General features: G+C 48.5%; 53 protein-coding genes, 1 pseudogene and 1 riboswitch (1 of these 55 running past the window's edge). Of the genes and pseudogenes, 32 read left to right on the top strand and 22 right to left on the bottom strand.

Annotated features, from left to right (window positions below; all coding sequences use genetic code 11):
• On the bottom strand, nucleotides 1-243 hold the 5' portion of the coding sequence (gene rpsF, locus B067_RS0109140) for a 30S ribosomal protein S6 (RefSeq protein WP_019529779.1). It extends 213 nt beyond the left edge of the window; the window shows 243 of its 456 coding nt (coding positions 1-243); it begins with the start codon at nucleotides 241-243; the stop codon falls past the left edge of the window.
• A gap of 480 nt (nucleotides 244-723) precedes the next feature.
• Between rpsF and B067_RS0109130 the strand changes: the two genes are divergently transcribed.
• From B067_RS0109130 to B067_RS0109120, 3 genes are read left to right on the top strand one after another with little or no spacing between them, the layout of a single operon-like run.
• Nucleotides 724-1,875, top strand: a complete 1,152-nt coding sequence (locus B067_RS0109130; RefSeq protein ID WP_019529777.1) for a Re/Si-specific NAD(P)(+) transhydrogenase subunit alpha — start codon at nucleotides 724-726, stop codon at nucleotides 1,873-1,875.
• Between the two features lie 14 nt (nucleotides 1,876-1,889).
• Entirely contained in the window at nucleotides 1,890-2,180 is a 291-nt protein-coding gene (locus tag B067_RS0109125) for an NAD(P) transhydrogenase subunit alpha part 2 (protein ID WP_019529776.1), read from the top strand.
• Nucleotides 2,180-3,538 (top strand): NAD(P)(+) transhydrogenase (Re/Si-specific) subunit beta, encoded by a 1,359-nt coding sequence (locus B067_RS0109120; protein ID WP_019529775.1) that lies wholly within the window; start codon nucleotides 2,180-2,182, stop codon nucleotides 3,536-3,538. The genes B067_RS0109125 and B067_RS0109120 overlap by 1 nt, the downstream gene beginning before the upstream one ends.
• A gap of 413 nt (nucleotides 3,539-3,951) precedes the next feature.
• Here the strand turns inward: B067_RS0109120 and B067_RS0109115 are convergent, their stop codons facing one another.
• Both B067_RS0109115 and B067_RS22120 read right to left on the bottom strand, forming a co-directional pair.
• Nucleotides 3,952-5,751, bottom strand: coding sequence for an Ig-like domain-containing domain (locus B067_RS0109115; RefSeq protein WP_019529774.1), 1,800 nt, complete (start codon nucleotides 5,749-5,751; stop codon nucleotides 3,952-3,954).
• Nucleotides 5,752-6,119: 368 nt separating this feature from the next.
• Nucleotides 6,120-6,758, bottom strand: coding sequence for a PEP-CTERM sorting domain-containing protein (locus tag B067_RS22120; RefSeq protein ID WP_083921394.1), 639 nt, complete (start codon nucleotides 6,756-6,758; stop codon nucleotides 6,120-6,122).
• A 13-nt stretch (nucleotides 6,759-6,771) separates the two neighbouring features.
• Nucleotides 6,772-6,871: riboswitch (cyclic di-GMP riboswitch) on the bottom strand.
• A 505-nt stretch (nucleotides 6,872-7,376) separates the two neighbouring features.
• Between B067_RS22120 and B067_RS0109095 the strand changes: the two genes are divergently transcribed.
• On the top strand, nucleotides 7,377-9,044 hold the full coding sequence (locus B067_RS0109095; protein ID WP_019529770.1) for an NAD(P)/FAD-dependent oxidoreductase: 1,668 nt from the start codon (nucleotides 7,377-7,379) through the stop codon (nucleotides 9,042-9,044).
• 186 nt (nucleotides 9,045-9,230) lie between these two features.
• On the opposite strand, the gene B067_RS0109090 is transcribed toward B067_RS0109095, so the two are convergent.
• From B067_RS0109090 to B067_RS0109075, 5 genes are all read right to left on the bottom strand, one after another.
• Nucleotides 9,231-10,535 (bottom strand): NAD(P)/FAD-dependent oxidoreductase, encoded by a 1,305-nt coding sequence (locus tag B067_RS0109090; RefSeq protein WP_019529769.1) that lies wholly within the window; start codon nucleotides 10,533-10,535, stop codon nucleotides 9,231-9,233.
• Nucleotides 10,536-10,658: 123 nt separating this feature from the next.
• Nucleotides 10,659-10,781: a hypothetical protein gene (locus B067_RS22240; RefSeq protein WP_276201901.1), complete on the bottom strand. Its 123-nt coding sequence runs from the start codon at nucleotides 10,779-10,781 to the stop codon at nucleotides 10,659-10,661.
• A gap of 258 nt (nucleotides 10,782-11,039) precedes the next feature.
• Entirely contained in the window at nucleotides 11,040-11,789 is a 750-nt protein-coding gene (gene rlmB / locus B067_RS0109085) for a 23S rRNA (guanosine(2251)-2'-O)-methyltransferase RlmB (RefSeq protein WP_019529768.1), read from the bottom strand.
• Nucleotides 11,790-11,926: 137 nt separating this feature from the next.
• The gene (locus B067_RS0109080; protein ID WP_026244542.1) at nucleotides 11,927-12,148 is read right to left on the bottom strand and encodes a hypothetical protein; all 222 of its coding nucleotides are present in this window, start codon (nucleotides 12,146-12,148) and stop codon (nucleotides 11,927-11,929) included.
• Between the two features lie 60 nt (nucleotides 12,149-12,208).
• Nucleotides 12,209-12,985, bottom strand: a complete 777-nt coding sequence (locus B067_RS0109075) for a Nif3-like dinuclear metal center hexameric protein (protein WP_019529766.1) — start codon at nucleotides 12,983-12,985, stop codon at nucleotides 12,209-12,211.
• 119 nt (nucleotides 12,986-13,104) lie between these two features.
• Between B067_RS0109075 and B067_RS0109070 the strand changes: the two genes are divergently transcribed.
• The 3 genes from B067_RS0109070 to B067_RS0109060 are packed head-to-tail and all read left to right on the top strand — an operon-like array spanning nucleotide 13,105 to nucleotide 15,017.
• Complete coding sequence (locus B067_RS0109070; protein ID WP_020700295.1) at nucleotides 13,105-14,205, top strand: trypsin-like peptidase domain-containing protein; 1,101 nt, start codon at nucleotides 13,105-13,107, stop codon at nucleotides 14,203-14,205.
• Nucleotides 14,206-14,215: 10 nt separating this feature from the next.
• Complete coding sequence (locus B067_RS0109065; protein ID WP_019529764.1) at nucleotides 14,216-14,692, top strand: Mpo1 family 2-hydroxy fatty acid dioxygenase; 477 nt, start codon at nucleotides 14,216-14,218, stop codon at nucleotides 14,690-14,692.
• A gap of 37 nt (nucleotides 14,693-14,729) precedes the next feature.
• Nucleotides 14,730-15,017, top strand: coding sequence for a YciI family protein (locus tag B067_RS0109060; RefSeq protein WP_019529763.1), 288 nt, complete (start codon nucleotides 14,730-14,732; stop codon nucleotides 15,015-15,017).
• A 165-nt stretch (nucleotides 15,018-15,182) separates the two neighbouring features.
• Here B067_RS0109060 and hisD read toward each other — a convergent pair whose 3' ends face one another.
• From hisD to B067_RS20010, 5 genes are all read right to left on the bottom strand, one after another.
• Nucleotides 15,183-16,496, bottom strand: coding sequence for a histidinol dehydrogenase (gene hisD / locus B067_RS0109055; protein WP_026244540.1), 1,314 nt, complete (start codon nucleotides 16,494-16,496; stop codon nucleotides 15,183-15,185).
• Nucleotides 16,497-16,561: 65 nt separating this feature from the next.
• Complete coding sequence (gene hisG / locus B067_RS0109050) at nucleotides 16,562-17,206, bottom strand: ATP phosphoribosyltransferase (RefSeq protein ID WP_019529761.1); 645 nt, start codon at nucleotides 17,204-17,206, stop codon at nucleotides 16,562-16,564.
• Nucleotides 17,207-17,228: 22 nt separating this feature from the next.
• Nucleotides 17,229-18,491, bottom strand: coding sequence for a UDP-N-acetylglucosamine 1-carboxyvinyltransferase (gene murA / locus B067_RS0109045; RefSeq protein ID WP_019529760.1), 1,263 nt, complete (start codon nucleotides 18,489-18,491; stop codon nucleotides 17,229-17,231).
• 31 nt (nucleotides 18,492-18,522) lie between these two features.
• Entirely contained in the window at nucleotides 18,523-18,756 is a 234-nt protein-coding gene (locus tag B067_RS0109040; RefSeq protein WP_026244539.1) for a BolA family protein, read from the bottom strand.
• Nucleotides 18,757-18,929: 173 nt separating this feature from the next.
• Entirely contained in the window at nucleotides 18,930-19,619 is a 690-nt protein-coding gene (locus tag B067_RS20010) for an MlaC/ttg2D family ABC transporter substrate-binding protein (RefSeq protein ID WP_019529758.1), read from the bottom strand.
• Nucleotides 19,620-19,821: 202 nt separating this feature from the next.
• Here B067_RS20010 and B067_RS0109025 point away from each other — a divergent pair, with 202 nt between their 5' ends.
• From B067_RS0109025 to B067_RS0108935, 17 genes are all read left to right on the top strand, one after another.
• Nucleotides 19,822-20,835, top strand: a complete 1,014-nt coding sequence (locus B067_RS0109025; protein ID WP_019529756.1) for a calcium/sodium antiporter — start codon at nucleotides 19,822-19,824, stop codon at nucleotides 20,833-20,835.
• An 8-nt stretch (nucleotides 20,836-20,843) separates the two neighbouring features.
• Nucleotides 20,844-21,815 (top strand): KpsF/GutQ family sugar-phosphate isomerase, encoded by a 972-nt coding sequence (locus B067_RS0109020; RefSeq protein ID WP_019529755.1) that lies wholly within the window; start codon nucleotides 20,844-20,846, stop codon nucleotides 21,813-21,815.
• Between the two features lie 10 nt (nucleotides 21,816-21,825).
• The gene (gene lptC, locus B067_RS0109015; protein WP_019529754.1) at nucleotides 21,826-22,395 is read left to right on the top strand and encodes an LPS export ABC transporter periplasmic protein LptC; all 570 of its coding nucleotides are present in this window, start codon (nucleotides 21,826-21,828) and stop codon (nucleotides 22,393-22,395) included.
• A complete protein-coding gene (gene lptA / locus B067_RS0109010) occupies nucleotides 22,382-23,242 on the top strand; it encodes a lipopolysaccharide transport periplasmic protein LptA (protein ID WP_019529753.1) in 861 nt (286 codons plus the stop codon). The genes lptC and lptA overlap by 14 nt, the downstream gene beginning before the upstream one ends.
• Nucleotides 23,220-23,945, top strand: a complete 726-nt coding sequence (gene lptB, locus B067_RS0109005; protein WP_019529752.1) for an LPS export ABC transporter ATP-binding protein — start codon at nucleotides 23,220-23,222, stop codon at nucleotides 23,943-23,945. The genes lptA and lptB overlap by 23 nt, the downstream gene beginning before the upstream one ends.
• Before the next feature lie 204 nt (nucleotides 23,946-24,149).
• Nucleotides 24,150-25,658: an RNA polymerase factor sigma-54 gene (locus B067_RS0109000; RefSeq protein ID WP_019529751.1), complete on the top strand. Its 1,509-nt coding sequence runs from the start codon at nucleotides 24,150-24,152 to the stop codon at nucleotides 25,656-25,658.
• Between the two features lie 181 nt (nucleotides 25,659-25,839).
• Nucleotides 25,840-26,127: a ribosome hibernation-promoting factor, HPF/YfiA family gene (gene hpf / locus B067_RS0108995; RefSeq protein WP_019529750.1), complete on the top strand. Its 288-nt coding sequence runs from the start codon at nucleotides 25,840-25,842 to the stop codon at nucleotides 26,125-26,127.
• Nucleotides 26,128-26,170: 43 nt separating this feature from the next.
• The gene (locus B067_RS0108990) at nucleotides 26,171-26,620 is read left to right on the top strand and encodes a PTS sugar transporter subunit IIA (protein ID WP_019529749.1); all 450 of its coding nucleotides are present in this window, start codon (nucleotides 26,171-26,173) and stop codon (nucleotides 26,618-26,620) included.
• 71 nt (nucleotides 26,621-26,691) lie between these two features.
• Nucleotides 26,692-27,558, top strand: a complete 867-nt coding sequence (gene rapZ, locus B067_RS0108985) for an RNase adapter RapZ (protein WP_019529748.1) — start codon at nucleotides 26,692-26,694, stop codon at nucleotides 27,556-27,558.
• Nucleotides 27,559-27,617: 59 nt separating this feature from the next.
• Nucleotides 27,618-27,887: an HPr family phosphocarrier protein gene (locus B067_RS0108980; protein ID WP_019529747.1), complete on the top strand. Its 270-nt coding sequence runs from the start codon at nucleotides 27,618-27,620 to the stop codon at nucleotides 27,885-27,887.
• A 150-nt stretch (nucleotides 27,888-28,037) separates the two neighbouring features.
• On the top strand, nucleotides 28,038-29,396 hold the full coding sequence (mgtE, locus tag B067_RS0108975) for a magnesium transporter (protein ID WP_019529746.1): 1,359 nt from the start codon (nucleotides 28,038-28,040) through the stop codon (nucleotides 29,394-29,396).
• Between the two features lie 16 nt (nucleotides 29,397-29,412).
• On the top strand, nucleotides 29,413-29,925 hold the full coding sequence (yjgA, locus tag B067_RS0108970) for a ribosome biogenesis factor YjgA (RefSeq protein WP_019529745.1): 513 nt from the start codon (nucleotides 29,413-29,415) through the stop codon (nucleotides 29,923-29,925).
• Nucleotides 29,926-30,050: 125 nt separating this feature from the next.
• On the top strand, nucleotides 30,051-31,331 hold the full coding sequence (locus B067_RS0108965; RefSeq protein WP_019529744.1) for a Xaa-Pro dipeptidase: 1,281 nt from the start codon (nucleotides 30,051-30,053) through the stop codon (nucleotides 31,329-31,331).
• A 98-nt stretch (nucleotides 31,332-31,429) separates the two neighbouring features.
• Entirely contained in the window at nucleotides 31,430-32,479 is a 1,050-nt protein-coding gene (locus B067_RS0108960) for an NAD(P)H-dependent flavin oxidoreductase (RefSeq protein WP_019529743.1), read from the top strand.
• Between the two features lie 618 nt (nucleotides 32,480-33,097).
• Nucleotides 33,098-35,020: a PrkA family serine protein kinase gene (locus B067_RS0108945; protein ID WP_019529740.1), complete on the top strand. Its 1,923-nt coding sequence runs from the start codon at nucleotides 33,098-33,100 to the stop codon at nucleotides 35,018-35,020.
• Between the two features lie 87 nt (nucleotides 35,021-35,107).
• Complete coding sequence (locus B067_RS0108940; RefSeq protein WP_019529739.1) at nucleotides 35,108-36,385, top strand: YeaH/YhbH family protein; 1,278 nt, start codon at nucleotides 35,108-35,110, stop codon at nucleotides 36,383-36,385.
• Nucleotides 36,382-37,899, top strand: coding sequence for a SpoVR family protein (locus B067_RS0108935; RefSeq protein ID WP_019529738.1), 1,518 nt, complete (start codon nucleotides 36,382-36,384; stop codon nucleotides 37,897-37,899). The genes B067_RS0108940 and B067_RS0108935 overlap by 4 nt, the downstream gene beginning before the upstream one ends.
• Before the next feature lies 1 nt (nucleotide 37,900).
• Here B067_RS0108935 and B067_RS0108930 read toward each other — a convergent pair whose 3' ends face one another.
• The 8 genes from B067_RS0108930 to B067_RS0108895 form a co-directional block, all read right to left on the bottom strand.
• On the bottom strand, nucleotides 37,901-38,779 hold the full coding sequence (locus tag B067_RS0108930; RefSeq protein ID WP_019529737.1) for a DMT family transporter: 879 nt from the start codon (nucleotides 38,777-38,779) through the stop codon (nucleotides 37,901-37,903).
• 30 nt (nucleotides 38,780-38,809) lie between these two features.
• Nucleotides 38,810-39,646, bottom strand: a complete 837-nt coding sequence (locus B067_RS0108925) for a carbon-nitrogen hydrolase family protein (RefSeq protein ID WP_019529736.1) — start codon at nucleotides 39,644-39,646, stop codon at nucleotides 38,810-38,812.
• Nucleotides 39,643-43,653, bottom strand: a complete 4,011-nt coding sequence (locus B067_RS0108920; protein WP_019529735.1) for a YhdP family protein — start codon at nucleotides 43,651-43,653, stop codon at nucleotides 39,643-39,645. The genes B067_RS0108925 and B067_RS0108920 overlap by 4 nt, the downstream gene beginning before the upstream one ends.
• Nucleotides 43,654-43,733: 80 nt before the next feature.
• The gene (gene rng / locus B067_RS0108915) at nucleotides 43,734-45,209 is read right to left on the bottom strand and encodes a ribonuclease G (protein WP_019529734.1); all 1,476 of its coding nucleotides are present in this window, start codon (nucleotides 45,207-45,209) and stop codon (nucleotides 43,734-43,736) included.
• Entirely contained in the window at nucleotides 45,206-45,811 is a 606-nt protein-coding gene (locus B067_RS0108910) for a Maf family protein (RefSeq protein ID WP_019529733.1), read from the bottom strand. The genes rng and B067_RS0108910 overlap by 4 nt, the downstream gene beginning before the upstream one ends.
• Before the next feature lie 38 nt (nucleotides 45,812-45,849).
• The gene (mreD, locus tag B067_RS0108905; protein WP_019529732.1) at nucleotides 45,850-46,338 is read right to left on the bottom strand and encodes a rod shape-determining protein MreD; all 489 of its coding nucleotides are present in this window, start codon (nucleotides 46,336-46,338) and stop codon (nucleotides 45,850-45,852) included.
• Between the two features lie 4 nt (nucleotides 46,339-46,342).
• Nucleotides 46,343-47,176 (bottom strand): rod shape-determining protein MreC, encoded by an 834-nt coding sequence (gene mreC / locus B067_RS0108900; RefSeq protein WP_083921393.1) that lies wholly within the window; start codon nucleotides 47,174-47,176, stop codon nucleotides 46,343-46,345.
• A gap of 53 nt (nucleotides 47,177-47,229) precedes the next feature.
• Nucleotides 47,230-48,267 (bottom strand): rod shape-determining protein, encoded by a 1,038-nt coding sequence (locus tag B067_RS0108895; protein WP_019529730.1) that lies wholly within the window; start codon nucleotides 48,265-48,267, stop codon nucleotides 47,230-47,232.
• A gap of 309 nt (nucleotides 48,268-48,576) precedes the next feature.
• On the opposite strand from B067_RS0108895, the gene gatC reads away from it, so the two are divergent.
• The 8 genes from gatC to B067_RS0108855 all read left to right on the top strand — a co-directional run bounded on the left by gatC (nucleotide 48,577) and on the right by B067_RS0108855 (nucleotide 56,701).
• Entirely contained in the window at nucleotides 48,577-48,864 is a 288-nt protein-coding gene (gene gatC / locus B067_RS0108890; protein WP_019529729.1) for an Asp-tRNA(Asn)/Glu-tRNA(Gln) amidotransferase subunit GatC, read from the top strand.
• Nucleotides 48,865-48,935: 71 nt separating this feature from the next.
• Complete coding sequence (gene gatA, locus B067_RS0108885; RefSeq protein ID WP_019529728.1) at nucleotides 48,936-50,387, top strand: Asp-tRNA(Asn)/Glu-tRNA(Gln) amidotransferase subunit GatA; 1,452 nt, start codon at nucleotides 48,936-48,938, stop codon at nucleotides 50,385-50,387.
• Nucleotides 50,388-50,410: 23 nt separating this feature from the next.
• Nucleotides 50,411-51,856: an Asp-tRNA(Asn)/Glu-tRNA(Gln) amidotransferase subunit GatB gene (gene gatB, locus B067_RS0108880; protein WP_019529727.1), complete on the top strand. Its 1,446-nt coding sequence runs from the start codon at nucleotides 50,411-50,413 to the stop codon at nucleotides 51,854-51,856.
• A 400-nt stretch (nucleotides 51,857-52,256) separates the two neighbouring features.
• A complete protein-coding gene (ilvD, locus tag B067_RS0108875) occupies nucleotides 52,257-53,936 on the top strand; it encodes a dihydroxy-acid dehydratase (protein ID WP_019529726.1) in 1,680 nt (559 codons plus the stop codon).
• A gap of 25 nt (nucleotides 53,937-53,961) precedes the next feature.
• Nucleotides 53,962-54,603: a class I SAM-dependent methyltransferase gene (locus B067_RS0108870; RefSeq protein ID WP_019529725.1), complete on the top strand. Its 642-nt coding sequence runs from the start codon at nucleotides 53,962-53,964 to the stop codon at nucleotides 54,601-54,603.
• Nucleotides 54,604-54,746: 143 nt separating this feature from the next.
• The gene (locus B067_RS0108865) at nucleotides 54,747-55,610 is read left to right on the top strand and encodes a ferredoxin--NADP reductase (RefSeq protein ID WP_019529724.1); all 864 of its coding nucleotides are present in this window, start codon (nucleotides 54,747-54,749) and stop codon (nucleotides 55,608-55,610) included.
• 275 nt (nucleotides 55,611-55,885) lie between these two features.
• Nucleotides 55,886-56,269: a hypothetical protein gene (locus tag B067_RS0108860; protein ID WP_156820804.1), complete on the top strand. Its 384-nt coding sequence runs from the start codon at nucleotides 55,886-55,888 to the stop codon at nucleotides 56,267-56,269.
• Nucleotides 56,270-56,341: 72 nt separating this feature from the next.
• Nucleotides 56,342-56,701 carry a tetratricopeptide repeat protein gene (locus B067_RS0108855; RefSeq protein ID WP_156820803.1) on the top strand — a complete coding sequence of 120 codons (360 nt, stop codon included), beginning with the start codon at nucleotides 56,342-56,344 and terminating at the stop codon, nucleotides 56,699-56,701.
• A 335-nt stretch (nucleotides 56,702-57,036) separates the two neighbouring features.
• Here B067_RS0108855 and smrA read toward each other — a convergent pair.
• Nucleotides 57,037-57,462 (bottom strand): annotated as a pseudogene (smrA, locus tag B067_RS20005) (DNA endonuclease SmrA); the annotation flags it as partial.
• Nucleotides 57,463-57,671: the final 209 nt, after the last annotated feature.

Raw genomic sequence — 57,671 nt, 5'->3', positions numbered from 1 at the left:
GTTATAACGGAAAGCTGTATCCAGCTCGTCCATAGCTGCTTGCGAAGCTTCAACATTCATAAGAATATAGTGAGCTTTGTGAATTTTGTTGATCGGGTAAGCCAGTTGACGACGGCCCCAGTCTTCAAAACGGTGGATTTTGCCACTATCAGCTTCAATAGTTTGTGTGTAGCGCTCAACCATGCTGGGCACTTGTTCACTTTGATCTGGGTGTACCAGAAATACGATTTCGTAATGACGCATAAACGCTCCTTACGGGTTTAAGTCACCCAGCAATCGTAGCCAGTATGACAAGGAGTATCGAACCGTTACTTGGCAAGCAAGCGAGCCGGATCGAAAGGAGGCGCGATTTTATGCAAACAGCCCCGGATATGCAAGGGCACAAGGGTGAAAAGTGGGTGAATTTCAGCCAACTGGAGGTAATAGGCGTCATATGCTTCTATTATTGACTGAAGAGCTGGGATTTAAGGGGGTCCGGCTTCAAGGGGGTCAAAGTCCTTGAAAACGAGAGAGGCGCTCGAAGCGCCTCTCTCGTTAGTCATACCGCCAGGCTATAGCGCTAAACCTTAGGTTGAGAACAAAGACTCTGACCCCTTGAAATTCTTGAAATTATCACATAACTGTTAGTTATGGCGACTATACCTACAGCCGTATTGTTCGCCACATAGCGACCAAGTATCATTACATGTAAACAAAATCCCTTTAGATGATTACGGTGACTTAATGTTGATTGTTATCCCCAAGGAGACCTTGTCCGGTGAAAGGCGTGCATCGCTGGTACCCGACTCCGTCAAAAAACTAGTGCGTGCTGGTGCTGATGTATCCATTGAAGCGGGCATGGGCATAGCCGCTGGCTTTTCTGATAGCGACTACAAAGAGGCTGGTGCGTCAATCAACACAGATAGGCAACAATTGCTTGCCAGCGCAGATATCGTGCTGCGCTTGCACAAGCCCACACTGGCTGAAGTGGATTTGCTAAAACCGGGAAGCACCCATATCAGTTTTCTCGACCCATTCAATGAACGCGAGCTGGTTGAAAAAATGGCGGCCAAAAACGTTTCCGCCATATCCATGGAAATGATTCCCCGCATTACCCGCTCCCAAAAAATGGATGCCTTGAGTTCACAGGCTAATCTCGCGGGTTATGTAATGGTTCTTAAAGCCGCCAATGCACTTAATCGTATTTTTGCCATGATGATGACGCCAGCCGGCACATTAAAACCAGCCAAGGTCTTTATCATTGGCGCGGGGGTGGCCGGTTTGCAGGCCATTGCAACGGCCAAACGCTTAGGTGCTAAAGTAACAGCCTTCGATACCCGGGATGTGGTAGCCGAGCAAGTTGAATCGTTAGGGGCTAAATTTCTGAAAATTGATTTAGGTGAAACCGGTCAAACTAAAGAGGGTTATGCGCTGGCCTTAACACCCGAACAGATGGAATTACAAAAGCAGGGTCAGAAAGCGGAAATAGCTGAGTCGGATGTTGTTATCACAACCGCACAACTATTTGGCCGTAAGCCTCCCGTTATTGTCGCCGCTGATGCTGTTGCGGCAATGAAGCCCGGCTCAGTAGTCGTCGATATGGCGGCTGAAAACGGTGGCAACGTTGAAGGTTCTGCACCCGGAGAGACCGTTGTCACTGAAAATGGCGTTCATATTGTGGGCACCGGCAACTGGGCGAGCGACGTACCTCGCGATGCCAGCCAGATGTATTCTAGCAACCTGTTTAATCTCGTTGATGAATTTTGGGATGAAGAAGCCAAAACTTTCGCGCTGAATTTTGACAATGAAATTGCCACAGGTTGCGTTATCACTCACCAAGGCGCCGTGGTTAACGACGTCATTAAAAACCACTACAACAAGACACCCCAGTCTTAACAACGGAGATTGTCATGGAAATCGTTTTTCTTATCTTTATCTTGATGCTCTCTATCTTTTTAGGTTTTGAGTTAATCAACAAAGTTCCCTCTACCTTACACACGCCTTTAATGTCAGGTTCAAACGCTATTTCCGGCATCACCTTGGTTGGTGCTTTAGCGTTAGCAGGTAATACCAGTGACCCACAATTCTCTACTTGGCTAGCGACTGGCGCAGTCGCACTAGCGACGATTAACGTGGTGGGTGGCTATATGGTTACCGATAGGATGCTGGCGATGTTCAAGAAAAAAGAGGGCAGTAAGTAATGGATACTAATATTATTATTAACATTGCCTACATTATATCGGCGGCACTGTTTATTTTTGGCCTAAAGTTATTGGGTTCTCCCGCGACGGCTCGTAAGGGCAATATGCTGTCGTCACTAGGCATGCTAATCGCGGTTGTTTTCGCATTATTCGACCAAGGTATAATTAGCTACAGCAATATTGCTATTGGCATTGCGATTGGTGCCATCATAGGTGCAACAGCTGCACGCATGATTGAAATGACATCCATGCCTGAGCTAGTGGCATTGTTTAATGGTTTTGGTGGGCTGGCTTCTTTATTAGTTGGTTGGTCTGCTATTGACCCTAGCGCTAACACATTCACCATGATCACCATCTTCTTATCGATTTTGATAGGCGGTTTAACCTTTACCGGTTCCCTCATCGCCTGGGGTAAGTTGTCTGAGCGCATTGCTGGCAAAGCTATCGTCTTTGTTGGGCAAAAGGTTGTAAACAGCTTAATCGTCTTGGCCATTATTGCCTGCGGTATGATGTTCGTGATGGAACCAAGCAATGCTAACTACTTGTACGCCGCTGTTGCCTTAGCCCTGCTATTTGGCATCATGGCGGTTATCCCCATCGGTGGTGCCGACATGCCGGTGGTCATTTCACTGCTGAACTCTTACTCGGGTTTAGCCGCTTGCGCGGCAGGTTTTGCGATTGGTAATAACTTGCTGATTGTTGCCGGCTCTTTGGTTGGCGCTTCAGGCATCATCCTGACTAAAATCATGTGTAAGGCGATGAACCGTTCATTAAGCAACGTTTTGTTCTCAGGTTTCGGCTCGGTAAAAGCTACGACCGACGTTATCGAAGGCGAAGTAAAGCCCCTGACACCAGCAGACGCTTATTATATTTTAGAGGCGGCAAGCACAGTCGCTATCATTCCCGGTTACGGCATGGCCGTTGCCCAAGCTCAACATGCACTTAAAGAGCTACAGGAGTTGTTAGAGGAAAATGGCGCTGATGTGCTTTACGGCATACACCCCGTTGCGGGTCGTATGCCCGGGCACATGAATGTTTTACTGGCAGAAGCAGATGTTTCTTATGACTTATTGCTAGAAATGGATGAAATCAATCCACGTATGGAAACGGTCGATGTCGCTATTGTTATCGGCGCCAATGACGTTGTTAACCCAGCCGCTCGCGAGATGGAAGGAAGCCCAATTTACGGCATGCCCGTTATCAATGTGGATCAAGCACGCACCGTGTTTGTCTTGAAACGCTCAATGGCGTCAGGTTTTGCCGGTATCGCTAACCCGCTATTCTTTAAAGAAAATACCCGCATGATCTTCGGCGATGCCAAGGAAAGTATTACTACCATTATTCGCGAATTTGAATAAACGAACACGCCATAAAGAGTGAGGCTAGGGTCACTCTTTCCTACATAGTTAACCATAAAGCGAATCTCTTCCGGGCGTCGCTTTTTTTGTACCTGCCTTTTCTTAGCCATGGCCAGAAGCACGCCTTTAGCCATCGCTCGCAGTAGCACACTAACAAGACACCCACTTTAAGAATCATACCTGAGCCTCACCTTTTACCAGAGGTAAAACGACTAAAGCTACTGTCTATGTAAGACCGGGCCTAGGAATAGAACCCTGTCATGTCGGACTTAATCCGATACCTAATGACTTCCGGGTATTCAACCCAATTATTAACTGTAGGAATTTAGATCTTATCTGACAGGCACCGGATAAAAAAGGGGAACTGTTAGATCAAGTTTGAGCCACTACAGTCTCTAAACCTCTACACTTAATCACTCAAAGCGATTGGCCCATATATTGTTCGTCCCCGTAATATAATCCAGTTGAAACCACGCAGCCATAAACCTACCGTTACCATCAACCGCTAATCCCGGAGCAAATGAAGCTTCTATATCATTCGTCTCAACTAGCTCAGGGCTCTCCCAGCCCTTATTATTAAGGTAACGGCTAAACCAAATATCCGAACGCGCAGTCAAACTATTTTGTCTCCAAATAGCCATTGCGTTGCCATTACTATCTACCGCCAAATGAGGAGCATAAGCATGCCCCACATCATTTGACTCAATAAGCTCTGCTTCACCCCACCCAACATTTAGGCTGTATCGATTAGCCCATATACTTGAACGGCCAGAGTCCATTTGCTGCCAAACAACCAGAGCACTGCCTAAAGAGTCAACTGCAATGCGAGGGAATGACCCGCTATCAACAGCGCTATTTTCTATTCGCTCGGCCTCACCCCAGCCAACACCGGCAGCATAACGATTTGACCATATATTTGTATTAACACCATCATATTGACCCCAAACAGCTATAGCGTTACCAGCATCATCGAAAGCTATATCGGGTAAAAATCCATTCCCCATACCTGCCGCTTCTATTTCTTCAGCTACCCCCCAGCCAGCACCAACCGAATAGCGGCTTGCCCAAATATGCTCGGCAACACCTGTTTGGGTCCATATAGCCAGAGCATTCCCCTCATCATCAAAAGCTATTTCAGGGTAACCTGCCCCACCCTGGCTATGGGCCTCAATTTGCCCGGCAACACCCCAACCTATTCCTACCGTATAATAGTTAACCCAAATATAACTTTTTGCTGTGCCTCCAGGTATGCCATGAGGCCCGTCATATTGAGACCATATTGCGAAAGTATTGCCATTATTATCCACAGCTATTTTTGGGTTAAGGACCGCCCCCGTATCATCTACTTCTAATAACCCAGCTACACCCCAGCCTGCACCGACCGTATAGCGATTTGCCCAAACACTTGCTACAGAACCATTAGACTGGGACCAAACAACTAAAACATTACCGTCATCATCAATAGCAAGCTGTGGGGTGGCTGCCGGGCCTGCATCATTAGTTTCTATAAGCACAGCCGTACCCCAACCATCAATGGCCGTATATCTATTTGCCCAAATACTGTCTTGAACGCCATTACTTTGCACCCAAACAGCCAAAGCATTACCGCTTTCATTAACAGCTACTTGGACATCGCGGCCAGAAGCAGCGCCATTCTCAATTTTTACTGCCTCACCCCACTCGCCATCTTCGGTGATAAAACTCCAGCTAAAATCGCTTTCTAACTTAGCCCCAGATTCACCTTCTATCTGTGCGGAAAGTGTCGCAGTATAAGGCGTTAATAATAAAAGGGGCTCTATAGCAACCAGTGATGCCACGCTTCCACTCACGCTAACGCTTATCGACTCATAGCCCGACAGGCTCTGCAAGTAATAACGGCTACCATCGACGCTACTAACAAGTAAATTCTCATTAAACTTTGCCGTAATTGAATCACTGCGCGACACACTTGCTGCATTATTTGAAGGGTTTGTATTAGAAACTGTTAAAGAAGACGTTACTTCCTCATCAACCGAACCATTTGATCCGCCACCGCCACAAGCCACTAAACAAAAATTTAAACAGAGAATTAAAACCAATTTGACTACATTAAACATTTGAAACCTATCCTTAAGGTTGACACCTATGACGGTATTATTTTTCTTTTTACAACAGCCAAAACATAGCATGTACCGCCACTTAAAAGCGACACCAGCCACTAATAAAACATCCATTTTAAGAGGTTAAAGATCATTAATTATAAATCTACACAACCAAAGAGTGAACAGAGGTGAAGTAAGTTGAATTTATGGGCGCAATTTACGTTAAATAGAGTGACTTTGGCAGGCCGGGACCTTTAAGAATAAAAGCCTATGTCATTTTCACTACTAACGACTAACAAGACAGCCACTTTAAGAATCTGATATGCAAGGGCATAGAGGTGAAAAGTGGGTGAAATTCAGTCAACTGAAGATAATAAGCAAATATGTACGCTTATCCGTGCAGAGCAAGACTGCGATACGCCAATAGCAACGTTAATTGCTTTTACCTGTAACAAAAGCGACCCTAAAAAGGGCCGCTATGATTCTTACTTAATTTATCACTAAGCTGATGCTTTAGCTTTACGACGACTTAAACCAAGACCAATCAAGCCAAGACCAAGTAGCGCCATTGAGCCGGGTTCTGGCACTGAAGCAACAACATCTTTGGCTGTTACTGTGGCCTGTATGGTTTGAGACAAAGTACAACCTTTTCCGCCGCACGAGTCGCTAGACGCAGAGAACTCAATGCCGAATGACGAGCCACTAGCTAATAAAATATCACTAGGCTGACCAGCAAGGTCGAAGGTCAGTCCACCAGCGCCACCGTAACCAAAAAACCAGCCCCAAGCGCCGCCACCAAGGCCTGTGCCACTACCGTCAACGTTATCGGGTGAAGTAAAGGCAAGTGTTGCTTCAATCACACCACCTATAGCACCCCAGCCAGAAGCGGGGCCATAGAGATCCGCCGTAAAAAAATCAAAGGTGTAGCTATCGCCCGATGCTAAGCTAAATATTTCGCTATCCAAGCCTGATGCAAGGGTGAAATTTGTTGAGCAGCCCGAACATAAAGTAATTCCACTAGAATTTACCGACGAGCCGGGGCCGTTGACGTCAAAATCTAGCGTGGGTATTGCAAAGCTACTTGCGCTAAAACTCAAAGCTACTGTTGCGATAGCGCTCTTAAATAATCGAAATGACATAGTAATACTCCTTTGATGCAACCCGGCCGCCTTCCCTATTTAGCTATGTCGTTAGCTTAGCTAGGCCCGTGGCTTTCCGTCCCTTCCTCACGAAAGGTTTGGCAATTAACAATCATTGCGGGACTCATGTCCCACCCGACAAGAGCAATTATCAAGCCATAACACATAACCATCTGTTTTATATAAATTTACTAACTGTCCATACTTAATTAAATCATATAAAACGTAAAGAAAATCGACTATCATTTTATTCAATCATTCTATACAGAAACAATGCGCTTTCTATGTTCTTAGCACTCAGCTGATAACAACAACTAATTTAAGAGCTAAAGCGCGGGAGCTAATAGAAATGTGACCATCTATTTCCTATACACTCCGTTGAACCGTGATTCCTGAGGCTTGTTAGGCGCTGAAGGCCGCAGCAAGGCAAGGGACCGTTCGATGCCTTGGCAATAAAAAAAACAATCATCACTCACCCCTTACCATTGTTTATGGCGCCCGTGATCGATGAATTGTTATTAGTAGACAGCAAAACCATCACTTACTGCTAACACCTTCCATAACTGCTAAAATGCGCCGCACACGCCCTTACCACCCTTTCTAATCAGTTTATTTGCCATGCTACGTATTAACGAACTTAAGCTCCCTCTTAACCATACTGAGCAAGACCTCACCGCTGCCATTATTGAAAAACTGGCGATTAAACCATCAGAGTTACAAAGCTTTAGCGTGTTTAAACGCAGCTACGATGCGCGTAAAAAGGCCAATATTTTGCTGATTTATCAGTTAGATGTAGTACTGAGCGCAAGCCTTGAAAAATCGCTATTACAAAGCAATAAAGCACTTAGGCCCAGCCCGGATACTCGCTATCAGTTGGTCGCCCAGGCTGATGCCAACTTCCCCAAGCCAAACCAACAGCGCCCTATTGTTATTGGTTTTGGCCCCTGTGGTATTTTAGCCGCCTTGGTGTTGGCGCAAATGGGGCTAAAACCCATAGTACTGGAGCGCGGCCAAGACGTAAGGCAACGCACCAAAGATACTTGGGGCTTATGGCGCGACCGTAAACTCAACAGCGAATCCAATGTGCAATACGGCGAAGGCGGCGCGGGCACGTTCTCGGATGGCAAACTCTATTCACAAGTAAAAGACAAGCGCTTTTTGGGCCGCAAGGTATTAACCGAATTTGTGAAAGCCGGAGCCCCTGAAGAAATCATGTTTGTTAGCAAGCCCCATATCGGCACCTTTAAGCTAGTAAAAATGGTGGAGGCCATGCGCGCCGAAATCACCCGCTTGGGTGGCGAAATTCGTTTTAACCAAAAAGTAGAAACCCTGCATCGCGAAACTAATACCGAAGGCAAAGGCGAGCACGAGGGTAAAATTACCGGCTTAACACTAAGCAGTGGCGAAACACTGGCTAGCCGCCACATAGTACTGGCGATAGGCCACAGCGCGCGCGACACCTTTGAGATGCTGCTGCAACAAGGGGTCTATATAGAAGCCAAACCCTTTTCCATAGGCTTTAGAATTGAGCACCCCCAGTCCGTTATTGATGATGCCCGTTTTGGTGACTTTGCCGGCAATGCCATTTTAGGCGCGGCGGATTATAAACTGGTGCACCATTGCGAAAGTGGCCGCAGCGTTTACAGTTTTTGTATGTGCCCCGGTGGTACCGTGGTTGCAGCCACCTCGGAAGAAGGCTGCGTAGTCACCAACGGCATGTCGCAATACTCCCGCAACGAGCGCAATGCCAACGCTGCCATAGTGGTGGGCATAGAGCCTGAAAAAGATTATCCCGAACATGTTTTGGCAGGCATAGACTTACAGCGTAAACTGGAAAAATTAGCCTACAAGCTAGGCGGCGAAGATTATAGCGCGCCCGCACAATTGGTCGGCGACTTCCTCAAAAACCAAGCGTCTAGCGAACTAGCCAGCGTTAAGCCCTCTTACCAACCCGGCATTAGCCTAGGTGATTTATCGCTAGCCTTACCGGCCTTTGCCATTGCTGCCATTCGTGAAGCCATACCTGCCTTTAATAAAAAAATTAAAGGCTTCGCCATGAATGATGCGATTTTAACCGGCGTAGAAACCCGTACCTCATCACCGATTTGTATAAAGCGCGGCAAAGATTTTCAAAATATCAATACCAAAGGGCTTTATCCCGCCGGTGAAGGCGCAGGTTATGCGGGGGGTATTTTATCGGCGGGCATAGACGGTATTAAAGTTGCCGAAGCACTGGCATTGGATTTATTACAAGTAGATGTCACTACTAGTGACTCAACCAGCTAGCTCGGCATAAAAAAACGGCTCCAAAAGGAGCCGTTACTATTTATTTATCCATTGTAAATTAATTTTATTTTTACCTACCGTAGCAAGACTCAATAAGACAGGTTAAGTCTCTACCCTCAATTCACAAACAACAAGTCACTACATTTCATCTTGAAACTTATAGCTTGCCGCTTACAGCTAATCTTTTTAAAGCTCATCCAAAATCTTGTAATACATCATCCCTAAAGCCATCGCCGGCCTACGTAACAACTTACCCCCAGGCCAACTCATATGTTTGACCCTGGCAAAAGTATCAAAGCGTTCGGCATGGCCCGCTATCATTTCGGCGGTTATTCTCGCGGTCATATGGCTGGGGGCCACACCGTGGCCAGAGTAGGCCTGTATATAAAAGACGTTATCCGATAAGCGACCCAGCTGTGCTAAGCGGTTAATGCCTATGCCCATTTGCCCGCTCCATCCGTAATCGATACGCGCATTAGCCAGCTCTGGGAATACCTGCAGCATTTTTTTGCGCAGGGTGCCGACTAAGTCCTTGGGGTCTAGCCCGGTGTAATTAGACAGGCCGCCAAACAACATGCGCTTATCGGCGGTGAGGCGAAAATAATCCAAGGCGGTTCTGGGGTCACACACGGCAATATCGGCGGGCAAGGTTTGTTGGATTTGCGCCTCGCTTAAGGGCTCGGTGGCAATCACGCAACTAGTGGAAGGCAGCACCTTACAAGCTAGCTTAGGTTCTAAATCACCCATATAGGCATTGCCACAGGTCACCACATATTTTGCCTTAACCACACCCTGTTCGGTATGCACTTCGGGCAGCGCACCATGCACGATTTTAGTGACGCGCGACTGCTCAAAAATTTGTGCGCCTAGGCTTTCGGCGACTCTAGCCTCGCCTATACATAAGTTAAGCGAATGCACATGGCCATAGCCGTTTTTATTAATCATACCGCCTATGTAATTATCCGAGTTCACGTAATCTTTGATCGCCTGTTTATCAAGAATCTCTAAATCGTGGGGATAGCCGTTTTTTTCTTGCCACTCTTTGAATTCAGCAAATTCGCGCATATGGCGCGCTTTAATCGCGACATCACCGTAACCCCATTTAAGGTCACATTGAATATCGTACTTGGCGACACGCTCGCGTATAATTTCGCAGCACTCCACCCCCATATCGTAAATACGTTTAACGCCGTCTTTACCTATGCTTTTTTCAAACTGCTCATGGTTGTGGCCTATGCCACCAATAATTTGCCCGCCGTTGCGGCCAGAGGCGCCCCAGCTAATTCTATTAGCTTCAATTAAAGCCACCTTGTAGCCCCGCTCGGACAATTCTAATGCGGTGTTTACCCCGGTAAAACCGCCACCCACGATGGCGACATCAACCTGCACTTCACCTTTTAATGGCGGGTAGTCGGTTTGCCAGTTGGCGGTGGCGGCATAATAAGAGCCGGTGTGTTCCGTTGTTTCTTGCGTTGGTTTTAACCACAACATAAGTCTTTCTCACTTAATTAAGGCTCACAGGCCTAGCCTGTAAGCGCCAATAAATACAATAGATAGAATGCGTCCACTACGCAAAAAGCGCAGGCCCGATAACATAGGCCTTAGGACTAGCGTTTATGAGAAAGTAGCGGAATCGTCGTCTTCGCCGCGGAAGTAGTCCTGCCAAGAGGCGGAGGTACAGACCCAGTGCGACCAGGTAATAAAGGTGGGCTTGCCAGCGCTGGAAATCGTGTTCATAACCACAAGTGCCAATACAGGAATGAATGAGTGTTCATTAAAACCCCTCCCAGCCATTGTTGTCAATGGCTGGGAGGGGAGTCTCTAGCTGTTAGTCTCTAGTCGCTAGTAAAGGCGGGGCATAATGTACTGCGTCACTCCGGCGCAGGCCGGAGTCTATGTTTTTTCTAGCGTCTATCGACTAAGCACTAGAGACTATCAACTAGGTACTAGAGACTTTCGACTAGAGACTATCACCTAGGAACTATCGACTACATACTAGAGACTGCCAGGCCGTCTCTGACGGCCTATCTCAAACAAACATACCCCTGTTGCCACCGACACATTCAAGCTACTCACACTGCCCGCCATGGGTAATTTGATGAGATAGTCGCAGTGCTCACGGGTAAGCCTGCGTAAGCCCTTGCCCTCTGCCCCCATTATTAAAGCCATGGGGCCAGACATATCAACATCGTAGATTTCTTGCTCGGCTTCACCGGCGGTGCCGTATAGCCAAATGCCCCGCTGCTGTAACTCGCGCAGGGTGCGCGCCAAATTGGTAATTTGCACAAAGGGGATAACCTCGGCAGCACCACAGGCCACCTTGCGGGCGGTGGCGTTCAAGCCGGCGGCATTATCTTTAGGTACGATAACCGCATCCACGCCAGCTGCATCGGCAGTGCGTAGGCAGGCACCTAAATTGTGCGGGTCGGTAACGCCGTCTAAAATCAATAATAACGGCGGGTGATCCAGTTCATCTAACAGCAGTTCTAAGTCGCGCTCGCGCAATAGCTGGCTGCCTTGGGATTGCGCCACCACACCTTGGTGCTGGCCCTTCACCATTTCGTCTAAATCTTTTCTATCCAGATACTCATAAGCCACTGCGGCTTGCTCGGCGCTAGCCAATAAAGCCTCCATACGGGCGTCTTTGCGGCCGCGCTGAATATAGAGGTTTTCTACCCGCTCGGGTTGGCGTTCCAGTAAAGAGGCGACGGCGTGTATGCCAAAAATTAGGGTTGTGTTACTCACGAAATAGAGCTGCCTATGGCTAAGGGGTTAATCGGGGGATTTTACAGGGTTTTGGCAGAGTTTGCGCTGGGGAGTTTTTAAAAAAACTGATTGCCACTTGCTCCCTTTTATTAATTACCATCACCGAAAGCGCCGAACTAAGAGGAAGACCTAGGCGTAAGTTCAGGGTTCACTTCACCATAAACCGCTTCCGGGTCTACATCATTCATCACCAACACTTCTCTAACGGCTTCAATATGCTCAAGCACGGTCTGATAACGCTCGCCGTATTCGTCCTGGTTAACCTCTGTGGCTTTAGGCATATAGCTAAAGGCTATTTTTAAAGCCTGTAAGGCGGGTTCATTTATTTTTTCTTTCATTACACTGCACTCCATTTAATAAAACACCCAGCCTTGGCTGGCTAAGCTATAAGCTAAAAATCACACCGGATTATCTATATCCACAAAATGGTGTACCAAGCCAAACTCTGCGGCCAACCACTCACCCAAGGCTTTAACCCCATAACGTTCGGTAGCGTGATGCCCCGCCGCCATATAGTGTATGCCCAATTCTCTGGCGGTGTGCACGGTAGGTTCGGAGATTTCGCCGGATAAAAATAAATCTGCCCCCGCTGCTACGGCTTGCTCTATATAACCTTGCGCAGCTCCAGTACACCAAGCCACTCGCGCTATCATGGTTTCATCGTCACCAATTAATAGCGGCTCGCGGTTTAGCACTTGCTTTACACGCTGGCTAAAATCGGCCGCACTCATAGGCGGATTAAGACTGCCGACATTACCAACAGGACGCGCCTCGCCGGGTTGCAGCCCACCTTCTACCGTAAGGCCTAACAATTGCGCTAGCTGGGAGTTATTACCCAGCACCGGGTGGGCATCCAGCGGCAGGTGGTAGGCCAGCAGGTTGATATTGTTATCCATTAGGGTTTTGATGCGCCGGTATTTCATGCCGGTTAGGCAGGCATCCTCGCCTTTCCAAAAATAGCCGTGATGCACTAATACGGCATCCGCATTGTGCTTTACCGCTGCGTCTATTAACGCTTGTGAGGCGGTAACGCCGGTGATCAGGGTTTTTATTTCGCTACCGCCCTGCACTTGTAGGCCGTTGGGGCAGTAATCTTGAAACTGACTAGGTTCTAGCTGGCCCGTGATGGCGGCGACTAACTGTTTGATTGTAATTGTGTTTTTGGCCTGACTCATTACACCCTCTATGCGCTATTTCTCATTGTGCGGATACTGATAATAAAAAAATCATGCTAGGCTAACAACCCAGAGAATACTAGGGGTCTACCAATATGACCCCCATAATGGTCCGAACAATGAACAAACTCTTTCGATTTTTAAGCTGGCCGATACTCTGCGGCGTGTTAGCCGCTTTTATTATTTTGCAATATCTCAACAATGACCGCGTTCATGGCTATAACACCGCCACCACCACCCCCAACAGTTATGCCCAATCGGTGAAAATTGCTGCACCGGCGGTGGTTAACATCTATACCAAAAAAACCGTTAAGCAGAAATTACCGCCCTTATTTAATGACCCTTTCTTTAAGCACTTTCTAGAGCGCAATAACATACGGCAAAAAGAGCGCGTACAACAAAGCTTGGGCTCTGGCGTAATTATGAATGAGCAGGGCTTTATTTTAACCAACCATCACGTAATTAACGGCGCTGAGGAAATTTTAATACTATTGCACGATGGCCGCGAAGCCTTGGCCAATATTGTTGGCAGCGACCCCGACACCGATCTAGCGGTGTTAAAAATAGAACTCGATGACCTAGCCTTTATCCATTTAGGCGACCCCGCCCAGGCGCAGGTAGGTGACGTGGTGCTGGCCATAGGCAACCCCTACGGTTTTGGCCAAACGGTTACCCAAGGCATCATCAGCGCCACCGGCCGCTACGGCTTGCAGCTCAGCACCTATGAAAACTACATACAAACCGATGCCGCTATTAACCCTGGTAATTCAGGCGGTGCCTTGGTAGATGCTCAGGGCCGCCTGCTAGGTATTAACTCTGCCATTTATAGCCGCAGCGGTGGTTCCCAAGGTATAGGCTTGGCCATACCCATAGATTTAGCCCTGCGCATTGCCGAAGATTTAATTCAATACGGCAAGGCTATACGCGGCTGGCTGGGGGTAGAGGTGCAACCGCTTACCGCTATGGCAGCGCAAAATCACAAGCTGCCCCCCGGCAACGGTGTGGTTGTCACCGCCGTGGCCAGCAATGGCCCCGCCGACCAAGCGATGATTCAAACCGGTGACATCATTATTGCCATTAATGACAAAGATATAGGCGATGGCAACATAGGCATGAATCTTATTGCCGCTACCCGCCCCGGCGAGCAGGTCAGCATAGATCTGGTGAGAGGTCGTAACCACTTTAATGTCACCACTATCATCGGCAGCCGCCCCGAATAAGATCGCCAATATGACTAGCAAACTGCAACAGCAATTTGAACGCTATAGTGAGAGCCATCAACACCCTTATAACCTAGCCATACATGCGCTGGCGGTACCGCTAATTTATATTAGTGTGCTGGGCCTGTTGTGGGCGCTACCCTTAGCGCAGGCACTGGGCCAATCTCATCTACATCATGTGATCAACCTGAGCTGGCTAGCCATAGTGATTAGCAGCGGCTTTTATTTACGCCATTCGCTTAGCCTAGGCCTGGGTATGTTGGCGCTGTCTACCGCAGCCATCGTGTTATGCCTGTGTTTGCAACAGCAAAATATTTCGGTGGCATTAGCCTCATTGGCTATTTTTAGCCTCGCTTGGCTGGCACAATTTATAGGCCACGGCATAGAGGGTAAAAAACCTTCATTTTTTGAAGATATAACGTTTTTATTAATAGGCCCAGGCTGGGTAATCGCTAAACTCTACCGCCGCCTGCACATACCGTATTAATCACCGCGATAACAATCGATAGCAAAGAGAAAACAGCATGCAATTTTTAGTAACTGCCTTAGATGGCACCGACGCACAAGCACCACAACGCAGGCAAGATGCCCGCGAGCAACACTTGGCTGGTGCCAAGGCACTGAAAGAGTCAGGTCATATTTTAGAAGTAGGCCCTATACTTAACGACGAAGCGCAGATGATAGGTTCGTTTTTGCTATGCGAATTTGCTAGCCGCGCTGCTTTAGAAGAATGTTTAAATAATGATATCTACAGCAAAACTGGGGTGTGGGTAAATATTGATATTAAGCCGGTAAAGGTGGCTTTTCGGTAGGTTTTCTTTAACGATCAACTAACTATAGAGCAAGACAGATTGTTGCGGCTTTATATGTTGTTAACTATCGCGGAGTATCAGAGTAAGGCGACTACTTGCAAGACAGTCGCCTTACTCTTTGAGAGTTTTATGCTTCGAAACGAATTTTAAAGAAACAAAAAACACTTATTCTTTTATACGGTATTCCGCAGAGCGGGCATGAGCGGTTAACGACTCACCTCTGGCCAATACCGAAGCCGTTTTACCCAATTCTGATGCCCCTTCTGGCGAGCAATAAATCAGCGAGCTGCGTTTTTGAAAATCATACACCCCTAAAGGTGATGAAAACCTTGCGGTGCCAGACGTAGGCAATACGTGATTGGGGCCAGCACAGTAATCACCTAAGGCTTCAGCCGTGTGGCGCCCCATAAAGATGGCCCCCGCGTGACGTATACGCGGCAACATGGCTTCAGGGTCGGCGATGGATAATTCTAAATGTTCGGGCGCGATGCGGTTAATCACTTCGGCGGCCTGTTCTACACTGTGCACATGAATAAACGCCGCGCGTTCGCGCAGTGACACTTTAACAATGTCTTGCCTATCCAAAGTAGGTAGCAGCTTATCCATACTGGCTTTTACCTGCGTTAAAAACTCGGCATCTTCACTAACCAATATCGATTGCGCATCTTCATCGTGTTCGGCTTGCGAAAACAAATCCATGGCTATCCAATCGGGATCGGTTTTGCCATCACAAAACACTAAAATCTCTGAAGGCCCGGCTATCATATCCAAACCTACCTGGCCAAATACTTTGCGCTTGGCGGTTGCAACAAAAATATTGCCGGGGCCAACAATTTTATCCACCCGCGGTACGGTTTGGGTGCCATAGGCTAAGGCCGCAACGGCTTGCGCACCGCCTATGGTAAACACTCTATCGACACCGGCTATGGCCGCTGCGGCCAACACCATATTATTGCGCTCGCCCTTGGGCGTAGGCACCACCATAATCAGCTCGGCTACACCGGCGACTTTAGCTGGGATAGCGTTCATTAACACCGATGAAGGGTAGGAGGCCTTACCACCGGGCACGTATAAACCCACTCTATCCATGGCGGTAATTTGCTGGCCTAACACTGTGCCATCGGCCTCGGCATAAGACCAAGAATCTTGTTTTTGATGTTCGTGATAAGAGCGCACGCGCTGGGCGGCCAGCTCTAAGGCCTCACGCTGCTCATCGCTAATGTCTTTTAAAGCTTGCTGTAACTCTGCCTGCGACAGCTCTAGCTCGGCCATGCTAGCCACCGTTAAAGCATCAAAGCGTTGCGTGTACTCCACTACCGCGGCATCGCCACGGGCTTGCACGCCAGCAACTATTTCATCTACCGATTTAACCACCGCATGATCTGACACAGACTCCCAAGCCAATAAGGCATCTAGTTGCGCAGCAAAGTTTTCGCTGTTGGCATCCAGTTGTTTTATCGTGATGGAGGGGTTATTCATGGGGCTATCCATTTTAAAAAGTGGCTCTAATAGTAAAACGTGGCTAGGTTAAAACAGTTCCAAACTTAGCCTTTATCGACAACAGCTAGTGCTAATTTATCAATTAGCTCTTGTATGCGTTGATGCTTGCGCTTCATTGCGGCCTTGTTAACCACTAAGCGCGAGCTGACATCGGCGATGTGATCTAAAGGCTCCATGCCATTCGCTTTTAAGGTGTTGCCGGTGTCAACGATGTCGACAATTAAATCGGCCAAGTCCATTAGCGGCGCTAATTCCATCGCTCCGTATAATTTAATAATGTCGGCTTGCTGACCTTGTGCAGCAAAGTGCTGTTTGGCGATGTTGACAAATTTTGTGGCTACACGCACACGGCCTTTCGGTAGTGCGTGGCCTTTTAAACCCGCAGTCATTAGGCGGCACTTGGCAATTTGTAAATCTAGAGGCTCGTATAAATCGGCCCCGCCTACCTCTAGCAGCATGTCCTTGCCCGACACGCCTATATCGGCAGCACCGTGCTGCACATAGGTGGGCACATCAGAGCCACGTATCACTATCAGCTTTACATCAGGCTGATTGGTTGCAAAAATCAGCTTGCGACTTTTGCTAATATCTTCCAAAGGCGCTATACCCGCAGCGGCAAATAAAGGCAGTGTTTCGCTGAGTATACGACCCTTAGTGAGGGCAATAATAATGTCTTGATCGTTATTCATTACATTAACTTTTTTAACAGGTTTAGTTAGCGATGCGGCGTATTTTTGCGCCCAGCATTTGCAGCTTTTCTTCTATACATTCGTAACCACGATCGATGTGATAAATCCTATCGATTAGGGTGTCGCCCTCGGCAATTAAACCGGCAATCACTAAACTGGCTGAGGCCCGCAAATCGCTAGCCATAACCGGCGCTGCTTTTAAGCGCTCTATGCCGATAATAACGGCGGTGTTGCCCTCTATGGTAATGTTGGCGCCCATGCGCTTCATTTCCTGAGTTTGGTTAAGACGGTTTTCAAAAATAGTTTCGACTATGGTGCTAGTGCCTTCGGCGATGGTGTTCATAGCCGTGAACTGGGCCTGCATGTCGGTGGGGAAACCGGGATAAGGCGCGGTGCGTATACTGACTGCCTTGGGCCTGCGGCCTTGCATATCCAATTCTATCCAGCCATCACCGGTAGTGATTTTAGCACCGGCATCTTCTAGCTTAACAATCACCGCTTCTAATATATCGCTGCGGGTATCTTTTAATTTTATCCGGCCACCGGTGGCGGCAGCAGCCACCAAGTAGGTGCCAGTTTCTATACGGTCGGGCATGACTGAATAATCACAGCCGTGTAATTTCTCTACCCCTACTACGGTAATAGTCGCAGTGCCGTGGCCTTCAATGTTGGCGCCCATGGCAATTAAAAATTCAGCCAAGTCGACTACTTCCGGTTCGCGAGCGGCGTTTTCTAAAATGGTTTTACCTTCGGCCAATACCGCTGCCATTAAAATATTTTCGGTGCCGCCCACAGTGACGGTATCCATAAAAATGTGTGCACCTTTTAAGCGACCATTAGATTTAGCGCGTATATAGCCCTCATCAACGGTAACAGTAGCACCTAAAGCTTCGAAGCCTTTAAGGTGTATATCCACAGGTCGACTGCCTATGGCACAACCACCGGGAAAGGAAACATTGGCTTCACCAAAGTGCGCCAGTAACGGCCCTAACACCAAAATTGAGGCGCGCATGGTTTTAACCAGCTCATAGGGGGCGGTTAGCTCTTGTATGGTGGTGGGATCAATTTCTATACCCAGTTTTTCATCGATAATCGCGTCCACACCCATGCAGCGCAACACCGTAATCATAGTGGTGACGTCATGTAAGTGCGGCAAGTTGCGTATGGTCACCGGCTCACTGGCTAAGAGTGACGCCGCTAAAATCGGCAGCGCCGAGTTTTTAGAACCAGAGATACGAATCTCGCCATTTAACTTTGCGCCGCCTTGGATCAGCAGTTTATCCATGAAAAAACCTTAATTAATTAGTCTGAGACTCTTATTGTGAGTGCTCAGCGGGAGTAAGCGCTTTGATGTTCACAGCATGTAAGCTGCCATCGGCTATTTGTTGGCTTAAACCGGCATACACCATTTGCTGGCGCTTAACAGGGCGCACCCCTTCAAAGATATCGCCTATGGCCGTCACTGTGCAGTGGCTGCCCTCGACCTCGACATGTACTTCGCAGCCGCTTAACTCGGCCTGCAGTAATTGTTTGATTTGATCTGCGTTCATGACTTCCTCATCGCCCATTCTTGCTGGAATTGTTACCGGCATTGTTACCGGCGTTCTTGCTGGCATTATTACTGGCGTAGCTACTGATATTATTGCTAGCAGCCACACTATTAAAAGACGGCAAATTATACGGAAACAGGCCCCAAATAGCGAGCTAAATGGGGCCTCCAGCGCTATTGTTGTGACGGCGGTTGTACTGCAGTCTCTTGGCCGGCAGGCTTAACCGACCAATTATCGATCACCTTATCCAAGTCACCCTGATAACGCTTGGCGGCAGAGATAAATTGGCCCTGATACACCAAACCCAAATTAACCGCTTCTATAGTTACGTTGCGTATTTTCCAAGAACCATCTCTGTCTTGACGCATTTTGTAATGCACCTCGTAGGGTTTCTCCGCCGAGCCGTAGATTTTTTGCAAAACAGTAGTGCTACCATCATTGCCGTCATCTGCTGCGGGGGGGACGACTTCAGTGCGGGTACCACCAAAGGCCAACAAGCCCTTAGCGTAGGTTTGCACCAAGCCCTGCTTGAACACTCCGGCAAAACGCCGAACTTGGCCTTTAAAAGCATCCTTGGCCTTATTCGAACCTAGCTGTTTGTAATATTCTCTAGTGGCATAGGGACCCATAACACCACGGGAAAAACTATCGAAGTCGACCACAGCATCTAATATGCTTTCTATTTCCCTATAAAAACGCTGAGGATCACTTTCAAAATAACCGTTGGCATCATCGATTAAGCTCAGCACTTTGTCAGTGGTTTGCTCTACGGTTTGATGAGCGCTTAAGGGTGCCGCCGCAGCCACACTCACCATCAATAACAGTGACGTAATAGCCACTGACACGCGTTGTAAAACCCTCATGATTTTCTCCTGATAATGAATGGCTGCCAATGTAACGAAAAAAGCAGCGCGGTAAAAGCATTCTGTTGCCACAAATACACTACAATAACTTTTCTTTTAAATACCAAAATTACCACAGTGGCGATTACCTTTAGTAAAAACCCCTATATAATGGCCGCCCTAAACAAACCCACTCACCCCATTCACTACCCATAGGAACACCATGCTAGAAGCCAGTATTGCTATCATTATCGGATTTGCAGGCTTAATTTGGAGCGCCGACCAATTTGTTGCAGGTGCCGCCGCCATCGCCAAAAATCTGGGTATGGCTCCCATCATGATAGGGTTAACCATTGTCGCCATTGGCACCTCAGCCCCTGAAATTATCGTCTCTATTAGCGCCGCCTTAAAGGGGGCAGGTGATTTGGCAGTGGGTAATGCATTAGGTTCCAACCTAGCTAACATAGGTATGGTGTTGGGAATTACCGCGCTAGTTGCCCCCATCCCCATCGCCCTAACTATTTTAAAACGCGAAATGCCGCTGCTATTAATTGCCACTATAGGCGCCAGCTACTGCTTATACGATGGCTATTTAAGTTGGTCGGACGGCGTTATTTTACTAGTTACGCTGGCGGTTATTTTTTATATTTTGGTCACCAGTAAATCACACCAGCCCGATGCCGAACATGAGGCCGATATTGAACACATACCCACCATGAGCACAGCTAAAGCCTGGCTGCTGTTTGTGGTGGGCTTTGCCCTGCTCATTGCCAGCTCACAACTATTGGTATGGGGGGCAAAAATAGTCGCTATAGAGCTAGGGGTTAGCGAGCTAATTATAGGCTTAACCGTAGTCGCGGTGGGCACCAGTTTGCCCGAGTTGGCCGCCACTGTCGCCAGCGCGCTAAAAGGCCACCACGACATAGCGCTGGGCAATATCGTAGGCTCCAATCTATTTAACCTGCTTGCCGTAATGGCTATGCCAGCACTGATTAGCCCCACCGCTTTAAGCGCCGAGGTATTTACTCGCGACTATATGAGCATGGCTGGCATCACGCTATTATTAGCAACCATACTCTATGGCCACTATATCTGGGCCAAACGAGCGCGCAACAAACTACAGGCTAGCAATGCTACCGCCCTATTACCGACTCAATACTTAGGTAGGTTAGCTGGCGCGGCGCTATTAATTGCGTACGCAGCCTATTACTATCTGCTATTCCCTATTAACGGATAAGCCACACCATGACGACTATCTCTTTTAAAGATTCCGCACTGCGCACGATTAAGATAGAGCGCGATGCCGTGGCCAGCTTAGTAGACCGTATAGATCAGCACTTTGATCAGGCCTGCGAACTCATGCTGCAATGCCAGGGCCGCGTCGTCGTCACTGGCATGGGTAAGTCTGGACATATAGGCACTAAAATCGCCGCCACCCTAGCTAGCACTGGCACCCCGGCCATGTTTGTCCATCCCGGTGAAGCCAGCCACGGCGACATGGGCATGATTACCGCGCAAGATGTGGTGATAGCACTATCCAACTCCGGCACCACCGCTGAAGTCGTCACCTTATTACCGCTGTTAAAACGCTTGGGGATACCGCTAATCACCATCACCGGCAACCCGGACTCCATCTTATCGCAAACCGCCGATGCCAATTTAGACGTAAGCGTAGAGCAAGAAGCCTGCCCGCTTAACCTAGCACCCACCTCCAGCACCACCGCCTCACTGGTAATGGGTGACGCCCTAGCCATAGCCCTATTAGAAGCACGCGGCTTTACCGCTGAAGACTTTGCTTTTTCACACCCCGGCGGCGCACTGGGCCGACAGCTATTATTAAAAGTGGAAGATGTTATGCACAGCGGCGAGCAAATACCGAAAGTGCAAAGCGGCACTCTGCTTAGCGATGCCCTACTGGAAGTCAGCCGCAAAGGCTTGGGCATGACCACCGTGGTGGATGCCCAGAATATCTTAATCGGCCTATTTACCGATGGCGATTTGCGCCGCGCCCTGGATCACAGCATAGACATACACAGCACCCGCATCGACGAGGTGATGACAGTCAACTCAAGAACCGCCAGCCCCGGCATGTTAGCCGCTGAAGTGCTGGGCTTAATGGACGAGTACAAAATCAACTCCATGGCTGTAGTTGATAGCCATAAACACCCCGTCGGCGCGGTACATTTACACGACTTACTAAAGGCGGGAGTGGCTTAGCCCACACACTATGACTTTACTGCGTCGCAAACAAAAACACTTCGTCATTACCAGTATCGCTCTGGCTTTACTGCTAATGTTTTTGTGGTTGTATACCGAATCCGGCTCCACCCCCAGCTTTAGCAAAAAGGCCACACCCAAAGAACCTGAAATTTTTATGCGCGACATACACAGCCAACGCTTTAATGCCGAAGGCCAATTAGCGCATACCCTGACAGCCGAAAGCCTTAACAACTACGCCAAGGGCAAACGCAGCATATTGCAACTACCGGTGATGCACTTTTACACCGACCAGCAACTGACATGGCAGATCACTGCAGACTCAGGCATAGTAACGAAACAGGGCCAGCAGGTAGCATTAAAAAATAATGTTATTGTATTGAGCAACGACCAGCGCTACCAGCTCAGCACCAGCGCACTAAATATCTATCCCAAAAAACAAATCGCCGAGAATAATCTAGCCGTCACTATTACTAGCCCACAGGGCACGACTACCGCCACCGGTATTAGAACGGACTTAACCCAAGAGCACACTCTATTGAAAAAAAACGTAACAGGCCACTATCATGCAGCGCCGTAAGCTACACATACCACTCAGCGCCGCGGCGCTCAGCCTCATTAGCACCCTATTTAGCAACTCAGGCTGGACCCTGCCAGAAGACCGTGCCCAGCCCATCACCATACAATCAGACTCTGCCGAACAGCGCATCGTCGACGGCAAAGAAACGACCCTCTATAACGGCAGCGTAGTGATGGTACAGGGCAGCCTGCATATTAAAGGCGACACTGTTACCGTGTTTAGCGAGGATCGCTCGGTCACCCGTATCGTCGCCATAGGTAAGCTGGCCTTTTTTAGCCAGCAAAACGAAGCTGAAAAGCCGCCCGTAGAAGCGCAGGCGGAAACCATAGAGTACCAACTCAGCAACGACACCATCGTCTTTTTAAACCAGGCCACACTAACCCAAGGAGCCTCCAGCCTTAGCGGCCAACGCATAGACTACAACACCAACACCGCGCAAGTGAAAGCAGCTGGCAGCCAAGAGGGCAGCGAAGCCGCCAGCAGCACCGGCCGGGTTAATATGGTGCTAGAGCCCAAGCGCAAAATCGATAGCGCGGAGACCAATGGCATGTCTGCACCTATAGCCAATCCAAGCCCAGCACCAAAACCTGAATCAGAGTCTGAATCAGAACCTAAGCCAGCCCCTGAACCAGAGCCCGTATCCGTACCAGCCCCCGTAAGCGACGATGTGTCAGCTACCGCCGTAGACGCGCCCACCCCTGCAGCTATTTCTGCAGCTACCCCAACACCTACCCCTACGGTACAGCCCAACACAACAGGCAATGACAAGGCCAGCGCACCAACCGACGATCATACCAACCCCAAAACCGACCTAAAGGATAGCCATGCCGACGCTGTTAGCCAGTAACCTAGCCAAGGCCTACAAAGGCCGGGAAGTGGTTAAAGATGTTTCACTGTCCGTAGAAAGCGGCCAAATCGTCGGTTTATTAGGGCCTAACGGTGCCGGTAAAACCACCTGCTTTTACATGATAGTGGGCATAGTCACCGCAGACCGCGGCCGCATCACCCTGGACGATAAAGACCTCACCGGCCTCTCCATGGGCGGCCGCGCTAGACAAGGCATAGGCTACCTACCCCAAGAAGCGTCTATCTTTCGCAAGCTCAGCGTGGCCGACAACATTATGGCCATACTGGAAACCCGCGCAGACTTAAGCCGCCGACAACGCAAAGCTAAACAGCAAGAGTTACTGCAAGAGCTGCACATTACCCATATACGCGACAGCTTGGGCATGGCCTTATCGGGGGGCGAACGCCGCCGGGTAGAAATCGCCCGCGCGCTAGCGACTGAACCGGCATTTATTTTATTGGATGAGCCCTTTGCTGGCGTAGACCCCATTTCGGTGGGCGATATTAAAAACATTATTAAGCATTTAAAAAACCTTAATATAGGGGTGCTAATCACCGACCACAATGTGCGAGAAACCCTTAGCATCTGCGAAAAAGCCTATATCGTCGGCGATGGTCACATCATCTCCGAAGGTTCACCCGAAACCGTGCTCAATAACCGCAAAGTGCGGGATATTTATCTGGGCCACCAGTTTGTTTTATAAGCTGTGCAGCTTTTAAACTACTGTGGTGCATAGCCATAAAAAAAGCGGTATAAATATTGCTTTCTTATTGCCTATAAGAACCTGCATAAACTACACTAGGCCTTAAGTTGTCCTCATTAATCACTGGCATTAATAGCCTGCACCAAGGGTAAAACCACCCACCTGGCGCGACTTCCTTGTGCGGAAAAGTAATAATTAGTCACTATGAAACAATCGCTACAACTTAAAATTGGCCAGCAGCTGACCATGACGCCGCAGTTGCAGCAAGCGATCAAACTATTACAGCTTTCCACCCTAGATTTACAGCAAGAGATACAACAAGCCTTAGAAAGCAATCCCATGCTAGAGGTGAACGAAGAAAGCGAAGCCGACAGCCCAGCCAAAGAAGGCGATAAGCAAGCCGAGCTGGTAGACCTCAGCCAACCCAACGAAAAACCCACCAGCAAAGAAGCCGACAGCACCGCCGCCGATGCCGATAGTGACTGGGCTGAAAACAACATCCCCGACGACCTACCGGTAGACACCAACTGGGATGACGTTTACACCAATAACAGCCCCAGCAGTAACGGCTCATCAGCCAGCGGCGATAACGACTATAACTTTGACGCCAACAACAGCGCCGAAGAATCATTACAAGATCACCTCTACTGGCAGCTCAACCTGACCCGACTCTCCGACTTGGACCGAGCCGTCGCCATGGCTATAGTTGATGCCGTAGACAACAATGGCCGGCTCACCCAAACCCCCGAAGATATACTCTCCGGTTTTAGCGAAGAATACCCCGAACTAGAGCTGGACGAAGTGGTGGCAGTACTACACCGGGTACAGCAATTTGACCCGCCGGGGGTGGCTGCAGCTGACTTACAAGAGTGTTTGATGATACAGCTCAACCAGCTGTCTCCCGACACCCCTTGGCTAAAAGAAGCCAAACTTGTCACTACTCGCCACCTGGCCTTATTGGGCAACCGTGATTACGCCCAATTGATGCGCCGTAGCAAACTCAAAGAAACACAGCTGCAAGCCGCACTAGTGCTTATCCAAAGCCTTAGCCCCAACCCCGGCGAAACCATTACCAGCAGCCAAACCGAATATATAGTACCCGATGTTTTTGTTAAAAAGATCAAAGGCCGCTGGACCGTCGAGCTCAACCCCGATACCGCCCCCAAACTCAGTATTAACAGCACCTATGCCTCCATGGTTAAGCGCGCCGACAATAGCAGCGACAACAACTATTTGCGCGACAACTTGCAAGAGGCGCGCTGGTTTTTAAAAAGCCTACAAAGTCGCAACGAAACCCTGATGAAAGTGGCCACCCGCATCGTCGAGCACCAGCGCGGCTTTTTGGATTACGGTGACGAGGCCATGAAGCCTTTAGTACTGCACGACATCGCCGAGGCGGTAGAAATGCACGAATCCACTATCTCGCGGGTCACCACCCAAAAATACATGCATACGCCCAGAGGTATTTTTGAGCTCAAGTATTTTTTCTCCAGCCATGTCAGCACCGACTCCGGCGGCGAATGCTCCTCCACCGCGATACGGGCACTGATCAAAAAACTCATAGCCGCCGAAAACACCAAAAAACCACTCAGTGACAGTAAAATTACCGCCTTACTGGGCGAACAGGGCATCAAAGTGGCCCGCCGCACCATAGCCAAATACCGCGAGTCGCTTAATATACCGCCCTCTAATGAGCGCAAGCGGCTGGTTTAAGCTGAATAATCAAACACTTAAAAAACTACCGACACAGCGACGAGATTCTTAGCAGGCGAACTAAACAGGCTGCCAAAATTACGCTAAGCTGAAAGAGACGGGAGCCACTTCCTCCCTATTCAATTAAAGAGTCCGCACGCCGTGCAGCACTACTTTTTAACCCTGTCAGAAGGAGCCAGCCATGCAAATTAATGTTAGCGGTCACCATGTCGAAGTTACTACAGCCCTTAGAGATTACGTCAGCAGCAAATTTTCCCGCCTAGAACGCCATTTTGATCAAATAACTAACACCAATGTCACTTTAACCGTTGAAAAACTCAGCCAAAAAGCAGAAGCTAACGTCCATGTTGCTGGCGCCGATTTATTCGCTGTCTCAGAGTCTGAAGATATGTATGCTGCGATAGACACGCTCACCGACAAACTTGACCGCCAACTGATTAAACATAAAGAAAAAGTCAAAAGTTATTAGCCCATTAACCCCAAGCACGCTCACACAGTAATCGCGAAATTCTATGTCTTTATCCTCCATTCTTACCCTTGAGCGCACCCTCTGTGGTGCCGAAGGGCGCAGCAAAAAACGCGTTCTAGAAACTACATGCCAATTTATATGTCAGGATATAGTTTCGCTAGACAGTGAGGACTTATGCGACAAGATCACTGCCCGCGAGCAGCTGGGCAGCACCGGCCTAGGCCACGGCATAGCCATACCCCACTGCCGCATAGACAACTGCAGTAGCATTACCGGCGCGTTGATTAAACTAGAACAGCCGGTAGACTTTGACGCGATAGACGGTGAGCCCGTAGATATCTTGTTTGTACTTATCGTGCCTAACGAAGCGCAGGATGAACACCTAGCGGTGCTAGCTACCCTGGCCAAATTATTCAGCACCGCCGAATTTTGCCAGCAACTGCGCAACGCCAAAACCAGCCAAGAGCTGTTTGATATAGCCATTAACGCTTAGCTATAAACCCTTTGCTATTTAAGCTTATAGTCATAAACCACAGTCATTAATAACAGCCACACAGGAGCACTATGAGGCTAATTATCATCAGCGGCCGTTCCGGCTCAGGCAAAAGTAGCGCCCTCAACCTCTTAGAGGACGAAGGCTATTACTGCATAGACAATTTACCGGTAGCGCTGATTCCCGATTTAGTCACCCATCTTAAACAAGGCGGCCATCCTTCAGGGGATAAAGTTGCGCTGTGCATAGACGCCCGCAATAGCAGCAGCGACTTAAGCGCGCTCACCTTGATGATAGAAGGCGATCATCCCGGCGTAAGCATAGAAGTCATCTACCTAGACGCCGACAATGACAAGCTCATCAAGCGCTTTAGCGAAACCCGCCGCCGCCACCCGCTGAGTAATAAAGACACCGGCTTAGCCGAGGCCATTAGCCGCGAACAAAAACTGCTAGAACCCATTGCCAGTATTGCCACCCTCACCATAGACTCCAGTGACATGAGCCTACACGACCTGCGCGACACCATTAAGTCGCGCTTAGTCGACAAAAAAGGCAGCAGCATCTCCATTCAGTTTCAGTCCTTTGGCTTTAAACACCGCATACCTAACGATGCCGACCTAGTTTACGACATACGCATATTGCCCAACCCGCACTGGGACCCGGCCCTGCGCATACTTACCGGGCTAGACCAGCCGGTCATAGATTTTTTAAACACGCAGCCGCAAGTCGATAGCATGTACGAGGATATACGCAGTTATTTAGAAAAGTGGTTGCCCGCCTACCAAGACAGCAACCGCAGTTACATCACCATCGCCATAGGCTGCACTGGCGGCCAACACCGCTCCGTGTACATGGCCGAGCGGCTAGCCCATTATTTCGCTGACCACTTTGATAATGTGCAAGTCCGCCACCGCGAAATGCCCAAACAGGCTAGCTGAGAGCACGCTGAAACCCTAACTGCAATGAACCAGTAACAATAATGAACCAGAGCCACTGCATGATTACTTGTCACACCACCATTATTAATAAGCTGGGCCTACACGCCCGCGCCGCCGCCAAGTTTGTGTCTACCGCTAGCGCCTATGGTTGCAGTATTAACGTGGGCAAGGACGGTCAGTACGTCAATGCTAAAAGCATTATGTCGGTGATGATGCTGGCCGCCAGCAAAGGCACCGAGCTAGAACTACAGTTTGACGGTGACGATGCCGAAAGCGCCCAAGCCGCCCTACTGGAGCTTATCCATAATCGCTTTGACGAAGCCGAATAANCCCGCACAAANCCCGCCATAGTTCACTTAATTTCCTCTAAACACATATATTAAGTTGTTGAATTACTTAGTTTTCTGGATAATCACCGGCAGTCACCTACACTGCGCTTAGCGCCCAACCGTGGCACCGTGTGATTACCCGGAGACTCTATGTCCGAAAATGCCGAATACAAGCCCGCCCACAGTAACTTGGAATTGTTAAACCAAGCACTAGGCAGTGGCACCTTTATTCAGACTCGTCGCATGCTCAACAGCCTGCCGCGTACTGAAGTGGCACATATGATAGAGTCCTCACCGCCCAAAACCCGGGCCGTGCTCTGGCAGCTGATAAACTCCGACATAGAAGGCGAAATACTGCCCCACCTCAGCGATGAGATACAGGCCCAGTTCCTCAGCGAAATGAACACCAATGAGCTGGTGGCCGCCACCGAAGGCCTAGAGCCCGACGATATCGCCGATATTTTGCAGCAACTGCCCAACCAGGTGATACGTGAAGTCTTAGACTCCATGGACCACCAAGACCGGCAGCGGGTAGAGCAAATACTGTCCTACCCGGAAGACACTGCCGGCGGCTTGATGAACACCGATGTCATCACCGTGCGCCCTGCCGTCACCCTAGATGTGGTGGCACGTTATTTACGCCGCCATGCCGAGTTGCCAGAGATGACCGACAATCTCTATGTGGTTAGCCGCCGCGACGAATTTATCGGCCTATTACCGCTGCGTAAAATATTGGTGTCTGACCCCAGCGTCACCGTGCGCGAAATCATGAACACCGACGTTACGCCTATACATGCCAATTTAGATGACAGCGAAGTCGCACGCTTATTTGAACGCCACGATTTAATCTCGGCACCGGTAGTCGATAACAACGGCCGCCTGCTGGGCCGTATCACTATTGATGACGTGTTAGACGTTATCCGCGAAGATGCCGACCACTCACTGATGGGCATGGCCGGCTTAGGCGAAGACGAAGACACCTTCTCGCCCTTTAGTAAAACCGCACCGCGCCGCGCTATTTGGTTGGGCATCAACTTACTCACCGCCTTTGCCGCCTCAGGGGTGATTAACCTATTTCAAGACACCCTAGAAAAAGTGGTAGCGCTGGCGGTGTTAATGCCCATCGTCGCTAGTATGGGGGGCGTAGCAGGTACCCAAACCCTTACCGTGGTGATACGCGGCATGGCCATGGGCCATATAGATAGTAACAACAGCCGCTGGCTAATTACCCGCGAACTGTTAGTCGGCTTGGCCAACGGCCTATGCTGGGCGGTGGTGGTGGCGGGTGCCGCCACACTGTGGTTTGACGATACCATCATAGGTATTATTATCGCCGCCGCCATGCTAATTAATTTAGTCACCGCCGCCGTGGCTGGCGCCGTGCTACCCTTGGTACTGAAAAAAATGAACATAGACCCAGCCCTGGCCGGTGGTGTCGTCCTCACCACCGTCACCGATGTGGTGGGCTTTTTATCTTTCTTGGGGCTGGCAACCCTAGCTTACGCATAATGTACAAAGGCACAACATGAACCAATGGTATAACGACGAAGATGATCAGGATCTTCCCCCCAGTAAATCGCAACTTAAGCGCGAGATGCACGCACTGCAACAACTGGGTAGTAAAATTGTCAAACTCAGCATAGGCCAATATGCCACCATCCCCTTGGAAGGCATATTAAAAGAAGCCATAGATACCGCTCGCCGCATTAAAAGCCGCGAAGGCCTGCGTCGGCAAATGCAGTTTATAGGTAAACTCTTACGTGAGATGGATACCGCGCCTATAGAGCAGGCCTTTAGCGAATTAGAAAGTGGCCGTGTAAACGCCGCCATACGCTTTCAAGAATTAGAGCAATGGCGCGACCGTCTAGTGCAAGAAGGGCCTAATTCTGTAGAGGGCGTGCTAGAGCAATACCCACAAGCCGACCGCCAGCATTTACGCCAACTGGTGCTACAGGCTGGCAAAGAACAAAAAACCAATAAGCCCCCCGCCGCCGCCCGCAAAATTTTTAAATATTTACGCGAGCTCGATAAGCAGTAAGCCCAGCACGCTTAACCCTCTTAGGCCGCTATCCACTAGCGGCCTGATTTTTGTCCCCTGCCCTAACAGCCTATTTGTACTATGCTGATGATTCCTATAATTAATAATATTGATGGAGTCATACTATGTGCCGACTGTTACTGACCTTCGCCTTATTGCTCAGCCTCAGCAGCAACGGACTCAGCAGCGACGACCGCACTACTATTTATATCAAAGCAGGCACACTAATAGATGTGGTCAACGCAAAAGTCTTAACTCAGCAATTGATCACCGTACAGGGCCAGCAGATTATTGCCGTAGGCCCTATTAGCGCAAGCACGCTAGATCCGCAGGCACAGATTATAGACCTCAGCGATCACACCGTAATGCCCGGGTTGATGGACGCCCACACCCACTTACTCTCATCTATGGTGTGGGGCTATGACAGCCTAGCGCTGTCTGACGACAGGCTGCTGATTTACGGCGTTATCAATGCCGAAAAAACTTTGCTAGCGGGCTTTACCAGTGTGCGTGATGTGGGCGCGCCTAGCTTTGCCGATGTCGCCCTGCGCGACGCCATTAATGCCGGCGAAATCGCCGGCCCCCGCATGCTGGTCTCCGGCCCCGCCCTAGGCATTACCGGCGGTCACTGCGACAATAATATGCTGCCCATAGATTACCACGTACAAGCCGAAGCCGTGGCCGATGGCCCTTGGGCAGCACGCACTATGGTGCGCAAGAATATTAAATACGGTGCCGACCTGATTAAGTTTTGCGGCACCGGCGGGGTATTTTCCAAAGGCACTAAAGTGGGTGCCCAGCAATACACCCTAGAAGAAATGCGCGCCATTATTGACGAGGCACATATGGCCGGTAAAAAAGTCGCCGTGCACGCCCACGGCACGGCCGGTATTAAAGCCGCGATTATAGCCGGTGCCGATAGCATAGAGCACGCCAGTTTTCTGGATAACGAGGCGATTACGTTAGCCAAAAAAAACGGCACGTATTTATCCATGGATATTTACAACGACGACTTTATTCTGCAAGAGGGCAAGAAGTTTGGCATGACCGACGAGTCGCTAGCGAAAGAAAAACATTTGGGGCTCACCCAAAGGCAGAGCTTTCAAAAAGCCGTTAAGGCCGGAGTCAACATCGCCTATGGCACCGATGCCGGGGTCTACCCCAATGGTGAAAACGGCAAGCAAATGGCCAAGATGGTGGAGTGGGGCATGACCCCTATACAAGCCGTACAAACCGCCACCCTGCACACCGCCACCCTGTTTGGTAGCCAGCAGCAAACCGGTGCCATCACCGTGGGTAGGCTGGCCGACATTATTGCCATTAAAGGCGATCCGCTAAAAGATTTGTCGTTGTTTAAACACGTTAGCTTTGTGATGAAAGACGGCCAAGTTTATAAACAACCCTAAACTGCCATAGCGGGTGCAGGAGCGATCTCCGCACTTGCCATTACTGCGTCACTGCCCTTTAATAACGGCTTTGTTAATCAATAGCTTGGGCATAACCTATGGATCATCGAACACTGCTAGGCGTAGAACTGCCTATTATTCAAGCCCCTATGGCAGGGGTGCAAGACAGCGAATTAGCCCTAGCAGTGGCTGCCGCAGGCGGCTTAGGTTCACTGCCCTGCGCCATGCTCAGCGCCGAGCAATTACAGGCCGAGCTAAGCCGCTTACAAGACCACCCCCAAAAAGATAGCCCGCAGCGGTTTAATATTAATTTTTTCTGCCATCAGCCACCCAAGCCCGACCCTGCTAAAGAGCAACAGTGGCGGCAATTACTGCAACCCTATTTTGCAGAATTAAACCTAGACATAAACACTATCGCGGCAGGCCCACAACGCCTGCCCTTTAGCCACGCCATCGCCGACATATTAGAACCTTACCAGCCCACCATTATCAGTTTTCATTTTGGCCTGCCTGCCGCCGACTTATTAGCGCGGGTAAAAAGCTGGGGCAGCACCGTGCTAGCCTCTGCCACCACTGTAAAGGAAGCCCTTTGGCTGCAGGCTCACGGTGCCGATGCCATTATTGCCCAAGGTTTAGAAGCCGGCGGCCATCGCGGCATGTTTCTCAACCAAGACTTAAGCGAGCAAATGGGCAGCTTTGCATTACTGCCGCAAATAGTTGCGGCCGTCACTCTACCGGTTATTGCCGCAGGCGGTATCGCCGATGCTAAAGGCGTGAAAACAGCATTGGATTTAGGCGCCATAGCCGCACAAATTGGCAGTGCCTATTTGTTGTGTCCAGAAGCTAAAACCAGCACCTTACATAGAGCAGCGCTGAGTAGCGATAGAGTACAACACACCGCCGTGACTAATCTGTTATCGGGCAGGCCCGCCCGTGGCATAGTGAACCGCCTTATTAGCGAGCTGGGGCCTATCAATACCAAAGCGCCAGAGTTCCCGCTGGCGGCTACAGCCATCAGCGCGCTGCGTCTACAGGCCGAAAGCCAAGGGCTGGATCATTTTTCACCACTGTGGTGCGGGCAGAATGCTAGCGGCTGCCAAACTATTTCCGCCACCGACTTAACCCTATGGCTGGCGACGAACGTTTAAAGCCGTAAAACATTAAAAAAATGAAAAGAAAACATGACTTTAGTCATAAGTGGTAACACACGGTTATTGCTGTGCCTAACCATGCCCGCGCTGGCACCCATATCCAGGGTATCGCACAGAACGTATAGACCCGCTACGCCTCTTAAAACAGCGCCATTAACAATGACTTATACCGTTTGCAGTTAAAAATAAGCTCTTCACAAATGGTGCGGGGTAAAAAAAGCGCTCTCGCCCTCTGGGTAACCAAGCCCAATGAGATGACAGCACTACAAGCCACCGGCGGCTGGCTGGACAAACCGCAATATAATTAGCCACTATATAAACACTATTCCCTATAACTATTCTCGCTGCCTGGCAGCCCTCGCTCAGGCCGTTAACAAGCGCCCACTACAGGTAAAACGACTAAGGTTTTTTTACACATTTACATGCTTAAAAAAATATTTCTTACAATAATTGACTACGTCCTATTTTTTTTTAGACTATGCTTAGATTCAGAGTGGTGAGTTCATAGCAGCATTATCATCAGACTAACCGGCAGGGATTTTGCCACATCTGGGTATTTTTAATTCTGAGGATTTACTCAGCGTTTTTTCGGTCTTACCGTTACAGGGGTGAATTATGAGCATCTTTAGCCACTACCGCCAACGCTACGAAACTGTGCAACAGGAAGATCTTAGTATCCAAGAATATCTGGAACTATGTAAATCTGACCCTAGCGTCTATGCCTCGGCGGCTGAACGTCTATTACTGGCTATAGGCGAACCGGAAATTGTTGATACCGCCAAAGACGCCAGACTCAGTCGTATTTTTTCCAACAAAGTCATCAAGCGCTACCCTGTATTCAAAGACTTCTACGGTATGGAAGAGTGTATAGAAAACATAGTTTCGTTTTTTAAACATGCCGCCCAAGGTTTGGAAGAGAAAAAACAAATACTCTATCTATTAGGCCCAGTCGGTGGCGGTAAATCGTCCCTAGCCGAAAAATTAAAATCGCTAATGGAAAAAGAGCCTATCTATTGTATTAAAGGCTCACCTGTTTTTGAATCACCATTAGGGCTGTTCGACCCAGAAGAAGATGGAAAAATATTACGCGAAGACTACGGCATACCTCGCCGTTATATCAACACCATCATGTCGCCCTGGGCGGTTAAGCGCCTGCATGAATACAATGGTGACATCAGCCAATTTAAAGTAGTAAAAGTCTACCCCTCTATACTCAGTCAAATTGCCATTTCAAAAACAGAACCGGGCGATGAAAACAACCAAGACATTTCATCACTGGTAGGTAAAGTCGATATACGCCAGCTAGAAGAGTTCCCACAAAATGATCCTGACGCCTATAGCTTTTCTGGCGGCCTATGCCGAGCTAACCAAGGCATAATGGAATTTGTGGAAATGTTTAAAGCGCCCATCAAAGTATTACACCCGCTGTTAACCGCCACCCAGGAAGGTAACTACAACAGCACCGAGGGCCTAAGCGCGATACCGTTTAACGGCATTATTTTAGCGCACTCCAACGAATCAGAGTGGAAAACCTTTAAAAACAACAAAAACAATGAGGCCTTTATAGATCGCGTCTATATAGTCAAAGTACCTTATTGCTTGCGCGTTTCAGAAGAAGTCAAAATATACAAAAAACTGTTAGAAAATAGTTCACTGGCAAAAGCCCAGTGCGCTCCAGACACCTTATCCATGCTGGCCAAGTTCGCCATATTGTCGCGTTTAAAAGAACCCGAAAACTCCAACATCTATTCAAAGATGAAAATCTATGACGGCAAAAACCTAAAAGACACCGACCCTAAGGCCAAATCCATACAAGAGTATCGCGACAGCGCCGGCGTTGACGAGGGCATGAACGGACTTTCCACCCGCTTTGCCTTTAAAATACTCTCTAAGGTGTTTAATTTTGACCCCACAGAAATAGCCGCCAACCCCGTACATCTACTGTATGTGCTAGAGCAGCAAATAGAGCAAGAGCAATTCCCTAAGGAAATTCGAGACCGTTATTTAAACTTTATTAAAGAATACATAGCCTCACAATATGTAGAGTTTATAGGCAAGGAAATACAAACCGCTTATTTAGAATCCTACGCCGAATACGGCCAAAACATTTTCGACCGCTATGTCACCTATGCCGATTTCTGGATACAAGACCAAGAATTTCGCGACCCAGAAACCGGTGAAATACTTGATAGAGCTTCGCTAAATGAAGAGCTTGAGAAAATAGAGAAACCTGCAGGCATCAGCAACCCCAAAGATTTTCGCAACGAAGTGGTTAACTTTGTCTTGCGAGCTAGGGCCAACAACGACGGCAACAACCCAGCGTGGAACAGTTACGAAAAGCTACGCACGGTTATAGAAAAGAAAATGTTCTCCAATACTGAGGATTTACTACCGGTTATTTCATTCAACACCAAAGCATCAGCCGAGGACAAAACAAAACACAGAGACTTTGTTGATCGCATGACAGAAAGAGGCTATACCGAGAAACAAGTAAGACTTTTATCTGAGTGGTACTTACGCGTCAGAAAATCACAGTAGCTGCTAAGCCAAAACACAGCTTTGTGTTAGGGGTGAGCATGAGTATGCAGGCCAGCGATTTTCCATCACGTTATTACAGGTAAGCTTATGAGCTTTATTATAGATAGACGCCTCAACGCCAAAAACAAAAGCACGGTTAACCGCCAACGCTTTTTAAAGCGCTATCGCAAACATATTAAAAAAGCGGTTAGTGATGCCATAGGCAAGCGCTCCATCACCGATATAGAGCATGGCGAGAAAATCAGCATCCCCTCCAAAGAGATAGACGAGCCTATATTTCATCACGGCCAAGGCGGCCACTCAGAAAATGTGCTGCCGGGCAATACCGATTTCATTACTGGTGACCACATCCCCAGGCCACCCTCAGGTGGTGGCGAGGGTGGCTCTGGGTCTGGCGCCAGTGATAAGGGCGAGGGGGAAGATGACTTTATCTTCAACATCACCCAGGAAGAATTTCTAGACTTTATGTTTGAAGACCTGGAACTGCCCAACATGATTAAACGGCAGTTGGCTGGCAACGAAGAATTCAAAATACACCGCGCCGGCATTAGCAACGAAGGTTCACCGGGGAAAATCAATATCGTCAGATCTCTGCGTTCGGCCAATGCCCGACGCATAGCCCTAACCTCTTCGAAACGTAAAAAACTTGCCGCCCTGCAACAAGAGTTAGACCAGCTGCAAGCGGTAGACATGATATTACGAAACCACCAACGCATAGAGTTTCTAACAGACGCAATTGAAAAACTCAGCAAGCTTATAAAACGCGTACCTTGGTTAGATGACTTCGACCTTAAGTACAACTTGCATGTTAAAGTTCCCAATCCACAATCCAAAGCGGTAATGTTTTGCCTAATGGATGTCTCCGGTTCTATGGATCAAACCACCAAAGATATAGCCAAGCGTTTTTTTATATTACTGTATTTATTTTTACAACGTAACTACCAGCGTACCGAGGTGGTTTTTATACGCCACCACACTAGTGCCAGCGAAGTTGATGAACAGGAATTTTTCTATTCTAGGGAAACCGGCGGCACCATAGTTTCCAGCGCCTTAAAATTAATGAAAACCATTATTGATTCGCGCTACCCTTCCGAGCAGTGGAATATTTACGGCGCACAGGCATCTGACGGCGACAACTGGAATGATGACTCATCTATCTGCCGGCAGCTACTTAGTGAAGACATATTACCTAAAGTGCAATATTACTCTTACATAGAGATCACTCCCAGAGAGCATCAATCGCTATGGGAGGATTACAGCATTGTTCAAGACCAACATCCCAAATCATTTGCCATGCAACAACTCGTTGACGCGTCCGAAATTTATTCCGTTTTTCGCGAACTTTTCCAGAAGCAAATCGCATGAAACAATCACCACTATCCACCTCATCTGAATGGAGCTTTGAGCTAATAGAGCGCTATGACAGAGAAATCGCTAAAATTGCTGCCGAATTTGGCCTAGACACCTACCCCAACCAAATCGAAGTCATTAGTTCGGAACAAATGATGGATGCCTATGCCTCGTCTGGCATGCCGCTAGGCTATCACCACTGGTCCTATGGCAAACAATTTATCAATACCGAGCGTTCGTATAACCGCGGGCAAATGGGTTTAGCCTATGAAATAGTGATTAACTCTAACCCTTGCATAGCTTATTTAATGGAAGAAAACACCATGACCATGCAGGCACTGGTTATTGCCCACGCCTGCTACGGCCACAACTCTTTTTTTAAGGGTAATTATTTATTTAAAACCTGGACCGATGCCGATTCCATTATTGATTATTTAGTTTTCGCCAAAAATTATATCGCTGAGTGCGAAAACAAATACGGCATTACTGAAGTTGAGAATGTTATTGACTCCTGCCATGCCATTATGAATTATGGTGTGGATCGCTATAAACGCCCCTACCCCATTTCCGCAGCAGAAGAAAAAAACCGCCAGCACGAACGCGAAGAACACTTACAAAAACAAGTCAACGACCTATGGCGTACTATTCCTGCAGGCAGCGCCGAGGCCGACACACTTAAAAAGGTCCGCTTTCCAGCAGAGCCAGAAGAAAACCTGCTCTATTTTTTTGAAAAGAACTCACCACTGCTAGACCCATGGCAACGAGAAATAATACGCATAGTTAGGAAAATAGCGCAGTACTTCTATCCACAACGGCAAACCCAAGTTATGAACGAGGGCTGGGCCTGTTTTTGGCATTACACGATATTAAATGAAATGTACGACAGGGGCTTAGTCACCGACGGCTTTATTCTGGAATTTTTGCAATCGCACACTAGCGTGGTCTTCCAACCACCCTACAACAGCCCTTATTATAACGGCATCAACCCCTATGCACTGGGGTTTAATATGATGATAGATATACGTCGCATCTGCGAACATCCCACCGCTGAAGACAGAGAGTGGTTCCCAGATATTGCGGGCAGTGATTGGAAAAAAACGCTGCAGTTCGCCATGCGTGACTTTAAAGATGAAAGCTTTATCTTGCAGTTTCTATCCCCTAAAATCATTCGCGACCTAAAGCTATTTTTTATAATCGACGATGATAACAATGCCGATATAGAAGTTGCCGCCATACACGATAGCAGCGGCTATCAAAAAGTGCGGGAATCATTAGCTGGGCAATACAATCTAGGTAATAGGGAACCCAATATTCAAGTGCACAACGTAGAGATTTCCGGCGACAGATCGCTCACCTTGCACCACACGCAGTTTGCAAGAAAACCTATGGGGAAATCCACCGAGTCGGTATTAAAACATATACACAGGTTATGGGGGTTTGACATACACCTGCACTCGCTAGACAACAAGACTATTACCCAGAGCTTTCACTACCCAGCTAAAACCGGTAAGGATGAAGCTGGCCAGTGATTTATCGGCACACACTCTGCGGTTTACGTCTTGAAAAATAACCTGCCTTGGCAATAAAGGTAGCCACAAGAATCAAGCCGCACCCCCACATAGCTTGAGCGGACAACACCTCACCTAAGATAGCGTAGCCAAACAAAGCGGCAACCACTGGCTCCAGCATAAAGATCAAACTGGTATGGGTGGCGGTGGTATAGCGCTGCGCATAGGTTTGCACATAAAAGCGTATAACCGTGGCCACCACAATTAAATAGGCGATGCCATAAACCGCAGCCGCGTTGATATCCAGTTTAAGTTCAGCAAAGCACAACATACCTAGACTGCTCACTACCGCTACCATAGTCACTTGCACCCAAGCTAAAATAACCGGATCGTAACGCACCGCATATCGCGAGTTATAAATGGTGTACAAGGCAAAACAGAACGCCGAGGCCATAACCCATATGTCGCCCTGATTGATATTAGTGCCTGCCTGCAAGGTTAATAATGCCAAGCCTATCACCGCTATAGGCAGGCCTAACAAAACAAGGCGATCAATACGCTCGCCATAAAACAACAATGCAAAGACCGGCACCAGCACCACTTCCATACTTATAATAAAGGAGACCTGGCCAGACTGGCTGTGCTGTAAACCTATAGTCATCATAATAATGCCTACAGATAAAAATATACCTACCCGTAAACAAGGTAAAAAAATAGACCACTGCAACTGATGAATGCGTTTATAAAACAGCATATATAGCAGCAAGGATGATATGAAAAATCGCAGCGCTAAAAAAACAAATGGATCTAGCGTTTGTAAGACTATTTTTGAAATAAAATAGGTAGAGCCGGTAACCAGGGTCAGTAAGGCCAAAACTGCGTCAGCCTGCCATTGGGGCATAAAGTACTCGTTAACAATGATGATTAAAGTTTAGTTTTTTGCTTGCACCGTAAAGCGCTGATGCTGCTGTATAGGCATGGCCAAGCGCAGCTGCTGTAAGCTAGCCAAGTCCATGTTAGCTACTACGCAAGCCTCACCCTTATCGGCCTGCGCCAATATCTTGCCCCAACCATCTATAATCGCCGAGCCGCCCGAGGTTTCTCGGCCATTGTCATGATCGCCGCCTTGGTTGGCGCCTATGATATAACATTGATTCTCTATCGCCCTGGCGCGCAGCAACGGCAACCAATGCGCCTCACCGGTTTTGCGGGTAAATGCCGCAGGCACGCTGATCATATCCACGCCCTCAGCAAACATAGCGCGAAAAAATTCAGGAAAGCGCAGGTCGTAACAAATCGCCATACCCAAACGTCCAAAGGGGGTAGCAAACACCACCACATCATTGCCGGGCACAAAGGTATCGGACTCTCTATAACTACCGTGTTTGTCGGCCACATCAACATCAAAAAGATGCAACTTATTATAACGTGCGCACTCCTCGCCTCTATCATTAAACAAGAGGCTGGCCGCATACACCTTACTGCTGCTACCCGCATCGGCTATGGGTATAGAGCCCGCCACTATCCACACTTTATGCTTGCGCGCCTGCTGCGCCAAAAACTGCCGTATAGGTGCCTTGCCCGTCGCTTCGGCTACGCCTACGGTATATTGCTGTGCACTGGCGAACATCGCGAACACCTCGGGCAACACTAATAATTGCGCACCCTGCGCAACAGCCTGCGCCATTAATATTTCAGCACGAGCTAAATTTTCATCGAGTTTACTGCCGCTAAGCATTTGTATGGCTGCTATTGTTGCTACTGTCATGGCCCCGCCTTACTATCCTTTGCTGATTTAAGCTGTGTTTGCTGATTCTTTTGACCTTTAGCGTCAAACACTTTTTTCAGTTTCAATTGCGGGTCATCCCACTTGCCCTCTATGCTATATACGGCACTGGAAAACTTATCAACCTGCGTTTCAAATAACTTACTGGCACCGTAAACTATGGCTGCCGCCGGTACCCCTCCCATCAGCGCCGCTATCCAGGGTAAGTTTTTCCCTACCGGTAGCGTGGCAATTAAATCCATATCCAATACCTCGGCATTAAGATCCGTACTGCCAGACAAGCGGAAGCGGCTTGAAGGACTCTCTATATTGAGATAATCGATGATATATAGGCGACCACCCACCATTTCAAATTCGCCTTTAAGCTCATCAAAACTCACCCCAGACTTATATAGGTCGGTAAAGTCTAAGCGCAAGCGGCGTAAAATATTATTCATATTTAACACACTGACTATGCGTAAAGCGCCTGTTGCACCACCTGCAGTGTTTAAGAAAATGCCTTTTTTAACATCCAGCTTAATATCGCCTTGCGACAAAGCCATTTGCCACTGGTCGGGCGCGCCTGGCCAGGTTAAATCCAACTCTATTAAACCGCTCTTAGATTCTATCGCCCGCTCATAGCCCCATTGCTCAAACACAGCACCCACATCGCTAAAACTTATCGCACCTGTTAGCTGGCTCTCGCCACCTTGTTCACGCTTAAGCCATGTGAGTCGTAATTTTTTCTCAGCCCCACCCAGTTTAAGCTTGCGAATCTCGCCCTGTATATTATTAAACGTTAAGCTATTTTTCTTAGATCGTAGCTCTAAGGCTAGATGGCCTAATAAATCTTGGTTTATATAAATTTCTTTGATGGCAATATCAACATTAGGGATATCCGCAGGATTGATATCATCAAACATCGAGGCCTTTAATTGATAAAATTCCGTCGCTTTATTTTCATCTATAGCCTCATCGCGTTTTTCACTCTCGGCGGTCGATAGATGTACGGTTTGCAAATTAAGCTGTATGGCTTTATTGCCTGCAACTGGAAACGCAATGGCACCGGTAATTTTATCGCTAACCACATCTAACACCCAGGCTTGCTGTTGTTGCTGCACATTGACCAGCCCTGACTCTACCGCCAAGCCATAAACATCGACGTGGTTAAGCTGCAGGTTTTCTACTCGTAATGGCAGGCTATGAGTAGGGGGTTTAATTGTTACTTTTTTTGTTTTTTTATTGGCCGCTAATTTATCCAGCTCAGCACTGTTGGCGAAATAACGCTGCAAAGCCTGCTGCACCTCTTGCGCAGCTACGTGCTCCACCATTCCGGTAATTACAAACTCGTCATCAGGCACAGGCTCATCACCGCTAGGGTTAAACACCAAATTACCGCCACTCACGCCTTGCTCGGTTAAGCGTAAATGGCTGCTAAGCGTTTTATCCAGCGTCATGGTTAGCAGCGTTTGTTCGCCACCTAAAGGTATGCTCAGAGCAAAAGCCGCGACCTCATCAGAGGACTTTTTATAGGGCGGCGGTAAATCTATAGCCACACCCTTTAAATCAGACACTAGGGTTAACTGATCATGTTCTGAATTAACCCGCACCTCAGCCTGCACCTGGGTTTGGCCACTAAAATAGGTCATGCCAGCAAACTGTGCCCAGTCCTCTACATCATCCACATGCAACTGGCCGTCCACATTCACCACGACTGAGTGGTCAGCGGCCTGGGCTATTTTTACTGTCGCTTTTTTATTAAACAACAAACCTTGCAAGCCGGTAGACGTCACCCCCTTGGTAGAGGAATATTCAAACGGGCCGTAAAAATCTTTTAGGCTTAGGCGATAATCGGATAGGCGCAAATCGCCCGCCCGTATATAGGCCGCAAAATCTACCTGTACCGGCTGTTCGCTTTGCGACGCTATGGGCACCCCCAAGGTTAAATGGGCGCTCATATCACCGCTAAGCTGCCAGTCGACAAAGGTATCGCCAACGATCTCACGCAAGTTGCCGGTATTCACTACGGCTAATCCCTGCCCAGCATCACCTTGTAACTGTGTCGCCACACTTAACCAAGGGTCGCCATTAGGCTGTGGAGTCACGGTGACGCGGGTATCATGCAAGGCAATGCCGCTGGCTATAGCGCTGGCGCTGTAAACATCGACATCGCCATCATCCACAAAAACCTGTGCTTGTATACTATTTAGCGCAGGCCAACCCGGCTGATAATCCAACTCACCATTGGCGACATCAAGAAATAATTGCACACTGCGCTCTTGCGCGCTGTCTTTAGCTAGAGAGCCGTTATAAATAAAACCGCCCTGGGTAATATCGCCGCCCTGTATGCTGCTATCCAACCACGCTAATAAATCTTCACTCAGCACCGCGGGTATGAATTTATCGCGATTGCTGGCCGGGGTATTAGTTAAACCCACCGCTAAAAACATAGTGGCATCCCCGGCATCTTGCTGCCGGGGAAACCGCAAGGCCAACTGCGCTACCGCCGGACCATACTCGGCTCTAACATCTATCACCCCGCTATCAACATAGATGGCTTCTGGCTCTATGCGCCAAGCCACTTTGGCCTTGGCTATATCAAAGTGCAGGCTGTTGTCATAAATACCTGGAAAGCTAATATCGAAAGGCTCACTGCTTAGGGTAACCGCACCCGCGCTTTCACTCAGCTCTAAATAGCCGCTGATATTGCTCGCCGCTGGCGCACCGTGCCACGCCGCTATAGCTACCGCATCTAACTCGGCCAATAGCGTATATTGGCCGCTAAAATCGATGGCGTCGGCGCTGGGGCCTCGGCCTATATTGACGTTAATATGGCGCAAACTGCCCTTGGGGGACAACGTCGTCAAGGCTTGCTGTGCCGCTTCGGGTAAAACCTTAAGGCTTAATAACTTATTGCTAAGCTGCTCCGCATTAAGCTCTGATAAATCAATGATTAATGCATCGGCACTTAAGGTTGCCATGCTATGTTCTATCGCTATGCTCTGCCCTTGCCATTCGCCTGCGATACTAGGCAGCCACAGCTGCCATTCATCCTGCAGATTTTTTTCGGCCCTAAAATCTAGAGAGAAATCTTTTAAGATGGGGATTAACTGCTCATTAATACTACCTATATCGAATAACGGCGTACTGATATTACCCTGCAAGGCAATGACGCGGTCCGGTTGCCAGTCCAACCAGATGGTGCTATCCACAGTGAGCTGTTTAGGCTTAAGGCCAAAGCTATGCAGTACTGGCAATTGCTCTACCAAATCCACCGCAGCAAATTTTAAATAGCCCTGTGCGGTAAAATCGTCATCCCTAGGGTCACCCAAGGTTTCTACTAGCAGTGTTATAGGCTCGTCTTCTACCACATCACTTTCGTCGTAGTGCTGTGCATCTTGCAAATTAGCTTGCAAGTGTATGCGCCTAAAGCCTTGGTGGTGCCTAAGAATTAATTCGCCGGTATAGAGCTTGGTCTGCTTATCGCTGTAGTACTGTAACTCTATATGGCTGTTAAAAAATTCTAGCCTATCGATAGCCAAAATAGCATCTAGCAACTGATCTACATCCAGTGCGCTATTATTATCGGCCAAGGCATAATCAAAACCTGCCAACGACCATTTGCCCGGTGATTTTTCTTCAAGACGCGTCGTTAAACCATCCAGGGAAACGCTGTCTATTAAAAAGCGCCTATGCCACAGCGACTGTAAAGGGTTTACTTTGAAATTAGCTTGCGGGATTTTCAGTAGCGCTTGCTGATTCGCGCCGTGCAAGACTATGTCGTTAAAGGAAAGGATAAATGACAGCTTAGACCAGCTTCCTGAAATACTACCCACTTCTACCGGTAAACCGGTATATTCTACAAAATAACCTACCAGTACACGCTGGTATTTTTCTACATAATCTATGTAGTAACGTCCCAGGCTGGCATAGCTGGCCACCAGCAACAAGGCTGTGAGCAGAATAAGCTTGACCGTGCGCCTACACCAGGTTGTGCATTGCTTTATCATGCTGTTAAGCCTGGCACCGTTGAAGGTTATACTTGTTTAACAATTATGGATTCCTTGTCGCTCACGCAATGCTGCGGCTATTATAATAAAATAACATCGAACTGCTCTTGGCTATACATAATTTCCACTTGAAAACGTATGGTTTTGCCTATGAACTCTTCTAGGTCGGCAACACTGGCCGACTCCTCATCTAACAACCTATCGACCACCTCCTGTGAGGCCAGCACCAATAAGGCATCGTTCTCGTAAGCTCTGGCTTCGCGTAATATCTCTCTAAAAATTTCGTAGCAAATAGTCTCTGCTGTTTTAACAGACCCCCTACCTTGGCATACCGGGCAAGCTTCACATAACACATGCTCTAAGCTTTCGCGGGTACGCTTGCGGGTCATTTCCACCAAACCCAATTCCGATACGCCGGTAATAGTCGTTTTGGCGTGATCATTGGCCATGGCTTTATCTAAGGCTCTATGTACTTGCCGTTTGTGTTCAGCATCTTTCATATCGATAAAATCAATAATGATAATACCGCCTAGATTGCGTATTTTTAGTTGCCGGGCCAGCGTCGTGGCCGCCTCTAGGTTGGTTTTGTAAATCGTTTCTTCTTGATTTCTATGGCCGACAAAAGCACCGGTGTTAACATCTATGGTGGTCATGGCTTCGGTTTGATCGAAAATTAAATAGCCGCCGGATTTTAACTCTACCTTGCGGCCCAGCGATTTTTGCATTTCATCTTCTATGCCATACAAATCAAATATGGGTCGTGGGCCGGGATAATACTCTACCCGCGGACCTATCTCGGGTATGTACTCGTCGGTAAATGCCTTAACGGTTTCGTAGGTTTCGCGCGAGTCTATACGAATTTTTTCTACTTCTGGCCGTATCAAGTCGCGCATGGTGCGCATATGCAAAGGTAGGTCTTCATAGATGATAGAAGGCGCTTTGCGCTCTTTCATTTTGCCTTCTAAAGCGGCCCATAAGCGTTTAAAAAAACGTATATCGGCGTGCAACTCTTCTTCTTGTGCACCTTCCGCAGCGGTGCGAATAATAAAGCCGCCTAAACCAGCCACCTCTTCTTCGGCTATGGCTTTTTCTACCAACTCACGCAGGCGGCTGCGTTCATCTTCATCGTCTATGCGCTGAGAGATCCCTAAGTGGCTAGTGCCTGGCATAAAGACTAGGTAACGAGAAGGCACCGACAAACGGGTGGTTAACCGCGCACCCTTGGTACCCATAGGATCTTTAATGACTTGGGTAACAATGGCCTGGCCTTCGCGCAACAGGCTACGTATGTCTGGGGCATCGCTATTGCGACGCTCGCCGTCTTTATTATCCAGAGCAATATCTGAGGCGTGTATAAAACTGGCGCGCTCTAAGCCTATATCGACAAAGGCGGCCTGCATACCCGGTAGTACGCGCACAACTTTACCTTTGTAAATATTACCGACTATGCCCTTGGAAGTAGCGCGTTCTATATAGACTTCTTGCAACATGCCGTTTTCAACCACGGCGACGCGGGTTTCCATGGGAGTTAGGTTGATCAGTATTTCTTCGCTCATGGCTTTACTACTTTTATATCCGTGGGTAGGGCTTGCAGCAATTGGTAGGTTTCTTGTAACGGTAAACCCATAACCCCTGAGTAACTGCCCCGTATCTGTTCTATAAACACCGCGGCAAAACCCTGTATGCCATAGCCACCAGCTTTATCATAGGGTTCATCGCCCGCTATGTAGCACTCGATTTCGGCTTCGTTAATAGGCCGAAAGTTTACCGCGGTAGTGTTTAAAGCCGTTAACTGCTGTTGCTGATAGACCACACTAACACTTGTTAGCACCTGATGCTGACGGCCCGATAATAGCTGCAACATGCGCCTGGCCTCCGCTCGGCTGGCAGGCTTGCCTAACAGCTGCTGGTCTATCACCACCACCGTATCTGAACCTATTACCGGTAAGGCCGGTTGTTGGCTAGCACTGCGCTGCTGCCATACCGTTTGCGCTTTCGCTAAAGACAAACGCTGCACATAGTCGGCGGGTAGCTCATTGGCGACGGCAGTCTCATCTATATCGGCACTCTGCACTATAAAGTCGACATGAATTTGTTGTAACAGTTCAGCGCGACGCGGTGACTGCGAGGCTAAAACACACTGTATAGTTGTGGACATGATAGAGATACACCTAATAAAAACACACTAGCCCACGCTTAGCTCACGTAAAAATAACGCCGACAAAAACGCAGCAAAGCCGATAACCATGGCCACAACAGCGCGCTGACTAAGGCTGGTAATAAAAATAGCAGAGTGGGGGAGATTACGCCTATCAGGGTTTGCACCCAGTGCCCTATTAGTTGATGCACCCCCACCAATACAAACAGCACTCCCGCTTGCTGCCATGGCGTATACATGCGCATACGTTGATAAAGCACTAAAGCGGCATAGGTAATTACCGCCAAGGCAAAGGCGTTTTGCCCCAAGGGTGTGCCTTCGATAACATCCAGTACCAAACCTGACAACCAGGCCACACCTAAACCGACTCGTTCGGGTAGGGCGATCACCCAGTAGATTAACACCATGGCCAACCATTCTGGCCTGCCCCATTGCGCCCAAAAAGGCATAGGGGTAATGCTAAGCACTAGCGCTATCACTATGCTGGTCACTATTACCCACGTACCATTGGCGCGTTGCTGCATCATGGTATTAGCCTTGGGGGTTTTTGCGGTTAAATACCAGCAAAACATAGCGGCTGCGGTCTAGCTGGGCATTAGGCTTGGCACGCACGGTGGCAAAAGGCAGGCCCGGATCTATGCTCACTTCGGACACGATCGCCACCGGATAACCAAAGGGAAAGCGCCCGCCCAGCCCTGAACTGACTAATAAATCCCCTACGCGTATATCGGTGGTAGCCGACACATGGCGTAAGGTCAGCTCATGTAACAACCCCACACCTTCAGCTATGCTGCGTACACCGTTACGATTAACCTGCACCGGTATGGCATGGGTGGCGTCGGTAATCATCATCACCCGGCTTTGTTTAGGCCCTACCTCTACTATCTGACCCATTAAGCCCAGCGCATCGATTACCGGCTGACCTACATAAAGTTGATCAGCACTGCCTTTATTAATAATAATTTCATGATGCAGTGGGCTGGAAGATACCCCGATTAACTCGGCGACTAACACGGTGTCATCCAACAGCGCTGCAGAATTGAGCAAGGCACGCAGGCGCACATTTTCAGCCTCTAACGAGGCTAACTTTTGCACCTGTGCTTTTAATAATAAGGCTTCAGTGTTGAGCCTGCGATTATCTCTACGCAGCGTTTTGCGGCTAACAACATTGTCATCCACCCACAAGCCCAATCTATCGGGCATATCAGTCACCCAATAAAAAGGCGCAGCCACTACACTCAAGGAAGACTCTAGGGATTGAAACCACTGATAGCGCTGGCCGGCAAAAATAAAGGCAAACGCCAGCAGGCTAAGTAGTAATAGCCTGGCGCCTACAGATGGGCCTTTAACAAAAAGCGGTTTGATAGCTGTTCCCCGTTATTGGACGACGCCTATACAATAAGAGGCCTGAGTACTGTTTATTCAGTCGAAAGCAAATCGATATTATGTTTATCAATAATCTCTAAGGCTTTACCGCCGCCCCTAGCCACACAGGTTAAAGGATCTTCAGCGACAATAACCGGTAGCCCGGTCTCATCAGAAATCAGCTTGTCGATATCACGCAATAAGGCACCACCACCGGTTAGCACGATGCCAGTCTCGGCAATGTCAGCGGCTAATTCAGGCGGCGCTTGTTCCAGCGCGCGCTTAACCGCTTGCACTATGGCTGCCAAGGGCTCTTGCAGCGCCTCTAACACCTCATCACTGTTAAGGGTAAAGCTACGTGGCACCCCCTCAGCGAGGTTGCGGCCACGCACATCTATCTCACGCAGCTCACTGTCTTTATGAGCGCAGGCAATCTCTTGTTTGATCCGTTCGGCTGTAGCATCACCAATTAAGCTGCCATAGGCACGGCGCACATGTGAGACTATAGCCTCATCAAAACGGTCACCGCCTACCCGCACCGAGTCGGAATAGACCACGCCGTTTAAAGATATAATAGCGATTTCAGTGGTGCCGCCACCTATATCCACCACCATGGAACCGATGGCTTCTTCTACCGACAAGCCCGCACCTATAGCCGCCGCCATAGGCTCTTCTATTAAGCGTACCTCTCTGGCACCAGCACTCAACGCCGACTCGCGGATAGCGCGACGCTCAACCTGGGTAGATTTGCAGGGCACACAAATTAACACCCTAGGGCTGGGGCGCACCAAGGAGTTTTGGTGCACCTTAGAGATAAAATGCTGCAGCATTTTTTCGGTAACCTGAAAGTCGGCTATAACACCGTCTTTTAAAGGGCGTATGGCGGTAATATTACCGGGGGTTCGACCCAGCATACGCTTGGCATCGGTGCCCACCGCCTCTATCGTTTTATGGCCATTGTGCATGCGTATTGCTACTACCGAAGGCTCATCTAGCACTATGCCTTCGCCGCGCACATATATTAGGGTATTGGCGGTTCCCAAATCGATAGATAAATCGTTTGAAAACAAACCTCTTAATCGTTTAAACATTCGAGCCTCTGTTGTTATATCAGGGGGCTTTTTGGGGCTTCGATGTAGCCTTTCCCACCAACGTCTGTCAGCTATTGTGATTAACACCTAATGAAAATGGCACTAATCATAAAGTCTTGCAATAAATTGGCCACTCTATCAACGCCGGGGATTCAGAGCAAGGCAGAAATGTGGTAACTTTAGCGTTTATAATGACTTATCAAATTGGGTCACAGTTCAGCTACCGTTTAACAGCCGTTTTACCACAGCCAGAACAGCCAATCAGCGGTCATCGTTTATTCTATTTACCCCTAATGAGGCTACAACACCATGTCAGTAGAGCAAACTGATATAGAAAAAATCGCCAAGCTTTCACGCATACGTATAGATGCCAGTGAAATGGAAGAGGTAGCCTCGCGGCTTAATGACATACTGGCCATGGTAGACACCATGCAAGCGGTAGACACCAGCGGCATAGAACCCATGCATAACCCCTTGGATGCCACCCAGCGCTTAAGAGCCGACATAGTCACCGCAACCGACCAACGTGAGCTGCTGCAACAAAATGCACCCGCCGTTGAACAAGGCCTATTTTTAGTGCCGAAAGTGATTGAGTAGCCTAGCCACACTGAACTGGCTTCATCACTACACAGACTTATAAAGATTCTACACATAAGGACCACCCGGTCATGCATCAACTCACCATCGCCGAATTATTAAAAGGCTTAGACAGCAAAGCCTTTTCCAGCGTAGAGCTAACCCAGCACTACCTAGACCGCATCAAGCAATTAGACGGTAACTACAATAGCTACATCACCGTGACCGCCGAGCAAGCACTGGCGCAGGCACAGGCTGCCGACCAAGCACGCAGCCAAGGCAACGCCGGTTTATTAAGCGGCATACCCATAGCCCACAAAGATATATTTTGCACCAAGGGCGTTAAAACCAGCTGCGGCTCAAAAATGCTGGATAACTTTATCGCCCCTTACGACGCCACCGTGGTAGAAAAACTGCAACAGGCGGGCGTGGTGTCATTGGGTAAAACCAATATGGACGAGTTTGCCATGGGCTCCTCTAACGAGAGCAGCTTTTACGGCCCGGTTAAAAACCCTTGGGATACCAACACCGTACCCGGCGGCTCATCGGGTGGTTCGGCCGCCGCAGTGGCTGCACACTTAGCCGTGGCTGCCACCGGCACCGATACCGGCGGCTCTATACGCCAACCCGCCGCCCTGTGTGGTATTACCGGCATTAAACCTACCTATGGTAGGGTGTCGCGCTTTGGCATGGTCGCCTTCGCCTCCAGCCTAGACCAAGCCGGCCCCATGACCCGCAATGCCGAAGACGCCGCCCTATTAATGAATGTAATGGCCGGGCTAGACGAAAAAGATTCCACCAGCGCCGAGCAAGCGGTGCCCGACTACAGCGCCGACCTCAACAAAGATTTAAGCGGATTACGCATAGGCCTGCCGAAAGAATTTTTTGGCGCCGGTTTAAATGCCGACATAGAAAAAAGCGTGCAAGCCGCCATTAAAGAATATGAAGCACTGGGCGCCACCGTAAAAGAAATCAGCCTACCTCACACTGAGTTAGCGGTACCCTGCTATTACATCATCGCCCCGTCAGAAGCCTCGGCCAACCTGTCGCGCTTTGATGGCGTGCGCTACGGCCACCGCTGTGAAGATCCAGAAGACCTATACGACCTCTACACCCGCAGCCGTGCCGAAGGCTTTGGTGACGAAGTGAAGCGTCGCATATTAGTCGGCACCTACGCTTTATCGGCAGGGTTTTATGATGCCTATTACAAAAAAGCACAACAAATACGCCGCTTGATTAAAAATGATTTCGTCAACGCCTTTAACGAGGTCGATATTATCATGGGGCCTACCACCCCCAACCCGGCATTTAATTTGGGTGAGAAATCTAACGACCCCGTCACCATGTACCTAGAAGACATCTACACCCTTTCCGTTAACCTCGCCGGATTGCCGGGCATGTCTATACCTGCAGGCTTTGCCGGTAACAAGCCCACCGGCCTACAGCTAATCGGTAATTACTTTGATGAAGCACGCCTGCTGAATGCCGCGCATCGCTTTCAACAAGCCACCGACTGGCACCTACAAACGCCCACCGGCATTTAAAAGATTAAGAGGTTTACGCAAAGATGGAATGGGAAACAGTTATAGGCCTGGAAGTACACGTACAACTGGCCACAAAATCGAAAATATTTTCCGGCTCTAGCACCGCCTTTGGTGCCGCCCCTAATACACAAGCCAGCGCCATAGACTTAGCGCTGCCCGGCACTTTACCGGTCATTAACGAACAGGCTATGCACTACGCCATTATGTTTGGCTTGGCCATAGGTGCCGACATTAACCAGCGTTCGATTTTTGATAGAAAAAATTATTTTTACCCCGACTTACCCAAGGGCTATCAAACCACGCAAATGGATGAGCCTATCGTGGGCGCCGGTACCGTAGAGATACAACTACCCGACGGCAGCCACAAAACCATACGCATACACCACGCCCATTTAGAAGAAGATGCGGGCAAGTCAGTGCACGATTTATTTGCCAGCCAATCAGGTATAGATTTAAACCGCGCCGGTACGCCGTTAATAGAGATCGTCTCTGAGCCCGATATGCGCACCTCCGACGAAGCGATAGCCTTTGCCAAAAAGCTACACTCTATCGTCACCTCGCTAGGCATTTCTGATGGTGATATGTCACAGGGCTCTATGCGCTTTGATGTTAACGTATCTATACGCCCCAAAGGCGAAGAAAAATTAGGTACCCGCACCGAAACCAAAAACCTTAACTCCTTCCGCTTTATGGAGCAGGCCATACACAAAGAAGTCGCGCGCCAAATTGATTTACTGGAATACGGCGAAGTGGTACTACAGGAAACTCGACTCTACAATGCCGACACCGGCGAAGCGCGCTCTATGCGCAGCAAAGAGGAAGCCAACGACTACCGCTACTTCCCCTGCCCTGATTTATTGCCTATAGAAATTAGCAGCGAAACTATAGAAGCTATACGCGCGAAACTACCCGAGCTACCTGACGCCCGCCAAGCGCGCTTTGTCGCCAGCTATGGCCTATCCGACTACGATGCCAGCCTATTAGGTGACGAACGCGATACCGCTGAATATTTTGAAAGTGTTACCCAACACTGCGGCGACGCCAAACTAGCCGCCAACTGGATTAGCGGCGAGCTGTCGGCCAAGCTCAATAACGCAGAGCTAAGCATAGCCAACAGCCCGGTTAATGCCGAAGCCTTAGCGGGCTTAATTAATCGCATTAAAGACAACAGCATCTCAGGCAAAATCGCCAAGCAAGTATTTGAAGCCATGTGGCAAGGTGAAGGCTCTGCCGATGAAATTATTGATAAACAAGGCTTGAAACAAGTTTCTGATACTGGCGCTTTAGAAAAGATTGTTGATGAAGTACTAGCCAGCAACCCTGATGGCGTCGCGCAATATAAAGAAGCCGACGACAAAAAACGTAAAAAGTTATTAGGCGGTTTTATGGGCCCCATTATGAAAGCCAGTAAAGGCCAAGCCAACCCCGGCATGGTTAATCAGATACTGGCGAAAAAGCTTAATCAATAACCGCATGATCTGTGGAGAAAGGGCGGTAGCTGACCCAAAGCTGCCCTTTGCTTCCAAAAGAATGACTTTCTCCATGCGGACACTTATCAGTAAACAAGCCGATGTATAGAGATGGCTCAGCGACATAGCTCGCCCTTGCTTGTGAGTAAAGCCTGATAAGCTGAGTAAAATGAAGTAACGTAAGGACCTGTTTCATAGTACACATCCCTGTGCACCACCCTTCGGGCAGCCTTAGGCTGTGTAAATCGGCTTTCCTACCGATTTATAATGAGCCACGCATGGCCGGAAAGCTTGCCCCGCGAGCGCAGCGAGCGCTTTGGGTACAGGATGTCTGGCGGTAAAGTGTTTACCTACTCACCCAACCACTGTAATTGCAAACCAACATATAAAGGCCTAAGTCATGAGCGACAAAGATCATCGTAAGCATTCCTCTATCGTTGTTGATGGTGTTGAGCAAGCCCCAAGCCGCGCTATGTTGAGAGCGGTGGGTTTTAAGGATGACGATTTTAACAAGCCTCAGGTGGGCGTAGCTTCCACTTGGAGTATGGTGACGCCCTGCAATATGCATATTAATGCCTTAGCGGATGAGGTTGGCATAGGCGTTAATGAAGCGGGTGGTAAGAGTGTGATTTACAACACTATTACTATCTCCGATGGTATTTCCATGGGCACAGAAGGCATGAAATACTCCCTGGTCTCTCGAGAAGTGATTGCCGACTCCATTGAGTCGGTTTCAGGCTGTATGGGCCACGACGCTATCATCGCCATTGGTGGCTGTGACAAGAATATGCCGGGCTGCTTGATCGGTATGGCACGACTCAATCGCCCGTCCATCTTTGTTTATGGTGGGACTATTCAGCCGGGAAAAAATCGCACGGATATCATTTCGGTGTTTGAGGCCGTGGGTGGTCACGCCAACGGCTCCGTGTCCGATATAGAGTTAAAAACCATTGAAGAAACGGCGATTCCAGGCCCCGGATCCTGTGGCGGCATGTATACGGCGAATACTATGGCTGCCGCGATTGAAGCGCTGGGTATGAGTTTACCCAACAGCTCTGCACAAGACGCCATCTCCGAGCACAAAATGAGCGACTGCCATCGAGCAGGCGCCGCGGTGATGAACCTACTTAGGCATGATATCAAGCCCTCCGATATCATGACCAAGGCGGCCTTTGAGAATGCCATTAAGGTGGTGATTACCTTGGGCGGTTCGACTAACGCCGTGTTACATCTATTGGCCATGGCGCATAGCATCAACGTCGATCTTTGTTTGGATGACTTTGTTCGAATTGGTAACGACACCCCGATGCTGGCGGACTTAAGGCCCAGTGGGCGATTCCTAATGTCGGAGCTGATTGCCATCGGCGGCATCCAACCGCTGATGAAAATGCTCTTAGATACAGGCCACTTACAGGGTGACTGCCTAACGGTCACCGGCAAAACCGTGGCAGAAAACCTCGCCGATGTTAAGCCCTACCCAGAAAACCAAGAGATTATTCGCCCACTCTCAAACCCCATCAAAAAAGATAGCCATCTTGTTGTGCTTAGGGGCAATCTTGCTCCCGAAGGTGCTGTCGCCAAGATCACCGGCAAAGAGGGCTTGAGTTTCACGGGTACGGCACGCGTATTCCATTCGGAAGAGGAGACGCTTAAAAGTATCTTAGATGGAACCGTCGTCAAAAACGATGTTCTGGTGATTCGTTATGAAGGCCCTAAAGGAGGGCCAGGCATGCGGGAAATGTTAAGCCCCACCTCCGCCATTATGGGAAAAGGGCTAGGGGCAGAGGTTGCGTTAATTACCGACGGCCGTTTTTCCGGAGGTAGTCATGGTTTTGTGGTTGGCCATATTACTCCCGAAGCCTATGAAGGCGGGTCGCTGGCTATTGTTGAAGACGGCGATGAAATTACCATTGACGCGACAACAAGAGAATTGAATCTCAATATTTCTGATGACGAGATCAAACAGCGTTTAGCCAAATGGAGCAAACCAGCACCCCGTTACACAAGAGGAGTTTTGGCAAAATATGCAAAAACGGTAAGCTCAGCATCTGAAGGCGCGGTGACGGATAAAGACCTATAGGCCATTAATAGAGGTGCCCTTACGTATGCCGATCAAACCACGCCAGGCCGCTCTTGATGAGATAGAAAGAGTCACCCTTGAGCATTACGAGAGTAACGCAGAGTCCTTTTGGTTGGGGACGAGAGACCATGATGTCAGCCAAAATATTGCAGCTTTTTTGCAAGCGCTACCCCAAGATACCGCACTGGATATCTTGGACTTCGGTTGCGGCCCTGGACGAGATCTTCACACGTTTAAAGCTTTAGGCCACAGGCCCACCGGGCTAGACGGCAGTAAAGCATTTTGCCAAATGGCGCATCAATATAGCGGCTGCCCCATCCTGCATAAGCAATTTCTAAGCCTTGAGCTTGAGGAAAACCATTTCGACGGTATCTTTGCCAACGCGTCCTTGTTTCACGTACCCAGCCAGGAACTTCCCAGAGTTTTAGGGCAATTACACGCCGCTTTACGACCTGGTGGTATTTTATTTTCATCGAATCCAAGAGGAAGTGCTGAAGGGTGGCAAGGTCAGCGCTATGGCCATTACATGGAACTCGAAACCATCAGAGCCTACCTCCATCAATCCGGTTTTGAAATAATAGACCACTACTACCGCCCTAGCGGCATGCCAAGAGAGCAGCAGCCTTGGCTGGCTATTGTTAGCCAGCGACAGAATGCCAAGCTCTAGAGAAGGTAAGTGGGGCCAGATAAGGCTTATTGGATATTTCTCATAAAGTCAGTACTTTTAGTTTTATTTGACCCTGTAGAATCTTGTAAAATCAGTACTTTTAGTTTCATCTGACCCCGTAGAATCCTAATTGGAAAATAACAATGACCGAACGTTTTCAACCGAAAGAGTCTGAGCTTAGTGACTCAGTGGGGCCTGCTACTTTACCCGAACTCGAAGCAATCGCTGAAGCTAAGAATCTGCATCTGCAAAAAGTGACTTGGGTTCACCATTGGACGCACAACTTATTCAGCTTTCGTGTTGAACGGCCGCCTAGCCTCCGTTTCCGATCTGGCGAGTTTTTGATGATTGGCCTGAAAGACGGTGACAGGCCTTTATTAAGAGCCTATTCGATTGCCAGCCCGAGTTGGGAGGACCACCTTGAATTTTTCTCTGTGAAGGTACCCGAGGGGCCGCTGACATCAAGGCTGCAACACTTGGAGGTTGATGATTATATTTTTCTCAGTAAAAAGCCTGTAGGAACGCTGATAATAGACGCGCTAAAGCCTGGCAAACGATTGTTCTTAGTGGCCACCGGTACTGGATTAGCTCCTTTCCTCTCAGTGTTACGGGATCCCGAGACACACGAAAAATTTGAGGAAATCATTATCACGCATACGGTTCGAGAAGAGGAGGAGCTTGCCTACCACGAATTTCTGGATACTGAAATCCACGATGACGATATTTTTGGTAAATTGCTGAAGGATCGCTTCACGTACTACCCAACAGTGACTAAAGGTGAGTTCCGAACAAAGGGCCGGATAACAAATCGAATTCGCTCCGGTGACTTCGCAGAGGATATCGACCTTATCGATAATCGCTTTAACCCTGAGATTGATCGAGTCATGGTTTGTGGTTCCATGGCCTTCAATAAGGAAATGGCCGCGATGCTGGCAGAGCACGGCCTGGTAGAAGGCCACAATAATGATCCTGGCACTTTCGTTGTAGAGCGGGCCTTTGTCGGGTGATGCACCCGTTACACTCATGAGGCGATCAGCTATCTTTAGAGTGCTCTTATTAATTTTCTTAGGCGTTTTTTTGTAGGCGGCGGGGTAAGTGGCAGGTAAGTGGGGTCAGATAACAGGTAAGTGGGGTCAGATAAGACTTATTGGATATTTCTCATAAAATTAGTACTTTTAGTTTCATCTGACCCCGTAGAATCCTGCTGATTTTACAGTAAAAAATAATTGGGATCATAGCGAGGTAAAAGAGTGGTTTCATAAAACATTTAGGCGGTATGAAAATGAATAGTAAGTTTCTTTGTTTAATTGTGGCTGCGCTTATAAGTAATGGAGTATTAAGTAATGAGACAAAAGTGTGCGTGGATAATTTAGAAAAAAAGTATGGGAACGAAACTGGTGAGCAGTTCATTAAATCTCTTGAGTCTGAAAGCTTCGGTTGTGATGTATCTTCGGAAGAATTTAAGATGTATAAGATTTTTGGGCTTATTAAATCTGGTAATGTAAGTGATGCAAGAAAATATTTTGATAAATTAGATCTGATAAAGAGTGATAGTCCTCATGAGGTAAAAGTTTTATACCACTATATGAATCTAGAGCTTAAATATGTGGACGCGGTTAATAATCATAAATATACGAAAGATATATGGGGTGATATAAAAAAATAAGCTTTAATTCTTGATGGGCTAAGAGATGCACCTTATTCATACTTGCTAAAACTGGGGGAGGCGAATATCTATTTGAATGAACTGGAAGAGGCCGAAGTTACAGTGCGGAAAGCTGTGAAAATAATGGTAAATTTAACGCGTGAAGATAGGGCAAAATTGCTATCAATAATCTCAATGCTTTATTATTTCATTAATGATCCTGAACAAGCAATATTTTATGCTGGTGAAGCCCAAAAATATGCACCAATTCACGGGAGTCCGGGAGTTATGTCGACATTGGCTGGCGCGTTTATGCAGTTTGAAATGTATGAGAAAGCAAGAGAGATTTTATTGAAAGTTATAGAGGTCAATAAAGATGCTCCGAAGCATCCATATTATCTGCAGATGTATAATGCACTAATGGAAAAAGATCTTACCAGAGGGCATATTTAAAAGCACTCAGGAATGAGGGTCTACCATTGTTTTTTGTAGGTGACGGTCCACTTTACGTTCACAGCAGGCCGTATAAGCCTGCCCTACCACAACTTAACTCTGAACCGAATGGCNCTTACTTAAGCAAAAAGTGTGAGTCATACCCAAAGCACTCGCTACGCTCACGGGGCAGGCCCTTCCGGCCTCCGAGCCGGAATCCAGCTGTTAAATATGGATACCGGCTTACGCCGGTATGACAAAGCAATGAAGAAATATGGCTTAAATAAGTGTCATTCAACTCTGAACCCTCTAATCTATAGACTAGGGACTAGGGACTAGGGACTAGGGACTCTAAACTACCCCCTACCCTTAGTAATCCTTTCACGAGCTTCCTGCTTACTTTTCTCACTCTTGGCCAATAAAACATACGCCGCACCCACACCGCCATGTTGCGGCAGGGCACTGCAAAATGCCTGCACTTCGGTTAATGTTGGCAGCCAATTGTTTACATAGCTTTTCAGCTTGGCCTGTGCGGCCTTATTGCTTAGGCCCTTACCGTGGATAATAACCACGGTGCGCAAACCATAGTGGTAGCACTGCTTAATAAAATCGAACACTTCAACCCTAGCTTCTGCAACCGTGAGGCCATGCAGATCCAACCTAGCCTCTTGTTGATACTTACCTTGTTTGAGTTTTTTATAAACACCGTTCTGCACACCCGCGCGNTTGTACTCTATAAAATAATAAGGGTCTAGCAAGCTTATTTGATTGTCACTCAAGGAGTTATGATCAGCGGCAACCGCAGCTTGGGCGGCTACGCGACGGGCGGCTAAAACAGATTGAGCGGTATCATTTTTTTAAGAGTAACTTTGGGCTGACGTTTTAAGGGTTTAACCCCAGCCATCTCCTGCTTAAATAAATCCTCGTCATCGTCCATAGCTCAAACCCTTACTTTCTCAACAGCAACAATTTAAAGGATGGATTGTCAGCT

The organism is Dasania marina DSM 21967 (genome assembly GCF_000373485.1).
GTDB lineage: Bacteria > Pseudomonadota > Gammaproteobacteria > Pseudomonadales > Dasaniaceae > Dasania > Dasania marina.
Note: the sequence above shows the minus strand (reverse complement) of the source record. Positions and strands in the feature narration are given on the sequence as shown.

Coding starts and splice junctions, on each gene's coding strand:
- B067_RS0109130 (WP_019529777.1), top strand. CDS start 724: ATGTTGATTGTTATCCCCAAGGAGACCTTGTCCGGTGAAAGGCGTGCA.
- B067_RS0109125 (WP_019529776.1), top strand. CDS start 1,890: ATGGAAATCGTTTTTCTTATCTTTATCTTGATGCTCTCTATCTTTTTA.
- B067_RS0109120 (WP_019529775.1), top strand. CDS start 2,180: ATGGATACTAATATTATTATTAACATTGCCTACATTATATCGGCGGCA.
- B067_RS0109115 (WP_019529774.1), bottom strand. CDS start 5,751: ATGGATGTTTTATTAGTGGCTGGTGTCGCTTTTAAGTGGCGGTACATG.
- B067_RS22120 (WP_083921394.1), bottom strand. CDS start 6,758: ATGTCATTTCGATTATTTAAGAGCGCTATCGCAACAGTAGCTTTGAGT.
- B067_RS0109095 (WP_019529770.1), top strand. CDS start 7,377: ATGCTACGTATTAACGAACTTAAGCTCCCTCTTAACCATACTGAGCAA.
- B067_RS0109090 (WP_019529769.1), bottom strand. CDS start 10,535: ATGTTGTGGTTAAAACCAACGCAAGAAACAACGGAACACACCGGCTCT.
- B067_RS22240 (WP_276201901.1), bottom strand. CDS start 10,781: ATGAACACGATTTCCAGCGCTGGCAAGCCCACCTTTATTACCTGGTCG.
- B067_RS0109080 (WP_026244542.1), bottom strand. CDS start 12,148: ATGAAAGAAAAAATAAATGAACCCGCCTTACAGGCTTTAAAAATAGCC.
- B067_RS0109075 (WP_019529766.1), bottom strand. CDS start 12,985: ATGAGTCAGGCCAAAAACACAATTACAATCAAACAGTTAGTCGCCGCC.
- B067_RS0109070 (WP_020700295.1), top strand. CDS start 13,105: ATGAACAAACTCTTTCGATTTTTAAGCTGGCCGATACTCTGCGGCGTG.
- B067_RS0109065 (WP_019529764.1), top strand. CDS start 14,216: ATGACTAGCAAACTGCAACAGCAATTTGAACGCTATAGTGAGAGCCAT.
- B067_RS0109060 (WP_019529763.1), top strand. CDS start 14,730: ATGCAATTTTTAGTAACTGCCTTAGATGGCACCGACGCACAAGCACCA.
- hisD (WP_026244540.1), bottom strand. CDS start 16,496: ATGAATAACCCCTCCATCACGATAAAACAACTGGATGCCAACAGCGAA.
- hisG (WP_019529761.1), bottom strand. CDS start 17,206: ATGAATAACGATCAAGACATTATTATTGCCCTCACTAAGGGTCGTATA.
- murA (WP_019529760.1), bottom strand. CDS start 18,491: ATGGATAAACTGCTGATCCAAGGCGGCGCAAAGTTAAATGGCGAGATT.
- B067_RS0109040 (WP_026244539.1), bottom strand. CDS start 18,756: ATGAACGCAGATCAAATCAAACAATTACTGCAGGCCGAGTTAAGCGGC.
- B067_RS20010 (WP_019529758.1), bottom strand. CDS start 19,619: ATGAGGGTTTTACAACGCGTGTCAGTGGCTATTACGTCACTGTTATTG.
- B067_RS0109025 (WP_019529756.1), top strand. CDS start 19,822: ATGCTAGAAGCCAGTATTGCTATCATTATCGGATTTGCAGGCTTAATT.
- B067_RS0109020 (WP_019529755.1), top strand. CDS start 20,844: ATGACGACTATCTCTTTTAAAGATTCCGCACTGCGCACGATTAAGATA.
- lptC (WP_019529754.1), top strand. CDS start 21,826: ATGACTTTACTGCGTCGCAAACAAAAACACTTCGTCATTACCAGTATC.
- lptA (WP_019529753.1), top strand. CDS start 22,382: ATGCAGCGCCGTAAGCTACACATACCACTCAGCGCCGCGGCGCTCAGC.
- lptB (WP_019529752.1), top strand. CDS start 23,220: ATGCCGACGCTGTTAGCCAGTAACCTAGCCAAGGCCTACAAAGGCCGG.
- B067_RS0109000 (WP_019529751.1), top strand. CDS start 24,150: ATGAAACAATCGCTACAACTTAAAATTGGCCAGCAGCTGACCATGACG.
- hpf (WP_019529750.1), top strand. CDS start 25,840: ATGCAAATTAATGTTAGCGGTCACCATGTCGAAGTTACTACAGCCCTT.
- B067_RS0108990 (WP_019529749.1), top strand. CDS start 26,171: ATGTCTTTATCCTCCATTCTTACCCTTGAGCGCACCCTCTGTGGTGCC.
- rapZ (WP_019529748.1), top strand. CDS start 26,692: ATGAGGCTAATTATCATCAGCGGCCGTTCCGGCTCAGGCAAAAGTAGC.
- B067_RS0108980 (WP_019529747.1), top strand. CDS start 27,618: ATGATTACTTGTCACACCACCATTATTAATAAGCTGGGCCTACACGCC.
- mgtE (WP_019529746.1), top strand. CDS start 28,038: ATGTCCGAAAATGCCGAATACAAGCCCGCCCACAGTAACTTGGAATTG.
- yjgA (WP_019529745.1), top strand. CDS start 29,413: ATGAACCAATGGTATAACGACGAAGATGATCAGGATCTTCCCCCCAGT.
- B067_RS0108965 (WP_019529744.1), top strand. CDS start 30,051: ATGTGCCGACTGTTACTGACCTTCGCCTTATTGCTCAGCCTCAGCAGC.
- B067_RS0108960 (WP_019529743.1), top strand. CDS start 31,430: ATGGATCATCGAACACTGCTAGGCGTAGAACTGCCTATTATTCAAGCC.
- B067_RS0108945 (WP_019529740.1), top strand. CDS start 33,098: ATGAGCATCTTTAGCCACTACCGCCAACGCTACGAAACTGTGCAACAG.
- B067_RS0108940 (WP_019529739.1), top strand. CDS start 35,108: ATGAGCTTTATTATAGATAGACGCCTCAACGCCAAAAACAAAAGCACG.
- B067_RS0108935 (WP_019529738.1), top strand. CDS start 36,382: ATGAAACAATCACCACTATCCACCTCATCTGAATGGAGCTTTGAGCTA.
- B067_RS0108930 (WP_019529737.1), bottom strand. CDS start 38,779: ATGCCCCAATGGCAGGCTGACGCAGTTTTGGCCTTACTGACCCTGGTT.
- B067_RS0108925 (WP_019529736.1), bottom strand. CDS start 39,646: ATGACAGTAGCAACAATAGCAGCCATACAAATGCTTAGCGGCAGTAAA.
- B067_RS0108920 (WP_019529735.1), bottom strand. CDS start 43,653: ATGATAAAGCAATGCACAACCTGGTGTAGGCGCACGGTCAAGCTTATT.
- rng (WP_019529734.1), bottom strand. CDS start 45,209: ATGAGCGAAGAAATACTGATCAACCTAACTCCCATGGAAACCCGCGTC.
- B067_RS0108910 (WP_019529733.1), bottom strand. CDS start 45,811: ATGTCCACAACTATACAGTGTGTTTTAGCCTCGCAGTCACCGCGTCGC.
- mreD (WP_019529732.1), bottom strand. CDS start 46,338: ATGATGCAGCAACGCGCCAATGGTACGTGGGTAATAGTGACCAGCATA.
- B067_RS0108895 (WP_019529730.1), bottom strand. CDS start 48,267: ATGTTTAAACGATTAAGAGGTTTGTTTTCAAACGATTTATCTATCGAT.
- gatC (WP_019529729.1), top strand. CDS start 48,577: ATGTCAGTAGAGCAAACTGATATAGAAAAAATCGCCAAGCTTTCACGC.
- gatA (WP_019529728.1), top strand. CDS start 48,936: ATGCATCAACTCACCATCGCCGAATTATTAAAAGGCTTAGACAGCAAA.
- gatB (WP_019529727.1), top strand. CDS start 50,411: ATGGAATGGGAAACAGTTATAGGCCTGGAAGTACACGTACAACTGGCC.
- ilvD (WP_019529726.1), top strand. CDS start 52,257: ATGAGCGACAAAGATCATCGTAAGCATTCCTCTATCGTTGTTGATGGT.
- B067_RS0108870 (WP_019529725.1), top strand. CDS start 53,962: ATGCCGATCAAACCACGCCAGGCCGCTCTTGATGAGATAGAAAGAGTC.
- B067_RS0108865 (WP_019529724.1), top strand. CDS start 54,747: ATGACCGAACGTTTTCAACCGAAAGAGTCTGAGCTTAGTGACTCAGTG.
- B067_RS0108860 (WP_156820804.1), top strand. CDS start 55,886: ATGAATAGTAAGTTTCTTTGTTTAATTGTGGCTGCGCTTATAAGTAAT.